Raw genomic sequence first — 49097 nt, 5'->3', positions numbered from 1 at the left:
TACCTTGCCCGAAAAGCGGCCAAAGGTCAAGCGAGAAATTGCAAAGTCCTTCGCTCTGCCGAAAACTGCCACAAGCTCAGTGGCTTGCGTCGTTACCGAACAACCAGTCCTATTTGCTCAAACGTAAGCGAATGCCATTGCGGGTCCGGGGGCTCCATGTGGGGCCGGCCCCGGGGCTCCATGCGGCGGAGGGCCGGCGGGCGATATCACTTGGCGCTTGCGCCGAGCGCGCCGGCAGGCTTCCACTTGGCCGGAACTAAGGCCGGTGGCGCGCGCGATTTGCAACACGCTCTGCCCCTGGCGCAAGAGCGCCTCAACCGCGCCGCAATCCTGTGCGCGCGCCGGGGCGGTGCTTGCTCCGACCCCCAGCAGCAGCCCGGCCGCGATTGCCAACTTGTGCACCTTCATAAGAGCCTCCATGCCTGCTTGTGCTCGCCCGGTTTCGCCGAGTCAAACCCATGGTGGGCCGGAATGTTGCGCGCAAGCCCGCCGCCAGGCAACGGGTGAGAAAGCTGGAATGATGGTGTATACACCCGCCAGCGACACGGGAGGCAACGACGGATAACCGCGATCTGGCCGAAGGCAGCAAACGCAAGAGCAAGAAGACGCCGGGCATGCTCAAGCCCGCCCCGCTGCGGCGTGGGGACGTCATCGGCGTGGTGGCCCCGGCCGCGGCCGTGGACGCGGCCGCGCTGGCCACTGGCGTACATACACTCGAACAACTGGGCTTTCGCGTGCAGCTCGGCCCGGCCGTATTCCGCCGGGCAGGTTATCTGGCGGGCCACGATCGCGAGCGTCTCGCCGACCTCATCGCCATGTGGGAGAACCCCGAGGTCAAGGCCATTCTGGCCGCGCGCGGCGGCTATGGCTCGGGGCGGTTGCTGGCGCTGCTCGATCCCGCGCTCGCGCGTACCTACCCCAAGATCATCGTCGGCTTCAGCGATCTTACCTTTCTACTCAACGACCTGGTCCAGCGGGCCGAGCTCGTCACCTTTCACGGCCCGATGGCCGTAAGCTTGGCGCAACAGCCCGAGGTCGCCGAACGACTGGCGCGCACCTTGGCCGGTGATCGGCGCGATTGGAACCTCAGTGCCAGCGAGGTCATCCAGCCGGGAACCGCCGAGGGCATCATCATCGGCGGCTGCTTGTCGGTGCTGGTGGCGATGCTGGGCACGCCTTACGACATCGACACCGCCGGGCGGTTGCTGTTGCTAGAAGATCACAACGAGAAGCCGTACCGCATCGATCGCATGCTGACGCAGCTGCGCCAGGCCGGCAAGCTCGAGGCGGTGGCCGGTGTCGTCTTCGGCGAGATGCCGGGCTGCACCGCCAATCCCAACGAAGCGGTCACCGTTCGTGACGTGATTGCCGAGGCTTTCGCCGACGCCGACTACCCGGTTGCCCTCGGCCTTCCGACCGGGCACGGGGCCGGCACCGCCACCGTGCCCCTGGGTGTGCGTGCGCGGCTGGCGGGTGAGCGGCTGACGTTGCTGGAATCTCCGTTGGCGGAATGAGTGACAACCGCCGCGCAGGACGCCGAGAATCGCGCCGGGGCCGAGCGCCGGCCGTCGTTGCGCTTCGGCCCCATTCTGATCAGTGATCACAGGCAACAAGGGTCGCATGAACTTTGACGCGGTCGAGCGCGAGATGGACGCGGCGGTCGGGCGCCAGGTGTTTCCGGGGGCGGTACTGCTGGTGCGCGAGGGCGAGCATGTCTATCAGCGCGCTTTCGGTCATCGCAGCCTGGAGCCCGAAGTCACGCGGATGCAACCGGACACCATCTTCGATCTCTCGTCGCTGACCAAGCCGTTCGCGACCACGATCGCGATGATGCTGCTGGTGGCTGAAGGCAAGCTGCGGCTCGATGACCGGGTTTCGCGCTTCTTTCACAACTTCGGCGTGCACGGGAAGACCCACATTACCTTCCGCCACCTGCTCAACCACAGCTCGGGGCTGCCCGCGTGGCAGCCGTACTACCAGGAGATCATCAACAGCGAGCGTAAGGGCGGGCGCATCAACTTCGCCGGCAGTCCGGGCGCCAAGAGCTACGTCTACCAGGCCATCCATCGCGAGCGGCTCGAAGCGCCGCCGGGGACCCGCGCGCTGTACAGTGACCTCGGCTTCATGCTGCTGGGCGAGGCGATCGAGGAAGTCAGCGGCATGGCCCTCAACCGCTTCTGCCAGCAGCGCATCTATCGCCCGCTCGGCCTGCGCACCATCGGCTTTGTCGATCTCTGGCATCTGCGCGCGCGCAAGCTGGAGCCGATTCCGGGCTTGATTGCCCCCAGCGAGCGTTGTCCGTGGCGCAAGAAGCTGCTCTGCGGCGAAGTGCACGACGACAACGCCTACGCCATGGGCGGCGTCGCCGGTCACGCCGGCCTGTTCGCCGGCGCGCGCGATCTCGACGCCCTGCTGCTGCGCCTGCGCCAGTGCTATGAAGGTAAGAGCGACTGGATTGCGCGGCCGATCGTGCGGCAGTTCTGGACTCGCGACTCTACCGTCAGTGACTCCACCTGGGCGCTGGGTTGGGATACCCCGAGCGCGTATCACTCCAGCGCCGGCAGCCTGTTCAACCGCCACGCGGTCGGCCACCTCGGTTTCACCGGCACCTCGGTGTGGCTCGATCTCGATCGCGACCGGCACATCGTGCTGCTCAGCAACCGGGTTCACCCCAGCCGCAACAACGACGCGATCCGCGAGTTCCGCCCGCTGATCCACGACCTGATCGTGAGGGCATTACCATGACTAGTCCCGACTTGCCGCTCCGCCCCGAGGCGGGCTCGGGTGAGGGCCTGCGCGGCGTTCATCGCATTCATCTCATCGCCATCTGCGGCGTCGCCATGGCCGCACTGGCGGGCATGCTCAAGCAGCGCGGCTACGCGGTCTCGGGCTCTGATGAGAACGTCTACCCGCCGATGAGCACACTGCTCGAACGCTGGGGCATCACTATCCGCAGCGGTTTCTGCGCCGACAACCTCGCCGATCGGCCCGAGGTGGTGATCGTGGGTAACAAGGTGTCGCGCAACAATCCCGAGGTGGAAGCGCTATTAGCCGGCGGCATTCCCTACCTGTCACTGCCGCAGGCGTTGCGGGAGTTCTTTCTGGCGGGCAAGCGCTCGCTAGTGGTAGCCGGCACGCACGGTAAGACCACCTCGACGGCGATGCTGGCGTGGGTGTTGGAGCAGGCCGGGCGTGATCCCAGCATGTTGGTCGGCGGTGAGGCGAAGAACTTCGGCGGCAATTTCAAGCTCGGCGCCGGTCATGAATTCGTGCTCGAAGGCGACGAATACGACACCGCCTTCTTCGACAAAGGGCCGAAGTTCTTGCACTACCAGCCGCAGGCGTTGCTGCTGACGGCGGTCGAGTTCGATCACGCCGATATCTACCGCGACTTGGACCACGTGAAGGCGGCCTTTGGCCAGCTCATCGATATCCTACCCGCCGGTGCGCCGGTGGCGGTGGCGGCGGATTTCCCGCATGCGCTCGCAGTGGTGCAGCGCGAAGGCCTGCGGCCAGAGACCTTCGGCTTGAGCCACGCGGCCGATTGGCGAGCAACCAATCTGCGCGCCGGCAATGGCCGGAGCATCTTCGAGATCAGTCACCACGGCCGGGGCGAGACCAGCGTTGCCACCGGCTTGCCCGGCGCCATCAACGCGCGCAACGCACTCGGGGTCTACGTGCTCGCCCGCCAACTTGGGCTGCGCCCGGCAGAAATTGTGGCCGGGCTGAACACCTTCGCCGGCGTCGCCCGCCGCCAAGAGCTGGTGGGCGAATTCGGCGGCGTGACCGTGATTGACGACTTCGCCCATCACCCCACCGCGGTCGCCGGGGCGGTGGCAGCGATGCGCCAATTCTACCCCGGCCGGCGCCTGTGGGCCGTGTTCGAGCCGCGCTCGAATACCAGCCGGCGCAAAGTCTTTCAGCAAGACTACATCGAGGCCTTCGCCGCTGCCGACCGCGTGATCATCGGCGGCGTGTTCCAAAAGCAGAGCGACGAGGTTGCATCCGAGCAGCTGTTCTCGCCCGCACAACTGGCTCACGACCTCAACGCTCGCGGCATCGAAGCCCGCGCTTTTCCGGAGGTCGACACCATCACCGTCGCCCTCAGCCGCAACACGCGGCCGGGCGACGTGATCCTGCTGATGTCCAACGGTAGCTTCGGCGGCTTGCGCGAAAAGCTGGCGGCGGCCCTGGCGGGTAGCCTGGCTTGACCGCTTGCCGGCACGGCAGTAACAAGATCGGCGTGTCGGCGGCCGATTTCTTCGTCATCGGACATCGCGGTGCGGCGGGCCTTGCGCCAGAGCATACCCGGCCCTCGTTCCTGCGCGCTCTCGCTGCCGGCGTCGACATGATCGAACTCGACGTGCAACTCACAGCCGATGGCCACCTGGCGGTGCTCCACGATCGCGAGCTCGGGCGCACGGCCGACGCGACCGGGCTAGTGCGCGAGCGTACGCTGGCGGAGTTGCGACAGCTCGAAACCGGCGGCTGGTTCGCCGACGAGTTCCGAGGTGAGCCGGTGCTGACACTCGGCGAAGTGTTCGAGCTGCTCGCCGGGCGGGCGCCGCTCAACGTGGAGATCAAGAGCCCAGAGCCGGATTGGGAGGAGACCGCGCAAGTGCTTGCCGGTGTACTGAGCCGGGCCGGGCAATTGGCGGCGACGGTGGTGTCGAGCTTCGAGATGGGCGCGCTGGCCGCGCTGCGGCGCGTGCTGCCGGAGGTGCAGCTCGGGGTCTTGTGGCAACAGCTGGAGCTCGAGCCGGCATGGGACTGGGCCGCGCGCCTGCGAGCAACGTCGTTTCATCCCTTCAGCGCGTTGGCCGATGACGACGTAGTGCGCGCCGCCCACGGGCGTGGCCTGCGGGTGTATACGTGGACGGTGAATGATGAGGACGAGATGAGGCGCGTGGCGGGCGCAGGTGCCGACGGCATCATCAGCGACTTCCCCGACCGCGTGCAGCGTGTGCGCACGGCGCTGGACGGCTCGCCGGAGCGCTGACGAGCGGCGCCGACTATGCTTGACAGCGAGGGAAAAGCCACTAAAGTGCGACGCCTGAGAGCAGTGACCGCAAACGACTCCACGGGTTTCTGGGGGCGCGGCTGTCGGAGTCGGGGCAGCACGAGATGAACAGCGTTGATTTGGTTCTCGCAATTGTGCTGGCGGGGTTCGGCCTGCGCGGCTTGTGGCGCGGCTTCTTGCGCGAGAGCTTCGGACTGCTGGCGCTATTCGGTGCGCTGGCGGTAGCCTTCAGGTTTGCCGCGGTTGCGGCGGCGGCGATCGAGCCGTACTCGACCTTGCCGTTGTTACGCGAGGGCGTTGGATTCGTCGGCGTCTTCGTTGCCACGCACGCGCTGGTGACCCTGACCGGGGTGGTGCTCGATCGCCTGGCCGGCCCGGCTTTTGGCGGGTTGCGCGCGGTTGCCGGGGCCGCCGTCGGCATCGGCAAAGGCGGCGCACTAGCGGCCTTCGTTCTGCTCTTCCTGCACTTATTTCCACTGTTGCCACAGCTCGAGGGCCGCCTGCTGGCGTCGCGTCTGGCGCCGCCGCTGATCGTTGCCGCCGGGCAGGTGATCCGTTTCGGGCTCACACTCAGCCCCGATACCACGGCCAGCCACACGTGAGTTGAACATGGCTGGAAAAATCCCCGACGAGACCATCCAGGCCATTCGCGACCGGATCAGCATCGTCGAGGTCATCTCCAGCTACGTGGCCTTGAAAAAGGCCGGCCGCAATCATCTCGGGCTGTGCCCGTTTCATAACGAGAAGACGCCGTCGTTCACGGTCAGCGAAGAGCGCGGCCTGTTCCACTGTTTCGGCTGTGGTGCGGGCGGCACGGTGTTCACCTTCGTGATGAAGATGGAGCGGCAGGACTTTCCGGAGGCTGTCGCCAGCTTGGCACGACGGGCCGGCATCGCCCTGCCCGAGCGCGGCAGCGACGCAGCGGGAGCGCAGCACCGCGAGCAGCTGGTGCGGGTGAACACCTTTGCCGCCGCCTTCTTCCGCCGCGCGCTGTCGCAGCCGGAAGGGGCACAGGCGCGGCGCTACCTCAACGAACGCGGCGTGTCGCCGGAGATGGCCGAGCGCTTCGGTCTGGGCTTCGCTCCCGCCACAGGTACGGCGCTAGCGCGGGCTCTGGCAAGCAAGCGCGTGCCCGAGGCCTGGGCGATCGAGGTGGGATTGTTGGCGCGTTCGGCTGAGGGGCGAGTGTATGATCGCTTCCGCGGCCGCCTCATGTTTCCGATCCGGCACAGCGACGGGCGCGTGATCGGCTTCGGCGGGCGCGTTCTAGCCGGCGAGGGACCGAAGTACCTCAACTCGCCCGAGTCCCCGCTGTTCCGAAAGGGTGAAGGCCTGTACGGATTGTTCGAGGCCAAGTCGGCGATCCGCGACGCCGACAAAGTGGTGCTAGTCGAAGGCTACCTCGATGCCTTGGCACTGGTCCAAGCCGGCATCGGCTACGCGGTGGCCACGCTGGGCACGGCACTGACGGTGGCGCAACTGCGGCTGGTGCGCCGCTTCAGCGGCAACGTCATCGCGTTCTTCGATGGCGATGCCGCCGGACAAAAGGCCGCCGCGCGCGCCTTCGCGCTCTGTGCCGAAGCCGGCGTCTGGGCGCACGGGGCCTTTCTACCGCAGGGCTTCGATCCCGATTCATTCGTCCGCCAGCGCGGACTTGAAGCCACACAGCAGCTGTTGCAGGCAGCGATTCCACTGGCGGACTTCTTTCTCGCGCACGTCGATCCGGGAGTGCAGGCGCCGGTGCCGCAACGCGCACGAGTGGCGGCCGAAGTGGCTCGGGTGCTGGCGCTGGTGAAGGACCAATTCCAGTACGATCTGCTGGTGCGGCAAGCGGCCGAACGGCTGGGAGTAAGCGAGCAGACGTTGCGCCAACCGCTCGTGACCGCCACGCGCCACGCCGAACCGCCAACTCAGCCAGGACCGGGGGCACTCAGTGGCCCGGCAGAGGAAACTACTCTGGTCGAGGTGATGGCGGTCGATACCGAGGTGGCAGCTTGGGCCGAGGGAAGTGGCCTGCTGGCCAAGTTCAGCAACTTGGAATTGGCGGCGGCGGCGCGAGCAATTGCCGCGGCCTGGGCCGAGGGACAGCAACCGTCTGCGGTGCTCGATGCCTTGCCGGCGGGTGTGGCCGCGCGCGTGAGCGCCGCCTTGCTGGGCCAGGGACCGGTGGCCGGCAGCGATCGCAGGAAGATCGCCGAGGACTGCGCCGCCAAGATCGCCTGGCGCAAGCGCCGCGAGATGAAAGCGGCGGTGACCACCGAGATTCGGCAAGCCGAGAGCCAAGGCGACTTCATTCGCTCGCGCGAACAACTGGAACGTCGCAACCTGTTATTGCGTCAGGAAGGGAGCGAACGGTAATGGCAGGAGAGTCTCCGCTGAAAGTGCGCGCAATCGTCTCGCGAGCCTTGCCGCGGGAACTGACCCTGCGCCTGGTACCTGGTCGCGGTACCCCAGCGCCGGCTAAGGGGGTGGAGGTCGCGCTGTCGCTAGGCGCCGCGTCAGCCCAGCGACTGCGTCTGGTGAGGTGGCAGCCGGCCGGCCTCGCGCTCGGTGGGCTGTGGCCTGCTGAGCCGGACCAACTGGCGCAGGAGCTGCTGACCACGCTCGACACGCGCGAGCAACAAGTGCTGCGGCTGCGCTTCGGCATCGGCGAGCCACGCGAGCATAGCTTATCCGAGGTCGGGCGGCGATTGGCGGTTACGGGCGAGCGGATTCGACAGATCGAAGCAAACGCGCTACGGAAGCTGCGACACCCCAACCACCGGCAGCACGAAAGCGGCCCGGCAGTTGGAGACCGTGATGGACGGGCCCATAGCTCAGGCTGGTCAGAGCCGCCGGCTCATAACCGGTAGGTCCCAGGTTCGAATCCTGGTGGGCCCATGACCACGCAGAAGGAGGCAACTACGTCGTTGGAGGCACAAAGCGAATCGGAGTTAGAGCGGCTGGCGAGTTTGCTGGAACTCGACCGGCAGCTGCAGGAGAAGCGCGAAGTGGTCGCGGCGCTGGAGCGCGAGGCCGCGGAAATGGAGATCGAGATCACCAACCAGCAGCAAGCAGTCGGAGCAGCGCGGGCGGAACGCGAGGCGCGCGATCAGCAACGGCGCGAACTCGAAGCCCGCTTCGAAGAAGAAGGCGCCAAGATGAAGGATCGGCGCATGCGGCTCAACCGCGTGCGCAACGAGAAGGAACTATCGGCCCTGCGCCGCGAAATCGAGGTCGGCAAGGAGGCCAACCAACTACTCGAAGCCGAGGTCATGAGCGCCCTCCAGGCGGTGGACACCATCGAGGCCACGCTGGCAGAGCACGAGCAGGCGCTGGCCGCGCTGGAGCAGAAGTTCGCCGCGCAGATTGCGGCGCACCGGCAACGCATAGCCGCGCTGGCAGCGGAGGTGGCTGCCGAACGCGGCGCACGCGACCAAGTGGCCGGGTCGCTCAGCAAGACGTTGCGCGCCAAGTACGAGCAGATCTTCGCCCGCCGCGGCGCCACCGCGGTGGTCGAAGTCCGCAACGGCACCTGCATGGGCTGCCATATGCATGTGCCGCCGCAGTTCTTCAACGAGATGAAGAAATACCGCGACGTGCGTTCCTGCCCCAATTGCCACCGTATCCTGGTTTGGCGGCCCGACTCGTCGACAAGCTCGGGCAAATGAGCCAAGCTGGCAACCGACCGGAGGAGGTCAAGCAGTCGCACACCCCGACTCGATCGGGGCGCGAGGAAAGTCCGGACTCCGCAGGGCAGGGTGGCCGTTAACGGCGGCCCCGAGCGATCGGGGGAAAGTGCCACAGAAAAGAGACGGCCCCGCGGTCGTAACCGCGGGGAGTCGGTGAAACGGTGAGCGTTGCTCACCAGCGGTGGCGGTGACGCCGCCGCTCGGCAAACCCCACCCGGAGCAAGACGAACAGGAGGGCAGCGTGGCCCGCGCGGACCCTCGGGTACGTTGCTTGAGCCGGCCGGAAACGACCGGCCCAGAGGAATGACTGCTGCCTGCCCGAGTTGCGGGCAGGAACAGAATCCGGCTTATCGACCTCCTCCGGTCACTGCCTGCCGGACGCCGGCCGGCAGGCTCACGTTGACAATCTGCGCATGCGTCACTACGCTCGCCGGCAATGCGCGGCTGTGGGTTTGGGATGAAAGAGCGCGTGCTGCGGCGGCTGGCGCGCCAGGGGCCAGGCGATGGACGGGAGTCCTGATGCGGCAAGCGGCCGTGCGCGTCGCACGAATAGGAGCCGGCGTGTTCTTGCTGGGCCTGGGCGTGGCGGGTCTAGTGCTGCCGGTCCTCCAGGGCATCCTGTTTCTCGTTATCGGCTTGACGTTGTTGAGTAGCGAGAGCGTGTACGCCCGGCGCTGCCTGGAGTGGCTGCGCTCGCATTGGCCGCACCGCCGGCTTAGCGCTAACCGTGGAGGTCAGAGCAATGGATGAGAAAGACCGTTTGGGAGACAAGCTGCGTGACGTCGAGCGCGGGCGCGAGGACCAGTACTTCGCCCAGCGCGACCGCGAGCTGCTCGATAAGATCAAGCAGGCCCAGGCCGGTCAGGCCGAAGACACGCTCAAGCAAGCCGCCCTGATGCGCTGCCCGAAGTGCGGCGAGCGCCTGGCAGAGCGGAGATTGCACGATGTGGTCGTGGATGAGTGCCGCGCCTGCCAGGGAATCTGGCTCGATCATGGCGAATTGATCCGCGTGGCCAGGCTGGAGAGCGAAGGCTGGATCGCCCGCTGGCTGCGCAGCCTGACCGAGGGCTGAGGTCGGCCGGAAGTATCAGTAGCGAATGATCAGTTGCGCCGGCGGGCCGAGGTTCTTCCCCTGGTCGCGCAAACGCACTGTCACCAGCGTCTCTCCGCTCGGAAAGGCGAAGCGGTTGGCAATCTGGCCGCAGAACTGGATCGTCGAGTTGTTCTTGTCGACGAAGTGATAGGTGCCGTCGATAAAGACGGTGCAGGCGTCTGCCTGGCTGCGGCCCCCGGGGGTACCCGCACCGTTCAAGAACCGACAGCCCAGATCGTTGAGCGCATCCGAGATCGGTTGGGTTAGCTCGAAGCTCGGCGGGTCCACCGCCGGTATTCCCCCAAGGGTCGGCAGCGAGTTGTCGCAGACCGCGGCACTGCCGTTGCCCAATGGGCGATTCACCTGAATTTGCAAGTCAGGTCTGACCGTCGGGTCGGTCGGATCGTAGTTGAAGCTGCTACCGCCGACTCTCTGGCGGCTGCTGCCGGGGCGGCCTTCGACCACCAGAACGAAGGAATACCCGAAGGCGCGCTGGTAGATCGGGATGCCTTCCGGGGTGGTCGCGGTTGGAGTGGCCAGCGCGTAATCGGCATTGGCCAGGCCGAAGAAGCTCACCACCGGACCGGCGTCCTCACTCGGCGACGGTGTGCTGGTGGGAATGCGCGTGGGGGTCCGGGTAACCGAGCGCGTCGGTGTCGGCTGCGGCGTGGGGCTGCGGCTGGGGGTGATCGTCGGCGGGCGCGTGGCGGTGCGGGTTGCAGTTGCGCTGGCGCTGGGTGCGAGTGTTGGCGTGGCACTTCGAGTTGCGCTCGGCAAGGGCGTGGTTCGGCTCGGGCTCGCTGTGGGTGTGGACGTAAACGGAGCGGTGGCGCTGCGAATTGGGGAAGCGGTAACGGTACGAGTGGGTGTGCTGGTGCTCGGGGGCGTGCCGCCGGTAGCGGACGGCGTTGCGGTGCGTGTCTTGGTCGCCGTTGGCGGCGCAGTGAGTACAGCGGTTGCGGTCGCGGTCCACGTGCTGGTGGCGAAGCCGGTGGGCGTAGCCGTTGCCGTCAAGGTGCGGCTGGGCGGCGGCGTTGCCGTCGCGGTATGAGGCCGGGTGGCAGTGCGCGTGTTCGTGGGAACGGTTGTGGCCGTTGGCGTCGGCGTGCGCGTATTGGTTGGCGGCGGCGTCGCCCCGACCAGCACCACCAGGTGCTGCACCGGGCCGGCGTTGCCGTCCACGTCACGGAGCTGGACGCTGAGTTGGGTTTGCCCGGGTGGAAATTGCCGCAGGGCTTCGACTTGCAGGCAGAACTGCACTTGCGTGGCGGCTCCGACCCAGTCCGCATTGCCGAACGGCCCCAACGTACACGCAGTGGTGCGGGTGGTGGTGGCCTGAAAGCCACAGGCGAAAGCGCGCAGCGCAGCGTCAATCAGCGGGCCGGGGCCGAAGTCCGGCGGGCTGATGCCAGGCACCGTTCCGGGGCAGCGATCATAGCCACCGTTGCCCAGCCCCTGGTCGCTTTCGAGTTGGAGGTCGGGACGCCCGGTGATCGGTTCAACTATCCGCCCGACCATCTTGCCGCTCGATCCCGGCGCACCCTCGATGACCAGCTTGAAGCCGACCCCAACCGGTCGCCAGAAGATCGGCACCCCATCATCGGTGATGGCAATGGGTAGGGCCGCTTCACCCGCCGAGCTAGCGAGGCCAAAGAAAGTGACGACCGGGCCGCTCGCTATCGGCGTCGGTGTGGCCGGATGGCTGAGCAGCTGCAGCAGCGCGGCGACATCGGCGGCCCCGACGCTGCCGTCGCCGTTTATGTCGGCATCCGGGCAGTCGTAGGTTCCAAAACTGCTTTCAATCAAGGCATCGAGATCAGCCGGATCGAGATAGCCGTTACAGTCGGCATCGCCGGACACGCCGGCACCCGCGACGCTCGCCAGCAGCGTCAAGGCGAAGGCCGCAAGCCGCAGCCACGAGAGCAAAGGAAGAGGCGAGCCGAGAAGATATTTCACCGCACCACCAAGCACGCGCGGCACCCTACAGAGTCCGGCCGCGTGCGTCTAGTGGCAGCGGATGTGGTCTGAAGTCCGGGCTGGATCTAAGCTCCAGCCCGGACTTCGGACCAGCGTGAGATCAGTCGGACATGTGGGTGAGGTGGTGCAGGGTGAAGTAGTCGTCGTCGTACTTGGTCTCGATGAACTGCGAGCTGTAGCGGCCGCCGAGGGCGGCGCGGTTGGTCTTGTCGTTGACGCCAACGACCATGTTGGGGGTAACGGAGGTGAGCGTGCCGTCGTCGTTCTTGGACCAGTGGTAGGCACACATGGCGTTGTAGAAGTACTCGCCCGCCCGGTTGTGGACCAGCTTCCAGTAGATGCGGTACATTTCCTTGTCCATGTACATGATGACTTTGCCGAAGTTGTAGTAGGGGTCTTCCGACTGCCCCTCGACGATCCACACCGGCCGCGGCACCATGCTCAGGTTCTCGACGATCAGCCAGGGCACGCCCTTACTGCCGGGGGTTTCGTAGCCGGCCTTGAAATAGGGGATTTGGACCTCGGAGCGGCTTTCGGTGATCTTCTTCTGCGGGAAAGGATCGGGGCTGAGCACTGGGGCCAGGATGTTGCCCTCGCCCACCAGTTTCCACTTGTAATACTCGATCTTGCCGGCGTAGCAGTTCACATCGTCGCCGAAAATGTCCAGCCCGGCGACGGGATCGGATCGGGTGGCGGCGTTGACGCGGCGCACGCGCCGGGTCGAGGGCACGTAGTACCAGGATTGATCCTGGCTGTTCCAGTCATTGTTGCGCTTGGTCAAGCCGCCGACCCCGTCGACGTCCTGCGGTTCGAGCACGTTCGACATGCTGGTGCTGCGCAAGTTCTCTGGGTTGGGGATGGGGCCGGCCGAGCGGCCGAGGAAGGCATTGAGGTGCAGCCAAAGCTTGATGCGCTTGAACTCGCCGCTGCCATCGATGCCGTTCAAGGTAAAGGTAGCGCCCTGGCCGTTGCCCATGGCGTTGGCGGCGTCGAAGTTCCACGCCATCTTGCAGCCCGCCTGCGGGTCGCTCTTGTCGATCTTGGGGAAGGGATAGCCGAAATAGAAGTCGGGCATCTTGCCGGTCTTCACATCTTTGAGCCCGCAAGTGGCGGTATCGATGTCGTACTTACCGTCGTTGGCCTCGCTGGCGTCCCAGAACTTCTTCGAGTAGTTCTGCCGGAATTTGTCGGGGTCGACGGGGACGACCTTGTACCAGTATTCGCCCTTCTTGATGCGCTCGAGCACCACAGGAGGTACCAGGTCTTTGGCCTCCTGCCAGTTGTTGCTGTCCAAGATCCAGGTCTTGCCCTGGTCTTCGGCCGCCACCGGTAGAGCGCTCAACGCGGTGACGCCGAGTGCCGCCGCCAGCGCGGTGGCGCCTGCGAGTCTCCGAAGTTTCTGCCCGATCATGCTGTAGCCTCCTTTATAAGTGCGTGCGCCGAGTCATCTCGTGGGCACGGGTCTTCTCAGTCAATTGCCTTCAGCTCGCCAGCGCGGTCTGGGTCGGTGATGCGGCGCTGCCGACTGGCTTACGATCCAACAGGAAACGCGGGCGCAGCACCTTGATCAATGCCGGCACCACCACCAGCCCGCCGAAGGTGTTGAAGCCCATCAGCAGCGCCAGCAGCATGCCCATCTCGGCCTGGAACTTCAGGTCCGCGAACCAGAAGAAGCCGGTGCCGGCGAGCATGGTCGAGGCGGTGAAGATGATCGCCTTGCCGGTGGTGGCGGTGGCGTAGTCGATGGCCTCGTCGAGCTTGCCGATCTCGTCGAAGGTGTCGATCATGCGGCTGAAGTGGTAGATGCCGTAATCCACCCCGACCCCGGCGCCCGCCGCCGCGATCGGCAGCGAGTTCACGTTCAAGTCGATATTCCACAGCACCATCAGCGCCTCGGCCACCAACTGCGAGAGAATCACCGGGATCATCAAGATGGCCGAGCAGTACCAGGAGCCGTAGGTGAGGTACAGGCAGAAGTAGACGATGCAGAAGATGAGGATTAGGTTGGTCCAGTACGAGTTCTCCACCGCTTCGTTGACGGCGGCCAAGATGCCGAACAGGCCGCCGGCGAACTTGAACTCGACGTCGTCACTGTGGAGCTGTTCGGCGAAGCGCTTGCCCATGGCGATCGAGTTCATCACCACGTCGTGCGAATAACCGCGGAATAGCGTGAGCACGGTGCCGTAGCGGCCGGTGGGGTCCATGAAGCGATCGAGGTCGCCGGCGGCGGCGCTGTTGGTGAACACGTAGAAGAGCTGGCCGATCTCCTTGGGCTTCTCGGGCACGAGGCTCCACTTCGGGTCACCGTCGCGGTACAGCCGGGTCAGTTGCTTGACGATGTCGATCACGGTGACCGAGCCGCTGGCGCCTTCCGCGCCGCGCATGTGGTCGGCGAATTCCTCCATCGTGATCAGCGGGGCGATGTTCTTCATGCCGTCAGGCTTCTTGGTGTCCGCGATCACGATCAGCTGGCTGGCGCCGAGGAACTTATGGTTCAGCTTGTGAAAGGCAACGTTGTAGGGATGGTCGGGAAAAAGCAGCGCCGCGCCCGGCGTCATGTCGCCGACCTTCAGGGTCCAGCCCCAGATCGGAGCGACGAAGAATAGGGCTAAGGTGATGGTCACCACGATCCAGCGGCGGTAGCCCTCGCTGCCGATGATGACCCAGCGGGTGACGGTGGGATAGATTTCTTCCGCGTAAGCCAGCCAGTACCAGGCCAGCAGCGGAGTGGTCACAAGGAACGCAGTCCAGCCGCCGAGAACCTCGGCGCGATGGAGCCCGTAGGCGGCGGCCAGCCCGACCACGACGATGACGGTGGCCAGTCCCAGCCCAGGGCCGCGCTGGCGTTGCGCCTGGGGCGTCAGCTGCGGCGGCGGGTTGATGTACGAGAGGATGATCGGGTGCAGCGTCACCACGCTGATGAAGATCGACACCACCCAGAAGCTGGCGAAGATGGCGACCTTCTGAATCAGCGGAATCGGCGCCACCGCCACGATCAGCAGCCCGATGCCGTCGGTGACGATCGAAGCGATCGCCGGCGCAAACAGGTGCGAGTACGAGACCACGATCGCTTGCTCCTTATCGTGCAGGCGGTGGTACTCTTCATGGTAGCGGTCCATCGACTGCACCGAGTGGCTGAGCGCCCGGGCGGTCAGGAAGATCGGCACCACCAGCACCAGCGGATCGAGGTTGAAGCCGAGAAACGCCGCTAACCCCAAGCCCCACACACTGGAAAGCAACCCGGAAAAGATTGGTACCCAGATGCCGGTCCAAGTGCGGAAGTACGAGTACAGCAAGAACGAGAGGGCGATGGTTGTGGCAACAAACACCAGGATCAACTGGTTCGTGTACTGCAGCACCGAAGTGTACAGCCAGGGGAAGCCGGTGATGTAGATGGTGTGGTTGGCGTCCTCCTGCTCGGCCTTCAGGTCCTGCATGCGCTTATAGAGTTCGCGGAAGTCGAGGGCTTCCTCCCAAAAGCCGGCGTGGACCACCAGGGCGGTATCGTCCAGCGAGGCAAATATGCCGCGGATGCCCTTGTTCTGGTAGACGGCGAACTTGACGCGGTCGGCATCGGCCTGGGTTTGCGGAATGCTGGGGTAGAATACCGGCCGAATCTCGACCCCGCCTTCACGGGCGGTGACGCTGGTGATGCGCGGATGGGCGATCGAGAGGATCTGATACGGCACCACGCCCTTGCTGTTGATGACGTACTTGGTGATGGCATCGAGCTTCTGCAAGGTGGCAGGGTTGTAGACGTCGCCCTGCTTGACCTCGAGGATGACACTGAGGATGTTGGCGCTGCCGAACATACGGCGGAAGTCGCGGTAAATCTGGATGTAGGGGTTGGGCCCGGGATTGATCACCGACTTGGCCAGGCACGAGACGGCATTGCCGCCCTCGCCGCGGCATTCGTGCCAAGCGTCGGCGAAGGTGCGGTACTTCGGGTAGAAATCGAAGAAGTCGGTGTGCAGCCGCATCAGGCGCAACTGGAACGCGAAGAACAGTGTGATCAACGCGACGACTATGGTAACCGAGCCGCGGTACTTGAGCAGAAAGCGCAAGTAGCCTTCGATCCAGCGTTGCGGAATCATAGAAATCCTCCGTCTCGACCGTGGCCCCTAGAGTTTGCGGAGGGGCGTGAACGTATCGCGGTCGGTCGCCAGCATCAGGCCTTCTGCGCCCACAATAACTCCGCGGCCATCGGGGATGAGACTCAGGCCGCGAAACCAACTGCCAGCCAGCTGAATCGGCACGTCAACCAGCTTCCAGGTGTTCCCGCCATCCTTGGTGGCGAGCAAGTATCCGCTGTCGCCGATGGCCCAACCATATTGGCCGCGGATGCCGACGGTGTACAGCGACAAGGTGAAGCCGGGCCGGGCCGGCACCGGCACCTTCTCCCAGGTTTGCCCGCCGTCCTGCGTGCGCAGCATGGTGGCGGACAAGCCGACGCACCAGCCGTGCTCGGCGTCCGTGAAAGTGAGTCCGAACAGCGTGCTTTGCACCGGGCTGTTCTGGGCTACCCAGCTCTGACCCCCATCCGTGCTGGCGAGAATGACGCCGAATTCGCCGGCGATATAGGCCCGATCCGGGGTCGCGAAATTTATATCGTAGAGCAAGATGTCGCCGGGGACGACCGTCTCCGCTATTTCCTCGGGCAGCGGTACCTGTTCGGGCACGGGCACTTTCTGCCAGTTGGCGCCGCCGTCCTGCGTGCGCAAGATGGTGCCGGCATCGCCTACGGCAATGCCCACTTCTTTCGAGGAGAAGGCGAGTGAGGTCAGATTGCGGTCGGTGCCGCTCTTCTGCTGCTGCCAGGTACGGCCGCCGTCGTTGGAGCGGAAGATGATGCCGGACTTGCCGGCAAGGATGAGGGTCTTGTCGGGAAAGCAGGCGATGCTCAGGAAGGCACGCTTGGTGCCGGTGTCGAGGCGCTCGAAGCTCTTGCCCCCATCAGTCGTATAAAGGACCCGGCCCAGGTCGCCGATGACCCAGCCTTCCTTTTCGGAGATGAAACAGGCGCCGAAGAGGTTGGGCCTGATGTCGGCAGGGTCGAGTTTTTCTCCGGCCCGGGCCGGAGCCAGGCACAGTGCCCAGGCCAGCACGCTGCTGCACGCGGTCGCAATGACAAGACGCTTCACTATGTTGTCCTCCCGTGTGTAATACTAATACTTGGCGAGCCGCCCCCCTGCCGCGGTCATCTACCGCGTCATCGCCAATGGCCTCAGCCAGAATGCCTTTGCGCGGTCCTCCTCAGATCGAGTACTCGACCTGGAACATGACGTTGTCCCGGTCACGCAATAAGCCGACGCCGCTGGCCCCCTTGAGCCCGCTTGCTTCCAAAATCGTCACGTTGGTCGTGAACCGCCACGGGTCGCGCGAGAAGGTAATCGTCGGCTGGTACACGAAAGCCCCGCCCCAGTCATAGAAGAAGGTGAAGCCAGGGCTGACGGTGCCGCTGCGGTAGCTGGTGCCGATGAAAAGCGTGTGCAGGAACTGGTCGGTCGGCTGCATCACGAAGTTCGGCTCCACCACCCGGAAGCCGGCGGCCGTGACGTTCTCCTTCGGCACCGGCAGCACTTCGCCGTCAACGATGATCTTGTTGGCCCGGGCTGACGGCGAAAACGGAGTGCCCCGCTTGTGCGCGTGCAACAGGTGCTTGTAAAAGAACTGGGTGCTGAAGAAGAAGGTCTGGTAGGGGTTCAGGAACCGCACGTACTGGTTCACGTCAAAGCCGATGACATAGTTAACCGATTCGCCCGTATTGCGGCCGCCGGTGACGACAATCCGCTTTCCGCTACCGACCTCGTCGTTCGGGAACTCGATTTCCCCAGCCACTTGGCGCAGGTTGGCGTCGTAGCGGTAAATGAACGGATCGATCTTCGACTGGCGCCAGCGCGGCTCGTCGCGAAAGTAGGCGAACTCGCTGCGGAGGATGGGCTCGCCCCCAAGACCGATCAACCGCGCAAATTCCACGGGAATGGGGAAAGTCGTCGTGGCGCCTGTCACCTGGACTTTTGGGGCCGACTGGATAGCGTGGGCCGAGAAGCCATCGGGGAAGAAGCCCAGTGGGAAGGTCCCGAGAACCGGGCTGCAGTCCTTGTCGATACATACCACCTGGGAAGCCAGAGTGGGGTTATCGAAGTAGGTGTAATAGTGCGCCAGGCTAAAGGTGGCATCGAGCATGTTCCAGTACAGCCGCCCGCCGCCGCGCATGTCGCTGATCGTGCGCGTCGGTCTCATGACGTACATGCGGGTGGTCGCGCCCGGTGCCCCGAGGTTGGGCAGCGCCCACGGCGAGCCGTTTGGTGTTCCCGGGTAGAACCCGACCTTGTTGTCGATCGCGGCATACGCGTGCAGTGCAACCTCCGTCAGCGGCCCGAACTCGCCGAGACGGTACTCCAGCCGCAGCATGTCCAGAGGCACCCGCCGCTCGTCCAGCGAGACCATGAACCCGCCGAAGCTGCTGTCCACAGGGTTGATCTGGTCGAGCAATCTAAAGCCGTCGGTTTCGCCCCAGGCCCAGATTTGCCGGCCGAGCCGGAAGAACAGATCGCCAACTGATCCCTCAATATAAGCCTGGAACAACCGCTCGCGGTCGGTTCCGAGCTTTCTGGTCTTGTGCCTGGTACCCGAAACGTCGACCGGCAAGTGGCTCACCGGGTTGGGGTTGAGGTGGGGGACCGGGTCGTTGCCAGGATCCTCGGGCGTCGTGTACTCGGCCGAGGTGCTGTATTCGCTCGGGCCCCAGTCATAGAGACCCTCGCCTTCGCCGCGGAAGGTCAAGTGGTACTTGAGCCCCCGCACTTTGAAAGGGAGATGGTGGAGCAGTTCCAGCGGGCCGACCCCTTCCTTGGCCAGCCGGCTAAGATCGTGATCGAGCTCAGCTTCGATGAAGAAACGGTTCTGGCGCAAATGACCGGAAGGGGAGTAGGGAAAAGTCTGGCTCTCGCGGTCGCCCGTGCCGACCCCGTAGCGATCCGTATTCTCAGTCCCAACCCGCGCGTTGACGTACGTGCGCACGCCCAGCCTAATATCGCCGTCCTTGTCGAGCGGCACAGCTTGCACCGGCATCCCCATGGCGATAAGGCTCAGGCCCACGACGGACACAAACCCACACATCGCCAGCTTGCGCTGCATCATAGAATCCCTCCTCTGCTCACATTCCGCGACAGCCGCTATTGTCCCTGCTGGGCAGAACTTCGCCCGCGGTTCCTCTATGCGAGCGGCTCTCTTCTTGTCAAGCAAATTCTGGCGTTTCGCCAGCCGATTGTGCGCCATCGCGGTCGCGGTGGCCGGGGCGGGCGCACCAGCGGGCCTGGCACATGCCGCATCAGCGGACGCCCACACGGGGTTGCCGGCGGCTCGCTTTTGGGAAGCAATCGCCATCGAAGCGAGCGAGCTGCCGGGGTTTTTCGGAGCCGCCCGGGGCGATTTGGCCCTGTTGGCGTGTGGCGCCGAATGCACACTAATTCCTTGGCAGCTCGACGAACGCGACGCCGGCGGGCGCTTGGTGCTCGATCAGGGGCCCGCGCCCGACGCCGATGATCCGCCCGATGTGCTCGATGCCAACGATATCGTCCTGTTCATGGCCAGCGATGCCGGCGAGCGCGCGCCTATGGACCCGGATGCAACGCTGGCCTCCGCGCCCGGTGTTAGTGCCGCCGTCGAAATCGAGATCTCCGACCCGCGCACGGCTCAACGTGCGTGGGCCTATCTCGTGCGCCGTGCCGGTCCGGCGCCGCCGGCGTACGTCCACTACGATGCCGCTAGTGACCGCATCACCTGCGCGCGTGTGGCCCTCGGTTTCGAGCGCGGCACGCCGCGTTACCTCGCCCCGGTGCAGCCCGCGGGCCAGCCGGGCGATAACTGGCTCGATCGGATGAAGATCCGCGCCACTGCCCGCTTTCTGTGGGGGCTCATCTCCGTCACCCGCACCGAGGACGACATCCAAGCTCAGCTGGTGGCGTGGCGACGAGGTCCGATTCGCGTCATTCGCCGCCAGCGCTTGTGGGTGCGACTCGCCTGGGGTTGGCGCACACCGATCCTAGCTTCCGAGGCCTTCTTCTATCGCGACTTCGCCGAGCTGCCGGTGCGCTTCCGGCTCAACTTCCCGCCGCGCCTGCTGTTCACCGACGTCGCCATTCGCGCCGCACTCGACTTCCGCGAATTGAGCGGCTGGGATCTGGAAACTTCGGGCTCGCGCCGCCGCCTGCGCGTCGATGGCCGCATGGCGGCCGAGAAGCTGGCGCTGTCACGGCAAGCGGGCGAGTGGTTCGCGCTGCACGGGCCGGCGACCACTCTGGTTGAGGCGCTGGCGCTCAGTCCGTCGCTCGCCAGCTTGCAGCCACGGCTCTACTACCGCGAGGGCCGCGCCGAGGACGATTGGCCGGAATCCGAACGCGGCGAGATGCCCGGCATCGGCTTCAGCCTGAACCGTTGGAACCACGTTGATCGCGGCGAGCACTGGTTTGCCTCGAACAGCTACGCCCTGCCGCCGGAGCAGGGTGTAACCGAGTTCATGGCGACCTTACAGCAGCCGCTGCGCGTGACCGTGCGCCCATATCCGAGCCACTAGACTGTCGCGACCCGAAGGGTGGGCCGCGCCGCCAGTGTGAGGGCTGGGCTACAGCAGCGGCCGGACCTCGCGCATGAAGCGGTGCATCTGCTTGCGACTGATGGGATCGGCAAAGCCACAGATGATCGTCTGCACCCCGAAGTCGATCCACGGCCGTAGCCTCTCGGCCACTTCGGCAGCGGTGCCGAAGATCGCGCCGTGCTCTTCGTAACGCCGGCGCAACATTTCGACCGGAATGGTCTTCGGCACCCGTTCCGAGAGCACGCCGTTGATCTCCTTGTGGTGGTCCACGATCACCATCGGCAGCACCACCGTCAGCGCAATCTCGTCCGGGTTGCGGCCGATGTCTTTGCAGTGCTGGCGTAGGATGGCGACTTTGCGGGCGTACTCGTCGAACGGCAGATTCGCGTTCCAGGCATCGGCGTAGCGGGCGACGTAGCGCAGCAGCACCTTCTCGCCGCTGCCGCCGATCAGCAGCGGCGGATGCGGCTTTTGCAGCGGTTTCGGCTCGCAAATGGTGTCCTTGAGCCGATAGTACTGGCCGCTGTAAGTCACACGCTCCTCGGTCCACAGGCGCTTGAGGATTTCGCAAGCCTCCTTGAGCATGCGCAGCCGGGTGCGGATGTCGGGAAATTCGTAGCCGTAAGCTTCATACTCCTCGGCGTACCAACCGGCGCCGACGCCGACATCGAGCCGGCCGCCGCTGATGACATCGAGGCAAGCGGTAACCTTCGCCAGGTAGGAAGGACTGCGGTATGAGTTGCAGGTGACCATTTGGCCGAGGCGGATGGTTCTGGTCGCCTCCGCCAGCGCGCTCAGCGTGGTGAAGCACTCGAAGGTGGCCTCGGCGGTCTTTAGTGGGAAGGTGTGAAAATGGTCAACGATCCACGCCGACTCGAAGCCGGCGGCTTCGGCGGCAACGACGTTAGCCCGCGTTGTCGCCCACTTCTGGGCTGCGCCCTCGACGTTCGACAACTCGAGCAACCACCCGTTAGGAATCGAGACCCCGAATCGTGGCATGGCAACCTCCCGCGGCCTGCGCCGGCACCACTTCTAGCCACGCGCCGGTGTTGGGGCAAGCCAAGTTGTGGCGCACTGCGGCCGCCGGTCTAGCTGACCTGAAACTCGATCGCTGTCTCGGCACCATCGCCCTACCCGCATCCCTTCGCGGCTCCAGGCTTCGTCGGCCCAGAGCTCATGGGGGTCGCGGCTCTGGGGCGGCGCAAGTGCACCGCTTGGCCGGTCACACTTGCGTGCCGCCGCGCCACGTCCGCACCACGCTGAAATCGCCGGCGAGCATGACCAGGTCGGCCTCTTGACCGGGGGCGATCGCGCCGCGGCGCTCGCTGAGACCGGCCACCTGTGCCGGCGCTTGCGCGGCCGCGTGCACCAGATCGGCGAGCGGCCGTGCGGGTTGCCATTGGCGCAGGTTGCGCAGTGCGCGGTTCAACGTCAGACAGCTGCCCGCGAGTTGCCCGCTGGTAGCCAGCCGCACCGCGCCGTTCGCGATCAGACAGCGAACTCCGAACATTTCGTACTCCCCCTCCGGCAAGCCCAGCGCGGCAACTGCGTCGCTGATCAACACCACCTTGCCCCGCGGCTTGCAGCGCAACGCGAGGTCAACGACGTGCTCGCTGAGGTGGTGGCCATCACAGATCAGCTCAGTAGAGAGGCGGTCGTCGGTGAGTGCGACCCCGAGAATGCCCGGCTCGCGCTGATGCAGCTGGCGCATGGCGTTGAACATATGGGTGATGTGCGTGACGCCGGCTTGTACTGCCAGCTCCATCTCGGCTTCGGTCGCGTTGGAGTGCCCGGCTGCCACCACTACGCCGCGTTCGCGCACTTCTCGAATGAAGGGGATTGCTCCGGCCACTTCCGGGGCCACGGTTACCAAGCGGATCATGCCGCCGCACAGGTCTTGCAACCTGTCGAACTCCTCGATCGACGGCGGCCGCATCCACGCCGGGTCTTGTGCCCCTGCGCGCTGCGGATTGAGGTATGGCCCTTCGAGGTTGATGCCGAGAATGCGCGCGCCCGGCTCGTTGCCGGCGGCGGCGGCAACGGCCCGGACGGCCGCGTGCAGTGCCGCGGGCGCGAGCGTGGCAATAGTCGCCATGAAGCCGGTGGTGCCGAAGCGCGCCAGCGTTCGCGAAATGGTCTCCAGCTGATCGGCGTCGCCCGACTCGCACATGGCGCCGCCGGCGCCGTGAACGTGGAGGTCGATGAAGCCAGGGGCCACGATATGGCTGCGGGCATCGACCAGTTCAGCTCCAGCCGGGGAGAGGCCGGGGCCGACGTGGGTGATGACGCCGTCGTCGACGCGCACATCGGCGCCGGCGAGCAGCCCGTGCGGGGTCACCACATCGCCGCCGCGCAGCAGCAATCCACCTCTTGTGGTCATGGTCATGCACTCACCAATGTCGGATGCGATCGCGATAGCGCTCGAACGCCGCCAGCACAGCGCTGAGATCGACGCCGTCGATATTACCGCTGGGCAAATTCACCACGGTGGCACCTGCGGCCACCAGCCTTTCCATCGCTCCGATCAACACGGCGTGCAAGAGCACCGCACCGGCAATCGTCGAGGTCGGTCCCACCGGATAGGGCACACTGGGTAGCTGCAAACAGGCATCACCGGCGGCCCCGCCGTTGTCGAGCACGACATCGGCCACCTCGAACAACCGCTGCCTTAGCGGCGCCCGCGGCGGCGACGCCGCCGATTGCCGGAGGTTAGTGAGCGCAATCACCGTCAAGCCCCGCGCTTTCATCAGTTGCGCCATCTCGACCGGCGCCGGATTGCGGCCGGAATTGGAAATCACGATCCCGACGTCGCCACGCCGCAGCTGGTAGCGGCCGGCGATCTCGGCCGCCGCTCCCGGCGTACGTTCGGTGGCCGTGCTGGCGCGCGCGCCGCTGCTGAGCAGCACGCTCGGATCGAGCATGGCCTGGATCGGAATCAGTCCGCCGGCACGGTAGAAGACCTCTTCCGCCAGCAGGTGCGAGTGGCCGGTGCCGAACAGGTGAACGACCCCATCGGCGCGCAGCGCGGTCGCTACGATGTCGGCGGCGCGCGCGCTTGCTTCGCGCTGACTCACGCGCAGTCGGCTGAGCAGTGCCAGCACCGCCTCGAAGTACTCATCCGAGCCGTTCATTCGCCCTGCCTGCCGTGTCAATGAGGCCGCACCGGATCGACTCCTCGCACCTAGGGTCGACCATGGCGATCAACGCTTCGTAACCGCCCGCCGCCGCCTCAGCGTGAGGAACGAAATATCCCAAGTAGTCGTTGGCGTACCCAACGACGAGCGTGCGCTCGCCCAGCTGCTGGTGCAGCCAGCGGCCGGCGCCCGAGAATAGCTCGCCCGGTGCCGCGACAATCGTCAGGTCACCGCAGTGAAGCGCTTGCAGTTCGGCCCGTGGCGGCCGGCAGCCGAACAACGCCTCCCAACCGCCGCGGTTACTCAGCCACAGCTCCGCCTGCGCCCCTTCCACCCGCGACTGGGCCAGCCGGACGGCAGCAGCATCAGCGCTGCGTTGCTGCACTGCGGCCAAGTCGTCGAGCGCAGCTTGCAACTGCGCCGCCGCAAACTGGGGCGACGCCAGCTCCCGCCGGCGCACCGGCACCGAGCGCGTGACCGCCCCCAGCGGCACGGCCGCCGGCAGCGGCAGTGCGCCACGCACGGCGGCGGCGATGGCCTCGGCGAGCCGGCCGCCCAAGCGCTGCACCTCCGCGTGCGTTTGCTCACGTCGAGTGAAGCGAGTGCTGACGTCGCCGGCGGCGCCGTTTGTCAGCATCACGGGGGCGTGCAGAAGTTTCGCCGCCTGCGTGGCCGCGGCACCGAACAAATCGCCCGAGTACGCATGATTCGCCGCCGGCAGCACCGTCGGATGGCAGGCGAAGTTGGCAACCACTCCGGCCAGCTCGCCGGCGGGCGTGTGGGCCGCCAGCACACGCACGGTTTCATCCACCGACAGCGACGGATCACGGCGATTCGCCGCCACGCCCCGCGTTGGTGCGGTGCCAAATCGAATGCCGGCTGGTACCGCCGCGCGCTTGGCTTGCGCCAGACACGACACGGTCTGCTCAATCAGCTCGGTTTCATACTTTTGGACCTCGGGGGCGGTGGCAATCGCCGAGCGAAACACCCCCGGCCCGGCGTGGGTATGCGTGGCGGCAATCAGACAGTGCGGCCCCGCGATGCCGAGCCGTTGCTCCACCCGCTGCCGCACCTGCGCAGTCCAACTGCCGAAGACGTGCACCAGATCGAAGACCATCACCGCAACCGGCTCGCTTTCGTCGTCGAAGTACGCAGCGCGGCAGTACAACGGATCGAGAACGCCGTCGGCACCGCCGGCGCGGGCACCGTAGCCGCCGAGCGGCAGGCCGAGCGGCGGGGTGATATCGCGTTGGGCAAAGCCGGCGCGCAGCGCCGTCACCGCTCCGCTCCCAACGTCGCCCGCAAGGTTGCGGCGATGGCCGGAGTGAAGTCCACGCCCAACTCGCGCAGCGCCAGCTTGAGCGCGCCGGCCACCGGCGGGAATTCGGGCCGCACCACCGTCGCCAGCGGGCAGGCGGCGATAATGGTGCGGCGAAAGGATTCGAGGATGCACTCGCCGGCGGCAAAGACGGCGCCGGTGTATGCGACCGGTGCAGCGCATTCGCCGAGCCCTAGGACACGCAGCGCGATGACGGCGTGCAGGCCCAACTCGGCGCCCGCCTCCGCTAGCACTGACTGTGCGACCTGATCACCCCTAGCCGCTACTTCGACGACGGTGGTGGCCAGGCGGGCGATGGCGTCACGGGTCAGCGGGTCGCCGTAAATGCGCAAGGCGACGTTGATGTAGTCGCTGACGGCGAGGACGCTGACTAGCCGCTGCGTCAACTCTGTGCGCGGGCCGCGGCCGTCGGTGGCGCGCGCGCCGGCTCGCAGCGCGCGCACGGCGATGTCATAGGCGCTGCCCTCGTCGCCCAGGATGTGGCCCCAGCCGCCGACTTGCCGGGTGTCGCCGGCGGCGTTGCGGCCCCAGCACACCGAGCCGGTGCCGGCGGCGACCACGACGCCGAAATCCGTGCTGAGAGCGCCCCAGAAGGCGGCCACCATGTCGCCGATGGCGCGCACGCGGGCGTTGGGCAACAGCTCCTGCACCAGCGCCTCGACCAGTTGTGAGCCCATGCCATCAGGGCCTACACCGGCGCTGCCCGCCATGGCCAGGCCAACCGCGGCGGCTTCCACCTGCGCGGCGCGGCAAGCCTCAGCGATCGCGTCCGCCACAGCCGCGCGCGCGGCCTCCCAGCCCGACAGAATGTGATTTCCCGGTCCGCCACAGCCGCGGCCAAGCACGCTGCCGTCGCGGCGCACCAGCAAGCAGCGCGTCGAGCTGCCGCCGGCATCCAGAGCCAGGATCAAGTCCGGTTTGTCCGTCATGGTCGCGGGAAATCTTCATACCTTTCAGTCGCCAGCCTTACCAGCCCTTCATGCCGGGGTTACGACAAGAAAGTGACCGCTGGCGGCGCTTCCACTTAGTCCTCAGCGTAGCAGATCGGGTTGCTTGAACGCGGTCCAGCCGCGGTCACAGTTGATCACGGCGCCGGTGAGGCTGCGGGCTTCGTCGCTGGCGAGGAAGACCACCAGATCGGCGATTTCCTCGGCCGTCTGCAAGCCGGTCATGTGGCCCTTCTCGAAGCCGCGCTTCATCTCCTCGCTGCCCCAGATCAGCGCGTTCATCGGGGTGTCGACGTAGCCGGGGCTGATGGCGTTGACGCGAATGTTCATCGGTCCACAGCCGACGGCCATCGACTTGGTCAGCATGGCCACGCCGCCTTTCGAGGCCGCGTAGCCGTCCAAGCCACCGAGCGGCAGGTGGGCCATCGACGAGGCGGTGTTGATGATCGCGCCGCCGCCGGCTTGGGCGATCTCGGGGATGGCGTACTTCGAGCAATAGAAGACGCTCGACAGGTTTACCCGAATCACGCGATCCCACACCTCCGGCTCCACCCGCGCGGTAAAGCCGTCGTCGAAGGGCAGCGCGATACCGGCGTTGTTGTAGAGGATGTGAAGGGCGCCAAAGGCGGCAGCGGTGTCGCGCACCAGGCGCTCGGCCTCGGCGGCGGCGCCGGCATCGTGCTTGCCGCTGCGGCTAGCGCCGCCGCGCGCGCCGATCAGCTCCGCAGTCTCGCGCGCGGCCGCTTCGTTGATGTCCGAAGCGAATACCTTGGCGCCGGCCGCCGCCAGCGCCAGCGCCCCAGCACGCCCCAGGCCGGAGCCGGCTCCGGTAACAATGGCAACTCGATCCTTCAGTCGCATACTGCTCTCCCCTTCGCTGCCGCTAGTCCCTCTCAAGTGGGCTCGCGCCCGTTTCTCGCCACTTGCTTACTCGCAACCGCTGAGGGCAGCGTTGACCGCCTGTACCAGCTCATCGACGGTCACCGATCCGTCGTCACTCGAATCAAACTGCGGGCAGACCTCGAGCGTGGTGTTGCCGAGGGCGATGTTGACCCCGCGCACCAACTCATCAACGGTTACGGCGCCGTCGTCATCGCAATCGCCGACGCAGGGCAGCGGGGCCGGGTTGAGGCGCAGCGCGGCGGTAAACGCTACCGGCTGGCCGACGGCAGTCAGCACGATCGTGCGGCCACCCGTCGCCGCGCCGCGGTCGATGGCGACGCGAAACAACAGGAAGGGGAACGGCGCCGAGTCGCAGGTCGCGTTCAGCACGCGGCGGCTGTCCAAGTCCACAGTGATGTCGGGCCCGAGGCTGATGCCCTCGACCGGGACCTGATCCACATTCGCGCCTGCCACCGCTAACCATTGCTCGCTGCCCGCGCTCACCGCCAGCGGCCGGGTCGCAACAAAGGCGGAAATCGAGCCATTGTTGAGCGTTGCCGGCCCGATCTGGGCCGGATTGACCGCTGGCGCACCGGCGGCGAGCGAGAAGTTCGCGGTTGTCGTCTGCTCGGCGACCACGTCCACGCCGTCGTGGAACTGCGTGGCGAAGTCGACGGTCAGCACGGCGTTGTTATAGATACCAGCACCGCTGAGGTTGCCGAAGCGCACGCAGTGATCCGCCGGCACCGAGCTGTGCGGGCCATCGAGCGGCTCGGCGTACAAGGTGTAGCGGCCGGGTGCGAGTCGTTCGATCGCATACGTCCCGCCCGGCAAGGTGAGGGCGCTGGCAGCGACCGCTCCGCGTTCGGAGAGCGCGACCACGTGCGCCCCAAAGGCGGGCGCGCCGGCGACGGTGACGCTGCCGGCCACCGTGCCGCTGCCGGCGCCGGCCGGGTAGAGCGCGTTGGCCCCGGCAACGTCGTCGGCGTCCAGCTGGCGTTGCAGCACCGAGGCGAGCGGCCACATGGCTGCCGATTCCACGCCGGTATGGTGCAGGCCGATGACGTGGCCGAACTCGTGCGTGGCCACTGCTTGAACATCGAACTGCCCGGCGTCTTGCAGCTCCTCGTCGGTGGCCAGCGTGGTGGTGAACGCAAGCGCGGGGTTGAACAGCACGTCCGCCTCGATCAGCTCGGAGCCGCTATAGAAGTAGAGCGTCAGCCCGACCACGGCCGCGCCGCCGGCCATCTCGAAGATCTCGCGATTGGGGGTGGTGTCGGCGAACGAGACCAGGTTCACGCCGTCTCTACCGCCCGAGACGGCACTCGTTGTGCCGTCTTGAAAGCGCACCGCCGACACCGCCGGAAACCGGCTGAGCGCCCGCCGGATCGCGCCGGCGGGATCACTACCGGCGGCCATGTTGGGCAGGCTGGCGCTGATCCGATCGCTGAGCTGCATCAACACGGGTTGCGACGCTGACGGCCAGCGCAGCGGCGAGCTTGCCGCGCTCGTACGCACCAGCGTGTAGGCGTGCGCGCCTCCAGTCAGCGCCGGCAGTACGGCGACGACGAGCGCGGCACAGGACACGAAGCGATTGGCCAGCGGGGGCGCTGTCATTGGCCCGCCCAGCGCGCAAAGTCTTCCAGCGCCATGCCGTGGATAGTGTACTGGCCGGCGGAGTAAGCCAGCGCCACCGCTGCACCAGCGCCGCCGGCCAGAACGTAGTGTGAACCGAATTGACTGCGCCGTAGCAGCAACACGACGGCGACGTTCGCGGGCACGCTCGCTGTTAGCGCCGAGCTGCCCATGACAACATCACCGACGCGCCCACCGAGCGTTTGCAACGTCAGTGTCGCGCCGGTTGAGCCCTTGAAGGCGCGCTCCACCTGGCACTGACGGCGAGTGACGATAATCGGTGGTGCGTCGGCCCACTTGCTCTCACCGCTGTCGCAGTGCGCCAGCACCACCGTATCAGCTGCCCGAACCAGCTGCTGGAGAGTCGCGAGCGCCGCGGGTTGCCCGGCGCGCACCGCGGCCGCCGGCCCCGCTAGCGTGGCCACAATCGTCAACCGAGTAAGCAGACGCCGCAGGCGCATTTGGCGATCCCACCGGGCCGCATCTTACGGCGCTCGGGCACAGACATCCAGACCGGAAACGCGGGTTTCGCGACCAGCCGGCGAATCGAGCCGGGCGACGCATTGCCCGAGCACGGCCCCCTTGGTAAGCCTCGGCGGCCATGCGAGGCCACGATGACGCAACCCGAGGGTAGCGCGCTTAGCGAGGCTCCGGCGGCGTGGCGGCGCAACTTGTACGTTCTGTGGGCGGTGGAGTTTGCGGCCTTCGTCGGCCTCTCCATGATCTTGCCGTTCATTCCGCTGTACGTGCGCGATCTGGGGATCACGGACGATGCCGCGGTCTTGCGCTGGAGCGGGCTGGTGTTTTCGGGCCCGTTCATGGTGTCGTTCATTGCCACGCCGATTTGGGGTGCGCTCGGCGACCGCTACGGCCAGAAACTGATGGTGGTGCGTGCGCTGCTGGGCAGCGCGCTGGTGTATGTCGGCATGGCCCTGGCCGGCTCGGTGGAGACGCTGTTCGTCTGGCGGCTGGCACTCGGCGGCGTCTCCGGGTTTCTGGCAGCGGGCATGGCGCTGGTGTCGGTGACGGCGCCGGATTCTCGGCGCGGCTATGCCTTGGGACTGTTGCAGAGCGTGGTGCCGGCATCCGGGTTGATCGGACCGTTGCTCGGCGGTGTGCTGGCCGACCTCATCGGCTACCGCTGGATCTTTCTCGTGGTTGCGGTGCTATGTCTGGCCGGCGGGATAGTCTCGGCGATGATGCTGACCGAGGTGCGGGCAGCGGCGGCGCCGGTGGCGCGGGTGTCGGTACGCAGCAACCTCGAGCTGGCGTGGCGCAGGCCCGAGCTGCGCAACGCGCTCGTGGCGGTGCTGGCGGCGCAGAGCCTGATCACGACGCTGCAGCCGATCTTCGTGCTCTATGTGGAACAGCTCGGGGTCGAGCAACGCCTGCTAGCGACGACCACCGGGGTCTTGTTCGCTGCCACCGGCATCACCTCGTTGATTGCCGCGCCTTGGTGGGGGCGGCGCGGTGATCGGCTTGGCTTCCACACGGCCATGACCCTGGCGCTGCTTGGCTGTACGGTGGCGCTGCTGTTGCAAGGCTTGACCACCGGTGTGGTGCAGTTGCTGGTCTTGCGTCTGCTCTACGGCGCGTTCGTGGCCGGTGTGCTACCCACGCTCTTCGGTTTCATCACCGCGGCCAGCCCGCCCGAGCGGCGCGGCGGCGTGATGGGCCTCAGCTCGAGCGCCACCATGCTCGGCAACCTGATGGGGCCGCTGGCCGGCAGCTGGGTCGGTGCCCACCTGGGATTGCGGGCGGTGTTCTTCGTCTCGGCCGGGGCGATGGTGCTGGTGAACCTGCACGCCCGCCGGCTGCGATCGTAGCGCGATCAGAAGAAGCCCTTCGGAATCAGATTCTTCTCGCGCGCTTCCCTTGCGAGCGACTCGCGGAAGTCGGGATGCGCAATCGCGATCAACGCCGTGGCGCGCTCGGCGACCGACTTGCCCTTGAGGTTGACCATGCCGTATTCGGTCACCACGTACATCACGTCGGTGCGCGGCGTGGTCACCACGTTGCCCGGGGTCAGGGTGGTCACGATACGGCTCTGCGGCTCGCCGCGCTTGTCGTACGTCGACGACAGACAGATGAACGACTTGCCGCCCTTGGAAGCATAGGCGCCGCGGACAAATTGCAGCTGCCCGCCGGTGCCGGTGAGATGGCGATGACCCGACGATTCCGAAGCCGCTTGCCCCTGCAGATCGATCTGGGTGGTGTTGTTGATCGAGACCACGCGCTCGTTCTGCATGATGTTCTGCGGCAGGTTGGTGTAATCGACCGGGAAGCTTTGCACCGCTTGGTTGCGGTGGATGAAGTCGTACTGCTTGCGCGAGCCGGCGGCGAAGGTGAACACGATCTGATGCCGATTGAGCGTCTTGCGCGCCCCGGTGATCAAGCCGGCTTCGCAGAGATCGATCATGCCGTCGACCAGCATCTCCGTGTGAATGCCGAGGTCGCGCACGCCGGCTTCTTTCAGCAAGGCGCAAACGGCGTTGGGCATGCCGCCAATGCCGATCTGCAAGCAGGCGCCGTCCTCGATTTCCGCGGCGATGAGGGCCGCGACCTGGCGGTCGATCGCGGTGGCGGGCGGGTTGCCGGCTTCCGGAACCGGGCCCGCGCCGCCGTCGATGACGTGGTCCACGTCGTTGACGTGCACCGACTCTTGCGCGCCGAAGACGTAGGGCATGGCCTCGCAGGTCTCGACGATGAGGACTTTGGCGCGTTCGGTCATCGCCTTGTGATAGGTGACCGCGCCGCCGAAGTTGAAGTAACCGTGCGCGTCCATCGGCGTAGTCTTGATGCAAACGACGTCGATGGGGTCGACGAAGCGGCGGTAGTAGTCGGGCGCCTCGCCGAAGTTCATCGGGATGTAGTTGCAGCGGCCGGCGTCGTGCTGAGTGCGATCGTAGCCGGAGAAGTGCCAGTTGAACCACAGGAAGTGCTCGCCGGTGCGATCGGCCTCGAGCACCGCCCGCGGCCGCATTGTCAGGCACGAGCGAATCTTCACGCCGCGCAGCTCGTCCGTGCGCGCCGCCAGCGCTCGGTCGAACCGATCCGGTTGGCCCAGTCCAAAGCCGTAGTCGAGCCAGTCGCCGGATTTCACCAACGCCGCCGCGGCCTCGGCGGAGATGAGCTTGGTGCCAATTGAGTACGCCACTGGTACCGAGGTAAACCAAATGGCGAGGGAGATTCAAGCAGTCGAGCGAGGCTTTAAGCCGCTTGCTGCCTCTGGTAGGGAAGCGGCTGGAGCTTGCTCTTGAATCCGTTCGACCTGCTCATACTTGACCTCGACGGGACCTTGGTTGACAGCGAGGCGATCCTCGTCGGGATGGTGAATGCCACGCTGTCGGCGCACGGCTATCCCTGCGCTGACGCTCGCGCAGTGGCTGCAACCATCGGGCTGCCGCTCGACGAGGTCTTCCAGCGTGCGCTCCCTGCCGATGCTGCGGCGGCCATACCGGAGCTGTGTGTCAACTACCGCCGACGCGCCGACGCGCCGGAGTTCGTCAGCCAGTTTCGCTTGTACCCGGGAGTGATGGACACGCTGGCGGCGTTGCGGGCCGCGGGCAAGCGGCTGGTTGTCGGCACCAGCAAGGCAAGGGCAACCACGCGCGACATTGTGCGCCATTGCGCCATCCAACACTTGATCGACGAAGTCATCGGCGGCGACTGCGTCACCCGCGGCAAGCCGCACCCCGAGATGCTGGAGCGGGCGCGGGCGCTGTTCGGCACGCCGGCGCAGCGCACCTTGATGGTCGGCGACACCAGCTTCGACATCGAGATGGGCCAAGCCGCCGGCGTTGCCACCTGTGCCGTGACGTACGGGATGCACGCGGCCGACACGCTGCGCGCGCTGGCGCCGGATTTCGTCATCGACCGGTTCGAGTCCCTGAGCCACTTGGTCATCAGGTGAGCGAGTCAATCACGGAGAAGCTTATGAAGCTGGCAGGCAAGGTGGCGCTAATCACGGGTGGCGCGCGTGGCATCGGGCGGGGGATTGCGCTGGCGCTGGCGCGGCAGGGCGCCGACATCGCGATTGCGGAAGTGGAGCGGATGGCCAGCGCCTCTCAGCAGTACCGCGCGGCCGCGGTGAGCGGCTTTCAGGCGGCGGGCGATACGGTGAGCGAAATCCAGGCTCTCGGCCGTCGTGCCACCGCCATCGAGGCCGATGTCACACAGTGGCCGCAGGTGCAGCGCATGCTGGCCGACACCATGACGCAGCTCGGCCAGCTCGACATCCTGGTGTGCAACGCCGGCGTGGTGCACATCTCGACGGTCGAGAAGATGCCCGAAGAGGAGTGGGACCTCACCATGGCCGTCAACGTCAAGGGCGTCTTCCTCACCTGCAAAGCCGCGCTGCCGATCCTCAAACAACGGCCCGATGCCTGCATCATCAACATCGCCTCGGTTGCGGGTAAGAACGGTTCGCCGGGCATGGCGCACTACTGCGCCTCGAAGTTCGCCGTCGTTGGGTTCACCAATGCGCTGGCCAAGGAGGTGGCGCGCTTCAACATCCGTGTCAACGCCATTTGCCCCGGCATTCTGCGCACACAGATGTGGGAGTACCTCGCCGACACCCTCAAGCAGAAAGGCGAGTCCAAGGAGGAGTCGTGGCAGCGCTACGTCGCGAGCTTGATCCCGCTGGCGCGGCCGCAAACGCCGGAGGACATCGGCCAACTGGCTGTCTTCCTGGCAACGGCGCCCAACGTCACCGGCCAGGCGATCAACGTCGACGGCGGCATGGAGCTGCACTGAGTCGGCGCCCGCGACCCGCTCATAGATCCGGCCGCCGGATGACGAATTCTATCACTTGGTCGTAGTGAAACTCACAAACTGCGGCAGGCAGGGCCATGTCGCGCACCGGCTGGTCGTACCAAGGATAGCCGCGGCAGACCAACGGGCGCTCGGGGTGACTCTGGCAGCGGCCGTCGTCGCCGAGTTGGTCGCAGCAGTAGAAGTAGGTGTCGGCCGGCAGACGCGAGGCATAAAACGGGTTGCGCCGCAGCGCCTCCGTTCGCGGCAACGGGTGCCAGTGCTTGGCGGCGAAGATCATGTCGGACGGGATGCCGAGCAGGCCGGTGATGGCGGCGATCGCCTGAATTTCCTCCGGCGACTGCTCGACCGTCAACACGCGGCAGCAGGCGCCGCATTGATTGCACGTGGTCATGGCCTAGGGTTGCCTGAGTTCCACCCCGCATCCAGAAAGCGCAAGCGCGTGCTCAACATATCGTGCCGGCCGGCAACGAGCCCAGCGGGCGTATCCAGGACACGCCAGTAGCCGGTGTAGCGGTAGCCGTAGAGCGCTTCGCCTGACCGCAGCAACGCCGGCCCGCTGTGCTTGGTGATGCTGAACACGCCGGCGTCGAGATAGTCGAACAGCCGCGGCTCGAAGACCCACACACCGCCGTACATCAACGGCGTCAGCGGCTCAGCCGCGGCGGCGGGAAAACCGAGAAAGCGGCGCACGCGATCATCCGCGTCCACCTCGATGGCACCGTAGCGTGTGACCTCGGGATCGGCGCGCAGCAGCATGGTGCCGATACCGCCGCGCCCGTGGTGATACGCCAGCATCGCCGGCAGATCGAGATCGACGATGGTGTCGGCGTTCAGAATCACGAAGGTGTCGCCGCGCAAGAACGACTCGGCATTCTTGATCGCCCCGCCGGTGTCGAGAATAGGGTCTTCCTCCGAGTAGGTAATGCGAACACCGTAGTCGCTGCCGTCGCCCAGGGCGGTACGAATCTGCGCCCCGAGGTAGTGGAGATTGATCAGCACCTCGGTGATCCCGGCCGAGCGTACCAGCAGCAACGGGTAGGCAATCAGCGGTCGCCCGGCGACGTCGAGCAGTGGCTTGGGAATCTGCTCGGTGAGCGGACGCAGGCGCGAACCCAGCCCTGCCGCCAATATCATCGCCCGGGTCATAGACCCCTTCCGCGCTCTATTCCCGCAGCTCAGGGAAGTACGGCGCCAGGATGGCGTGCACGTTCGCCAGGGCACGGTCGCGCGCTAGTAGGCGGCGGATCTGGCGTAGGGTGGACGGCAAGTAGCGCAGGTAGCCGGGCTTGCCTTTCACTAGATTCAGATAGTGGAAGCGGCCAACCACTTTGAAGGCCTTCTGCAAAGCGCAGGCGAAGTACTGCCGCCGCAGGGCGTCGCGATCCCACTGCGGGCCACCGCGCAAGTGCCACTGGGCGTGGAAGTAATCGAGCAACTCGTCTTCCAGTGATCCGATCTTGAGCCTGGTGTCGCGATCGCCGAGCAGGGTGGCCAGATCGTAGGTGGCCGGCGCCAACAAAGCGTCCTGGAAGTCGATGACCCACACGTGACCGGCGTGAACGAACAGGTTCCAGCTGTGGAAGTCCCGATGCGCCAAGAAGCGCGGCTCGCCGTCGAGTTGCTTGGAGATGGCCGTGAAGTGCCGGCGCAACTCGGTCAGCTCGGCCGGCGGCAGCGGATTGGGGAGTCGCTGCTCCAGGCCGTATTCGATGAAGTGCTCGAACTCCCAGTTGAAGAGCCGTTCGTCAAACGCTTGCTGGAAGGCGATGCAGGTATCGTCGCGCCGGCGTGTGCCTTCGAGTTCGATGATCAGCAGCTGATCGATGGCGTCGCGGTACAACTGCGCAATGCGAGGCGGGGGCAGGTCCTGGATGACGTCCCACAGCGCGCCGTCACCGACGTCTTCGAGCACCACGTAGCCGCACTCGCTGGCATCGAGATACACGCGCGGCACCCGAACACCGAGCGCGCGCAGGAAGCGGTAGACGTTGATGAAGGGCAGCTCCTGTGGCGGCGCCTTGAAGACCGCCAGTTCGTCCGAGGAGATCGACAGGCCGCTGTCGGCGAGGACCATCACGACAGCCGACTCCGGCACCCCGGCGCCGTGCAGCTGCACGCGCAGGTAGCGGCGAGTCGAGGCGTCGCCTGCCAGCGCCAGGATCGAGTCAATTGCGGCAGCCGGACCGAAGCAGCGCTGTACCAGCTCCGCGATGCGCGTGTTCTCGGCAGTCACGGTCAAGTGGGCGCCGGCGGCGCTATAGCGGAATGCTGCCGTGCTTCTTGGGTGGGTTCTTGTCGCGCTTGTTTTCGAGCACCTGCAAGCAGCGGATCAAGCGCGGCCGGGTATCCTCCGGCATGATGACCTCGTCAATGTAGCCCAGCTCGGCGGCCTTGAACGGGTTGGCGAAAGTCTGGCGGTAGTCGGTTAGCAAGCGGGTATTCTCTTGCGCGGCGTTGGCCGCGCTCTGGATCTCGTCGCGGAAGATGATGCTCACCGCCCCCTCGGGGCCCATAACGGCGATCTCGGCGGTCGGGTAGGCGAAGTTGAAATCGCCGCGGATGTGCTTCGAGGACATAACCACGTAAGCGCCGCCGTAAGCCTTGCGCGTGATGATGGTGACCTTCGGCACCGTGGCCTCACAGAAGGCGTAGAGCAGCTTGGCGCCGTGACGGATGATGCCGCCGTACTCCTGCGCGGTGCCGGGCAGGAAGCCGGGAACATCGACGAAGGTGACGATCGGGATATTGAAGCAGTCACAGAAGCGCACGAAGCGCGCCCCCTTGACCGAGGCATCGATGTCGAGGCAGCCGGCGAGATGAGCCGGCTGGTTGGCCACGATGCCCACCGGCCGGCCGCCGAGGCGAGCGAAGCCGACTACCATGTTCTTAGCGAAGTCCTTGTGGACCTCGAAGAAGTGGCGGTCGTCGACCACGGCCGTGATCAGCTCCTTGATGTCGTAGGGCTTGTTCGGGTTGTCGGGGATTAGGGTGTCGAGCTTCTCGTCGCGCCGGTTGGCATCGTCGGTGCAGGGCACGCACGGAGGATCTTCGAGGTTGTTGCTGGGCAGGTAGGAGAACAGCTCGCGGATCATCTGCAAGCAATCGCGCTCGTTGCGAGCGGCGAAGTGGGCCACGCCGCTGCGCATGTTGTGAGTGGCGGCACCGCCGAGATCCTCTTTGGTAACCTCCTCGTGGGTTACGGTCTTGATGACATCGGGCCCGGTGATGAACATGTTGCTGGTTTTTTCGGCCATGAAGATGAAGTCGGTCATCGCCGGCGAGTAGACCGCGCCGCCGGCGCAGGGGCCGAGGATCGCCGAGATTTGCGGGATCACCCCCGAGGCCATGACGTTGCGCTGAAAGATGTCGGCGTAACCCGCCAAGCTCACCACGCCTTCTTGGATACGCGCGCCGCCCGAGTCATTCAGGCCGATCACGGGCGCGCCCGTCTTCATCGCCAGGTCCATCACCTTGCAGACCTTCTCGGCAAAGGCGCCGGAGAGGCTGCCGCCGAAGACGGTGAAGTCTTGCGAGAAGACATATACGACGCGCCCGTCGATGGTGCCGTAGCCGGTGATCACGCCGTCGCCGGGGATCTTCTTCTTCTCCATTTCGAAGTCGGCGCAGCGGTGGGTTTTAAACTTGTCGGTTTCCACGAAGCTGCCGGGATCGAGCAAGGCATCGACGCGCTCGCGCGCGGTCAGCTTACCGCCCGCGTGCTGGCGCTTGATCCGCTCCTCACCGCCGCCCAGCTCGGCTTCGCGGTGGAGCTGTGCGAGTTTATCGAGGTTGTCTTTGAGGCTCATAAGTGTGAATCCCGGCTTCGCGGCGAGTGACGGTTCCTTATTATGCGATCGGAGCGAATTCAAGGCGCGCTACCCCCGCCCCGCAGGCGCCGAGGCCCCGGCCCGACCCCGGGGCCTGTGCAGGCTTGACTCGCCCCCTGGGTCAGGGTTCAGGGTGAGGGCATGCGCGGAGCACATGGACAGAAGCCTGAGGAGATCGCTCGTCTGCACGACCAGAGCCTGAGCGAACTGTCGCCGAGCGTGCGCGACTTTGCGCTCTACATCTCGACCCAGCGCCGAGAGTTAGCGGTGATCGCACGGGTGCAGCACAGCGATCCGGAGACCGGCCGTAGCTGGCCGGCGCGCGACTTGGTTGCGTACGCGGCCGCGTGTGATGCCGCTGAGGTGGCGGCGCTCGCCGTCGTCACCTCAGCGCCGCGCGGGTCGCTGGAGTTGCTGGCGGCCGTCGCTAGCCGCACCCAGGCGCCGATCCTGCGCGACGATCTCACCCTCGATCCGCTCCAGATCTACGATGCCCGCCTCCATGGCGCAGACGCAGTGGTCCTGCCCGCGGCCGATCTCGATGACGCTACGCTGGCAGAGCTGGTGCGCGCGGCCGGCTCGCTCCACCTCGCCTCGGTTGTCGAAGTGCAATCGTCCGCGGATCTGACACGCGCGCTGGCGTTGCGCCAGGTGCTCATCGGTATCAGCGCCGATCCGGCGGTAACACGGCGGCTGGCGCAGGCGGTGCCCGCCCATCGCACGGTTATCGCGCTTCGCGATCCCGGCGATCTAGCCGCAATTCGCAGCCTGCGCGGCGAGGTCGATGCCGTGGTCGTGGCCGCGCTGCTACTCGACAGCCCGCAGGTGGCAGCGACACTGGGGCAGATCACCGGGTCATAGCCCCCGCCGAGACCGCAAAGGGGGAACAGCGCTGGTGCCCCAACTCCATCCACCTCGACGCGCCGCGGTGCTGGTGCCGATCATCACGGTCGCGGGCCATAATCACGCCGTCTTTATCGAGCGCAGCCAGGCCGTGCCCGTCCACCAAGGCGACATGGCGTTTCCCGGCGGGCGCCATCATCCCGAACGTGACCAGAGCCTGTGGGCCACCGCGCTGCGCGAAGCCGAAGAAGAAATCGGCCTGCCGGCAGCCGACGTGGAATTGCTGTACGCGTTGCCGGAGGTGCGGACGTTCAGCTCCAACTACGTCATCTCACCGTTCGTCGGACGAATTGCGAAGCCGTGTGAGTTTCGGCCCGACCCGCGCGAGGTGGCCCGCGTGGTCACGCTCTCCGTCGCCGCCTTGCGCGACCCGCGCGCCCACCGAACGGTTCGCCGCCGCCTGAGTTCGGGGGCCGAGATCGATGCCCCGGCCTTCGTCGTCGACAGCCATGTGGTATGGGGCGCCACACAGCGCATCACCGTCGAGTTGCTGCGCGTGCTGCCGTAAGATGGCGGCACCGCTGAACTAGGAAGCAGCCGGGCCGGGTTTAGTGCGGCGGCGCGCTGCGGTGCTGTGCCGGCGGGTCGGGCGCTTGGGTTTTTCTTCGGCCGCCGGGGCCTTGGTCTTGGCCCGCGGCGCGGGTTTCGTCGCCGGTTTGGCTGACCGCGTAGCGCGGGTGGTGCGGCCGCCGCCGGCGCGGCCGCGCTTGGGGCGCGCCGCCGCCGGCAGCGGGGCGGCGGCTTCTGTAACCGGCGCTGGAACATCCGCGCGTGGCGGCGCCTCGGGCCAGGGGTCACGGGGTATTGTAGCCGCAGGGGCTGCGCTCGGCGGCGCCGGCTTATGCCTGGTTGATTCCTCCCTTGGCTCTTCTGCCGCAGTCAGCGAGGCGTGCGCGCCCAATGCGCTCAGCGTCTCGGCGATGGCGGCCGCGGCTTGCTTACCCCGGCCGCGGCGGCGGCCACGCCGGCGCCGGCGCCGCCCGTTTTCCACTGGAGCGCCCGGTGCCGCCGCCACCGGTGGCGGGGCGGGTTCGGCCGCAACCACCTGACCCGGCTGAACCGGTGCGGCCGGCTGCGGCGTGCGGCGGCGCTCTTCGAAATCGGCCTGGTGCGGCATCAGCTTCTCGCTCAGGGCCACCTGGATGCGGGTGCTGTAACGCGACTCCAGCTGCGCCAGGTCGTCGCGCTTTTGGTTGAGCAGATACACCGCCACCTCGCGCGGCAACGTAACCCGCAGCCCAGCCAGGTCCCCTTGCGCGATCCGGTTGTGCAGCTTGCGCAGTGCCACCAGCGCGGCCGACTCGGTGGTGCGCACCAAGCCGTGGCCTTCACACATCGGGCAAGCGGTATAAGTGGCCGCTGCCGCCGCCGGGCGCAGTCGCTGGCGCGAGATTTCGAGCAAGCCGAAACGCGAGATGCGGCCAATCTCGTGCTTGGCCTTGTCCGGCCGCATCGCCTCGCGCAAGGTCTTCTCGATCTCCTGAGTGTGCTGCGCCGCGCGCATGTCGATGAAGTCGATCACGATCAGCCCGCCGACATCGCGCAGCCGCAGCTGCCGGGCAATCTCGACTGCCGCCTCCTGGTTGGTGCGAAAGGCGGTATCCTCTTGGTTGCCGCCGCGGATCGATCCGCCCGAGTTGACGTCGACGGCGGTTAGGGCCTCGGTGCCGTCGATGACTACGCTGCCGCCCGATTTCAGCGACACCCGCCGCTTGTAGATGGATTCGATCTGGCCCTCGACGTTGAAGCGGGAGAAGATCGGCTGGTCGCCGTCGTAAAGGTGCAACGCGGACACCTGGTTCGGCATCACGTGACGCAAGAAATCGAGCGCGCGTTGGTAAACCTCTTCGTTGTCGACGAAGATTTCGTTGATGTCGGGCGTGAAGTAGTCGCGGATGTTGCGCAGCACCAAGTCGTGCTCGCGATACACCAGCGCCGGGGCCGGCTTGGTGGCCGCGGCCTCCTGAATCGTCTGCCACAGCCGCTCGAGGTAAGTCAGGTCGCGCGCCAATTCCTCGGAGTCCTGATCGAAGCCAGCGGCGGTGCGCACGATGATACCGCAGCCGGCCGGGGGGTTGAGGTTGGCGATGGCCTGGCGCAGCTTGATGCGCTCCTCGCCCTCGATGCGGCGCGAGATGCCGGCCTCGTCGGAGCCGGGCAGCAGCACCAGGTAGCGGCCGGGCAAGGAGTAGAAGGTGCTCAGCGTCGGCGGCTTGGTGCCGAACTCCTCCTTGACGATCTGCACCAGCACCGGTTGACCCGGCTTGAATACGTCACTGATGGTGCGGCGCCGGCCGTTGCCCTCGAGCTGATCGTCTTCGGGCAGGTTGCGGAAGCAGACCTCGTTCAGCGGTAAGAAGGCGTCGCGCTCGCCCCCGATATCGACGAAGGCGGCATCCAAGGCCGGATGGACCCGATGGATCGTGCCTTTGTAGATGTTGCCTTTGAGGTGCGAGCGGCTGAACGATTCGATCTCAAACGATTCGAGGACGCCGTTGTCGATGACCGCCACGCGGTTTTCCTCGGCGTGGGTCACGTTGATTAGCATGATCTTGGACATTCACTTCACTCCGTGCTGGCGCCGCGGCACAACCAACCATCGCAGCTTCCCATTTGTGAGGCGCTTCGAACTTCATCGCTCAGAAGACGCCCATTTTCTGCCGATCCGGTACGCCGCCGGCAAGCCGGATACACTCGGCCTTCTTCGGCGGCGTGCGACCGCAGCGAATCGAATCCGTCATTCCCGATGTTAGCAACGCACAAGCGTTGGTGGTCGCCGATTGCAAACCTTCTGCCTCCGTTTGTCCGGTCACCGTGCGGCAAGCCGCGCGGCCGTCAAACTCGAGGCATACCGTACACTGAAACTCGCTCACCTGGAAGCTGTTGTAAATTACGATGGCAATGACTACCGGCAACAGCACCATTGCCGCCACTGTGGTCTTGCGCAGGCCTCGCCGCGGCTCTGCCATTATCGAGCTATGTCCTTCAGCGCGCGGCCTCGGTCGCCGAACGGTCGCGCTCGAGCGCAGCGATCACCCGGGCCGTAACGCCGTCGAGGATCTCCGAGTAGAGGTCGCGCAGCACCAGGATGCCGTCGGCCGGGTCGCCGCCCGGGGCCGGCCGTGTTTCGTCGATCGTCTCTTCGCCGATCACCGTGCCGTCTTCGCTGCGGCGAACGCTGAGATGGAATCCCAGTCGCACGGTGCGCGTCGGGTGTTCGTTCAGCTCGATGACTTGCACCTGCCCCTCGAGGGTGTACGGGGGTTTGGGCTTGGCTTCACGCCGGACGTTTTCAAAGCGCCGGCTCTGCTCCAGACGCTCGCTCAGACCCTGCGCCAGCATGCGCCCCGGCACCGTACTCCACTGCAAACTGCGACTGGCCCCGACTTCGACCGGCGAGCGCCGGATCACCACCCGCAGGTGGTCATAAGCCGAGACGCAGCCGAAATCGGGCACCAAGATGGCCGGCAGCTTGGGGCCGGCGAGGGCGCCTGCCGGTGCCGGCCGAATCTCGAAGTAGCGGACGCGCGGCGCGGTAATGCCGCAGCCGGTCAATACCAGCAAGCAGGCGACGGACAGTGCGCGTGACATTTACTCCTCCTCCGTCGGGCGGATCAGCAGCGAGGGGTTCTCGCGGATGGTGCGGGAGAACTCTTCGAGGTTCTCGGCGGCAGCGCGCAAGCTGTTGGAGATATGGCGCACGTCGGCGCCGGAGGCGCCGAAGACGGTGCTCAGCTCGTTCATGGTTTCGGTGAAGCTGCGGATCGCCGCGCGCACTTCCTGTGAGGTCTGATCGGCGCGCTCGCCCCCGAGCAGCGTCTCGACCGTGGCCAGGGTGCGGCGCAGCTGATCGACCGCCGCCTGGATCGAGCCGTCGGCGCGGGTGAGGGCTTCGAGATTCACCGCCACCTTGCGCGTGTCGGAAGCGACCGCGCCGATTTGCGCGCCGGCAGTGCGCACGGCGGTGGCCGCCTCGCTGAGATCGGTGAACAGGGGCTCGAGCCGCTTGCTGGCGGCGACGATCGGCGGCACCGCGCCATCGAGCCCCTCCAGTACGTTGCGCAGCTTGAGGGTGGCGACCTGGATGTTATCGAGCGACTGGCGCAGGTTGTTCAGGTTCTGGTCCTCGGTCAGGCTCAAGATGCGGCTGAGCACCTCGTCGGTCTTGGCGGCGATGTTCTCCGCCTTACCGCGCAGACTGCCGAACAGCGAGGCCCCGGCGGGAATCTCGCCGCCCGGGCTGATCAAGGGAGCGTCCGCGGTGCCGCCGGTGATTTCGACGAACATCAAGCCGGTGATGCCCGAGCCCGAGAGCACCGCGTGGGCGTTGCTGCGAATCGGGGTGCCGTGATCGAGGCTGATCTTCACTTCCACCTTGTCGATGCCGTCGGAGCGCACGCCGAATGACTCGATCCGACCGACCCGTACGCCGAGCAGCTTGACCGGGGCACCGATCTCCAGGCCTGACACGGTTTCGGCGAACAGAATGCTGTACAGGTCGCGGCGCTGCAGCAGGCTGCGGCCCGACAAGATGAGAATCGCGATCAGGAACAAGCCGCCGGCAATGGCGACGAACAATCCCAAGCGAGCGGTCTGCGCGCGGCTTCTCATACAACCTACTGCGGGGGTATCAGGCCCAGCGCTTCGGCCATGGTGGTGCCTTGGGTGACGGGTGCGGTCTCTTCACTGAAGAAGCCGTCCACCCATGAGTCGCCGAGCGCGCGCACGGCGGTCACCGTGCCGTCGGCAGCCACGCGGCCGTCGCGCAGCAAGACCACGCGGTTGGCTATCCGCTTGACGCTGGCGGGATGGTGTGTGACCACCACCAGCGCCGCTCCGATGTCATCGCGCATTTTCAGCATCAACTCGTCAATCGCCACCACCGTGGCCGGGTCCAGTCCCGAGGACGGCTCATCGCAAAAGAGCAGCCGCGGCTCGTGCACCACCGCCCGTGCCAGCGCCGCCCGTTTCTGCATACCCCCGGACAGCTCGCGCGGATAATTGCACACTGCGTCGCCCAAGCCCACCTGCGCCAGTCGGGTACGCGCCAGGCTGCGGATCATCTCCGGAGCCAGATCGCCCCGTTGCATCAGCGGCAAGGCCACGTTCTCCTCGGTCGTCAGGCTGCCCAGCAGCGCCCCATGTTGGAAAAGCATCCCCATCTGCCGCGCCACGTGCGCCCGCTGGTGCTCGTCGGCGCGCACCAGATCCACCCCCAGCACCCGAATCGAGCCGCTGACCGGCATGATCAGGCCGAGCAGTGCGCGCAGGCAGGTGGTCTTGCCACTACCGCTGCCGCCGATCAAACACACCACCTCGCCGGCATTGATCGTCAGCGTCAAGCCCTTCAGCACCCGATGTTCGCCGAACTCGACCACCACGTTGTCGGCTTCGACCAGCGGCTCGCCGCTCATGTGAACACCGTTTCGAGCGTAACGTAGATGCCGTCGACCAGAATGATCAAGAACAGCGAGGCCACCACGGCGTCGGTCGCTGCTCGCCCGACGTCTTCCGCGCCCCCGTGCAGACGCAAGCCAAAGTGGCAGCCGACGCTGACGATCACGGCGGCGAACAGCACGCTCTTGATGATGCCGGTGAGTAGGTCCCACGGATCGAGCGCGCTGACAAGTTGGGCGTAGAAGGCATCGGGGGAGAGATCGAGATAGCCGATGGCGATGATGAAGCCACCGAGTATGCCGACGATGTTGGCCAACATGGTCAGCGCCGGGACGCTGACCAGGGTCGCGAAGGCTTTGGGAACGACGAGGTAGGGAACCGGGTCGATGCCCATTACTCGCAGCGCGTCGATCTCTTCTTCCACCGCCATGGTGCCCAACTCGGCCGCCATCGCCGAGCCGCTGCGGCCGGCAATCAGGATGGCCGTAATCAGCGGCCCCAGCTCGCGCACCACCCCCAGGCCGACGAGGTTGGCGATGAAGATGTTAGCCCCGAATTGGCGCAGTTGATCGGCGGCTTGAAAGGCGGTCACCAGCCCGACCAGCAACGCCACCACCGCGACGATCGGCAGCCCCTCGTTGCCGATGGCGATGGCCTCGCGCACGAACTGCCCGCGCCGCCACGGGCCGCGGCCCACCAGCCGCAAGCCGCACCAGTAGACGGTGTCGGCCATCAGGCTGAGGAAATCGACGCACTGCGCCGCCACCTCCTCGGCGATCGCTCCCAGGTAAAGCGCGAGGGTGGTCTCTTCCTCGCGGCCTTCGCCGGACATCTGCGGCGCCGGCAGTTGCGCGAGCTCCTGCACGTGGGCGGGGCGTACTCCCCGCAAAGTGAAGCCGAGCGCGGCCTTTTGCGCGGCGTGGCGCAGGCTCAGCAGCGCGGCGGCCCCGTTCGAGCCGATTACCCCGACGCCGCTGAGATCGACCACCAGTGAACGGCCGCGGGCAATCTCCGCCCGCCCGCGCGCCAGCAACTGGGTTGCCGCGGTGAGCGCGCGCAGCTGCGTCGGCGCTTCCATCACCACTTCCTCAGCCATGGAACAAACGCGGCATGCGGCCCTTGCCTCTAGCACAGGACGACTGCGGGTTCACGCGCCGCCGCCGTCGCCTGCCCACAAGGGGTGTGCGACACATCTGTGGGTACCGTGCAGCCGACCGGGCAAATCCTCACCAGTCTGACAGTACTGTGTACTGTCAGGGGCCGAGGCCCATGGGCGAAAGGGACGCAATTTGTCATTCCCGCGAAAGCGGGAATCCACGCCACCGGCTCGCTACGACCCGCCAGCGCTACACGATCTCGTCATAGAGGTCTCGCCAGTCCGGGTTCTGAGCTTCGATCAGCTCTTCCAGGCGCGGCGCCACTTCTTCAGCTGCTTCTCCCGCACGATTGCGGGCTCTGCGCAGCCGTGCGCTTCGCTGTGAGGTCACCCCAATGTACAGCGCGCCGTTCAGTTTGCTGGCCAGGATGTAAACGCAGAACTGCTTGTCCATAGCGCCAAACGCCAAACTGGATTCCCGCTTTCGCGGGAATGACGGCCATAACACCGAACAGGATCAGGGTCGGCACCACGTTACCCACAAGTTTGTCGCGGACCCGGAGTGCAGAAGACAGAAGGCTTATAACGGATTGAGCGGATCAAGCGGATTCCGCATGAATGCCCTTGTACGCCAACGCATGCCGCCGGGCCGGCGCGCTAGCGGCCCAGTATCAATGGCCCGAGCAGGCCGAGGACGGCGATGATGGCGACGACGCCGGCGACATCGAGCAGAACGCCGTGCCTCATCATGGCGGTGAGCGGTATGCGCCCAGAGCCGTAAACAATGGCGTTGCACGGGGTCGACACCGGCAGCATGAAGCCGAGCGAGGCGCCCATGGTGGCGCCGATGGCGGGCAGCACGGGATCAATGCCAGCAGAACGGGCAAAGGCGATCACCACCGGCACGACCATGTTGGCGGAGGCGGTGTTGCTGGTGGTCTCCGACAGCACTGTCGCCAAGGCGGTCGAGAGCGCGAGCAGCCCCAGGCTGCTGCGTACGCCGAGCAGACCGGTCAAGCCCCGCCCGAGCGCGTCAGCCAGACCGGTTTGAAACGCCAGCGTACCAAGGGCAATGCCGCCACCGTATAGAAAGACAATCCACCAATCGATCTTCACGGCCTCGGCCCAACTGAGAGTGAACTCGTGCCGGCCTAGATTGATCGGCAGGATGAAGAGCAAGCCGGCACCCAATAGCGCCACCGCCCCTTCCGGCAAAGTCGCGGCCAGCTGGCGGTAGAGCGGATGCTCCTGACCGGCAATCAAGGCGACAACTCCGGGAAGCACCCAGAGCGCAACCGTAGAGCCGAAGGCAACCATGGTGTTGATTTGACCGCGAGTCCATGGACCCAGCGCCGCGCGTTCGGCTTGGATCAGCTCCGTCACCCCGCTCAGCGCCAGGTTGCCGCGCACGCCGCTGCGCCGCAGGTTGAATACCGCCCAGGCGAAGAGCACCGCCGCTACTGGGGCTGCCAGCGCCATCCAAGTGAAGAAGGGCAGAGCCATGCCGGTTTCCCGCCGGATGAAGCCGATCCCGATGAGGTTGGGAGGCGTACCCACCGGCGTGGCCAGTCCGCCGATCGAGGCGGCAAACGCATTGGACAGCAGCAGCACGGTACCGTATGCCGCCGGCAGGCGGCCGGCCTGCCGGTGCGACTCCAGAAACGCGAGCAGCGAGACCCCGATCGGGAACATCATGGCGGTGGTGGCCGTGTTGCTGATCCACATCGAGATCAAGCAGGCCACCAGCGCATAGGCGACCAGGATGCGCCCGGGCCGCTGGCCGACTCCCGGCAGCCCCAGGATGGCGAAGGCGAAGCGGCGATCGAGGCCGTGGAAGAAGATCGCCTGCGCCAGCATGAAGGTACCGATGAACAAGAAGATCAACGGATCGGCAAAAGGCGCGAAGGCGGCCGCAGCCGGCGCCACCTGCAATACCACGGCAGCGGCGACACCAATGAAGGCGGTCATGGCCATCGGGATGGCCTCGCTGACCCACAACACCACCACCGCCGCCAAGATCGCTGCCAGACGGTGCGCCGGCGCGGGCAGGTCCGGCGCCGCCAGCCAAACCGCCGCGAATACCAGCGGTGCCCCGATCAACCCGCTGCGCCGCCGCACGGTCTCGAAGCGGCTCTCCCCTGCCGTTATTACGCCCTCGCCCTGCATCCCCGGCCTGTCATCGCCGTGTTCCCCTATCTGCGGGGCACACGAATGACAACCGCCCGCTGCCAGGGTACCCTACCCCGCAATTCCTGGTATGATGCGTCGCATCAAGCGAGATCACGGACCAAAGCCGGGAGGAAAAGGCATGATCAACGATTTCTTCCACCGGGATATGCATCTGTTCATCGACCACCGGGTTGACTGGCCGCGCTATTTCCGCCTTTGCCGCGGCGAGGCGGCGAGCGTGGCCGAAGAGCTCGACACCTACAAGGCGATCATGCGCACCACCGCCACAGTCTGTGAGGATATCGCCGAAAACGCCCGCGCCCATTGGCACGAGGAGGTGCGCCTGCTCGGCGGCCAGGTGGTGGTGCCGGCGCACATCGCCGCCGGCTACGACAAGCTGCGCGCCGCCGGTCTCATCTGCTTGCCTTTGAGCCCGGATTACGGCGGCTATGGCCTGCCGCTGTTGCTCAACTGCGCTTACCTGGAAATGGTGGCGCGGGCCGATGCCAGCTTGATGACCATCGTCGGCCTGCAAGCCGGGGTTGCCGGCGACATCGAGAAGTACGGCAGCGAGGAGCTGAAACGAAGCTACCTGCCACGCTTCGCCAGCGGCGAATTGCAGGGCTCGATGGATCTGACCGAGCCCCAGGCGGGCTCGGATCTCGGCGGCATCGTGACACGGGTAAGCGCAGAAGGCGGCCGCTACTTCATCGACGGCGAGAAGATCTTCATCACCAACGGTGGCGCGGATGTACACCTGGTGCTGGCGCGTGACGCCGCGTCATTCGCGCAGTCCAAAGGCACCACCAACGGACTCAGCTTGCTGCTCTGCCCGCGAGTACTGCCTGACGGCCAGCCCAACACCGTGCGGGTGGCGCGCACGGAGACCAAGCTCGGCATCCACGGCTCGCCCACGTGCGTGGTCGAGTTCAACCACGCCCAGGCATTCCTGTTGGGCAAAGCCGGCGCCGGCTTTCGCGCGATGCTCGATCTAATGAACCAAGCCCGGCTCGGCGTTGCCGCGCAAGCCATCGGGATTGCCGAGGCGGCCTTCGGCCAGGCCCGGGCCTATGCCCTGGAACGGGTACAATTCGGCGCACCGATCATCGAGCAGCCGCTGGTCAAGTCGCTGCTCACCCTGATGGCGATCAACATCCAAGCGGCGCGCGCCCTGCTCTACCGCACCTGCGCCCTGATCGACCACACCGAGGCGATCCGCCTGTATCTGGCCTCGACTCGCAGCGCGGCCGACTCCGGCCGTGCCCGCTTGCAGGAAGAGTTCGAGCGCAACAGCCAGTTGATCCGCTTCTTCACGCCGCTGTGTAAGTACTACGCCACCGAGATCAGCAACGACGTCACCCGCAAAGGCATCCAGGTGCACGGCGGCATCGGCTACATGGCCGAGTCGCCGGCGGGCCATTACCACTCCGACTCCATCATCACCACGATCTACGAGGGCACCTCGGAGATCCAAGCCAGCTTCGCGCTCAAGGAAATGGCCAAGGGGGCGCTGCTGGCCACCCTCGACAACACGCGCGGTGAGCTGGAGTCATTGCGGGCTAGCGATCCCGATCTGGTCCAGCAGGTCTGCGCCGGCATCGACTGGATCAACACCTCGCTGCCGGCGCTGATGGGTGATCCGCAGTACGCCTTGCTCAACGCCAAGCGCGTCTGCGAGATGGTGATCGACGTGGTGGTAGCGGCCGAGTTGCTGTTGCAAGCGCGCCTAGCCGACGAGAAGCGCGAGCTGGCGGCCACCTTCATCAGCCGGCACATGTTGGCAGTCGAGATGAACGCGCGGCGCATCAGCAGCGGCGATGCCTCGCGGATCAAGAGGTACGACCGCATTCTGCAGCTGCCGGCGGCCTGAAGGCGAGCGGCCTCACGTGCCGTGACACTTCTTGTACTTCTTGCCGCTGCCGCAGGGGCAGGGATCGTTGCGGCCGACCTTGTCCTCGTGCCGCACCGCCGGCGGCTTTGACGGCTGCGGTGGGCTGCCGCCGCCGCTGGCCACCAAGCGTCCGGGCTGCGGCCGGCGCTGCTCCATGCGCGCCACGTCTTCCTGGCGCGCGATCTGGACGGTGAAGAGCTTCTCGACCACGTCGACGTCGATCTGGTGCATCATGGCCTCGAACATCTCGAAGCCTTCCTTCTGATATTCCTGCAGCGGGTTGCGTTGGCCGTAGCCGCGCAGGCCGATGCCCTCCTTGAGATGGTCCATCGACAGCAGATGGTCCTTCCACAGAGCGTCGATGGTCTGCAGCACCACCACGGTCTCGAGCTGGCGCAACACCGGCGGCGTGAAGCTGCGCTCGCGCTCTTCGTAGACCGCGCGCACGCGCTGGAGCAGCTCGGCCTCGAGCTGGGCGGCGGTGAGCGAGTGGCGGGCTTCGGGGCTGAAGCCGGGGCGGCAGGCGAACTGCTTGAAGCAGGCGTCTTCCAGCGCTTGCCAATCCCATTCCTCGGGCGCCGCCTCGCGGTCGGCGTAGAGCGCGCACAGGTTCAGGGCGGCCTCTTCGATCATCTCGGCAACGGTGTCCTTCAGCCGCTCGCCGGCAAGCACCTCGCGGCGGCGGGTATAGATGACCTCGCGCTGCTTGTTCATGACGTCGTCGTATTCGAGCAGATGTTT

43 protein-coding genes, 1 tRNA gene, 1 other RNA gene and 1 pseudogene (1 of these 46 only partly in view) are annotated in these 49097 nt (G+C 66.0%); 19 read left to right on the top strand and 27 right to left on the bottom strand.

Annotated elements, in window-relative coordinates:
* The first annotated feature begins 614 nt into the window (after window positions 1-614).
* From HY699_09850 to HY699_09795, 12 genes are all read left to right on the top strand, one after another.
* A complete protein-coding gene (locus HY699_09850; protein ID MBI4516101.1) occupies window positions 615-1514 on the top strand; it encodes an LD-carboxypeptidase in 900 nt (299 codons plus the stop codon).
* 106 nt (window positions 1515-1620) lie between these two features.
* Window positions 1621-2745: a serine hydrolase gene (locus HY699_09845; protein ID MBI4516100.1), complete on the top strand. Its 1125-nt coding sequence runs from the start codon at window positions 1621-1623 to the stop codon at window positions 2743-2745.
* On the top strand, window positions 2742-4211 hold the full coding sequence (locus HY699_09840) for a hypothetical protein (protein MBI4516099.1): 1470 nt from the start codon (window positions 2742-2744) through the stop codon (window positions 4209-4211). Before HY699_09845 ends, HY699_09840 begins: the two co-directional genes overlap by 4 nt.
* Before the next feature lie 32 nt (window positions 4212-4243).
* On the top strand, window positions 4244-4999 hold the full coding sequence (locus HY699_09835; protein ID MBI4516098.1) for a glycerophosphodiester phosphodiesterase: 756 nt from the start codon (window positions 4244-4246) through the stop codon (window positions 4997-4999).
* Between the two features lie 125 nt (window positions 5000-5124).
* Window positions 5125-5622 (top strand): CvpA family protein, encoded by a 498-nt coding sequence (locus HY699_09830; GenBank protein ID MBI4516097.1) that lies wholly within the window; start codon window positions 5125-5127, stop codon window positions 5620-5622.
* A gap of 7 nt (window positions 5623-5629) precedes the next feature.
* On the top strand, window positions 5630-7378 hold the full coding sequence (locus HY699_09825; protein MBI4516096.1) for a DNA primase: 1749 nt from the start codon (window positions 5630-5632) through the stop codon (window positions 7376-7378).
* Entirely contained in the window at window positions 7378-7872 is a 495-nt protein-coding gene (locus HY699_09820; protein ID MBI4516095.1) for a hypothetical protein, read from the top strand. The genes HY699_09825 and HY699_09820 overlap by 1 nt, the downstream gene beginning before the upstream one ends.
* Window positions 7826-7900: transfer RNA gene (locus HY699_09815), tRNA-Ile, on the top strand. The genes HY699_09820 and HY699_09815 overlap by 47 nt, the downstream gene beginning before the upstream one ends.
* On the top strand, window positions 7900-8670 hold the full coding sequence (locus HY699_09810) for a hypothetical protein (GenBank protein MBI4516094.1): 771 nt from the start codon (window positions 7900-7902) through the stop codon (window positions 8668-8670). Before HY699_09815 ends, HY699_09810 begins: the two co-directional genes overlap by 1 nt.
* Window positions 8671-8689: 19 nt before the next feature.
* Window positions 8690-9057: RNase P RNA component class A (gene rnpB, locus HY699_09805), an RNA gene on the top strand.
* Between the two features lie 153 nt (window positions 9058-9210).
* Window positions 9211-9441, top strand: coding sequence for a hypothetical protein (locus HY699_09800; GenBank protein MBI4516093.1), 231 nt, complete (start codon window positions 9211-9213; stop codon window positions 9439-9441).
* Window positions 9434-9763, top strand: coding sequence for a zf-TFIIB domain-containing protein (locus tag HY699_09795; GenBank protein MBI4516092.1), 330 nt, complete (start codon window positions 9434-9436; stop codon window positions 9761-9763). The genes HY699_09800 and HY699_09795 overlap by 8 nt, the downstream gene beginning before the upstream one ends.
* 15 nt (window positions 9764-9778) lie before the next feature.
* On the opposite strand, the gene HY699_09790 is transcribed toward HY699_09795, so the two are convergent.
* The 5 genes from HY699_09790 to HY699_09770 all read right to left on the bottom strand — a co-directional run bounded on the left by HY699_09790 (window position 9779) and on the right by HY699_09770 (window position 18904).
* A complete protein-coding gene (locus tag HY699_09790; protein ID MBI4516091.1) occupies window positions 9779-11740 on the bottom strand; it encodes a hypothetical protein in 1962 nt (653 codons plus the stop codon).
* Between the two features lie 121 nt (window positions 11741-11861).
* Window positions 11862-13172, bottom strand: coding sequence for a DUF1329 domain-containing protein (locus HY699_09785; GenBank protein MBI4516090.1), 1311 nt, complete (start codon window positions 13170-13172; stop codon window positions 11862-11864).
* 70 nt (window positions 13173-13242) lie between these two features.
* Entirely contained in the window at window positions 13243-15855 is a 2613-nt protein-coding gene (locus HY699_09780) for an MMPL family transporter (GenBank protein MBI4516089.1), read from the bottom strand.
* A gap of 27 nt (window positions 15856-15882) precedes the next feature.
* The gene (locus tag HY699_09775) at window positions 15883-16902 is read right to left on the bottom strand and encodes a hypothetical protein (protein MBI4516088.1); all 1020 of its coding nucleotides are present in this window, start codon (window positions 16900-16902) and stop codon (window positions 15883-15885) included.
* 112 nt (window positions 16903-17014) lie between these two features.
* Window positions 17015-18904, bottom strand: coding sequence for a hypothetical protein (locus tag HY699_09770; GenBank protein MBI4516087.1), 1890 nt, complete (start codon window positions 18902-18904; stop codon window positions 17015-17017).
* Between the two features lie 94 nt (window positions 18905-18998).
* Here HY699_09770 and HY699_09765 point away from each other — a divergent pair, with 94 nt between their 5' ends.
* Window positions 18999-20339, top strand: coding sequence for a hypothetical protein (locus HY699_09765; GenBank protein MBI4516086.1), 1341 nt, complete (start codon window positions 18999-19001; stop codon window positions 20337-20339).
* A gap of 48 nt (window positions 20340-20387) precedes the next feature.
* Here HY699_09765 and HY699_09760 read toward each other — a convergent pair whose 3' ends face one another.
* The 8 genes from HY699_09760 to HY699_09725 form a co-directional block, all read right to left on the bottom strand.
* A complete protein-coding gene (locus tag HY699_09760) occupies window positions 20388-21359 on the bottom strand; it encodes an LLM class F420-dependent oxidoreductase (GenBank protein ID MBI4516085.1) in 972 nt (323 codons plus the stop codon).
* A 223-nt stretch (window positions 21360-21582) separates the two neighbouring features.
* Window positions 21583-22740, bottom strand: a complete 1158-nt coding sequence (gene nagA / locus HY699_09755) for an N-acetylglucosamine-6-phosphate deacetylase (protein MBI4516084.1) — start codon at window positions 22738-22740, stop codon at window positions 21583-21585.
* Window positions 22741-22750: 10 nt separating this feature from the next.
* Window positions 22751-23491, bottom strand: coding sequence for an SIS domain-containing protein (locus tag HY699_09750; GenBank protein ID MBI4516083.1), 741 nt, complete (start codon window positions 23489-23491; stop codon window positions 22751-22753).
* The gene (locus HY699_09745; GenBank protein MBI4516082.1) at window positions 23475-24773 is read right to left on the bottom strand and encodes a neutral/alkaline non-lysosomal ceramidase N-terminal domain-containing protein; all 1299 of its coding nucleotides are present in this window, start codon (window positions 24771-24773) and stop codon (window positions 23475-23477) included. The genes HY699_09750 and HY699_09745 overlap by 17 nt, the downstream gene beginning before the upstream one ends.
* Window positions 24770-25762: a hypothetical protein gene (locus tag HY699_09740; protein ID MBI4516081.1), complete on the bottom strand. Its 993-nt coding sequence runs from the start codon at window positions 25760-25762 to the stop codon at window positions 24770-24772. The genes HY699_09745 and HY699_09740 overlap by 4 nt, the downstream gene beginning before the upstream one ends.
* A 102-nt stretch (window positions 25763-25864) precedes the next feature.
* Window positions 25865-26641: an SDR family oxidoreductase gene (locus HY699_09735; protein MBI4516080.1), complete on the bottom strand. Its 777-nt coding sequence runs from the start codon at window positions 26639-26641 to the stop codon at window positions 25865-25867.
* Window positions 26642-26707: 66 nt separating this feature from the next.
* Entirely contained in the window at window positions 26708-28279 is a 1572-nt protein-coding gene (locus tag HY699_09730) for a matrixin family metalloprotease (GenBank protein MBI4516079.1), read from the bottom strand.
* A complete protein-coding gene (locus HY699_09725) occupies window positions 28276-28758 on the bottom strand; it encodes a hypothetical protein (protein MBI4516078.1) in 483 nt (160 codons plus the stop codon). Before HY699_09725 ends, HY699_09730 begins: the two co-directional genes overlap by 4 nt.
* Before the next feature lie 153 nt (window positions 28759-28911).
* On the opposite strand from HY699_09725, the gene HY699_09720 reads away from it, so the two are divergent.
* Window positions 28912-30123, top strand: coding sequence for an MFS transporter (locus tag HY699_09720; protein MBI4516077.1), 1212 nt, complete (start codon window positions 28912-28914; stop codon window positions 30121-30123).
* 5 nt (window positions 30124-30128) lie between these two features.
* On the opposite strand, the gene HY699_09715 is transcribed toward HY699_09720, so the two are convergent.
* Window positions 30129-31442 (bottom strand): 4-hydroxybutyrate CoA-transferase, encoded by a 1314-nt coding sequence (locus tag HY699_09715; protein MBI4516076.1) that lies wholly within the window; start codon window positions 31440-31442, stop codon window positions 30129-30131.
* 111 nt (window positions 31443-31553) lie between these two features.
* Between HY699_09715 and HY699_09710 the strand changes: the two genes are divergently transcribed.
* Both HY699_09710 and HY699_09705 read left to right on the top strand, forming a co-directional pair.
* Window positions 31554-32210, top strand: a complete 657-nt coding sequence (locus HY699_09710; GenBank protein ID MBI4516075.1) for an HAD-IA family hydrolase — start codon at window positions 31554-31556, stop codon at window positions 32208-32210.
* A 23-nt stretch (window positions 32211-32233) separates the two neighbouring features.
* On the top strand, window positions 32234-33052 hold the full coding sequence (locus tag HY699_09705; protein MBI4516074.1) for an SDR family oxidoreductase: 819 nt from the start codon (window positions 32234-32236) through the stop codon (window positions 33050-33052).
* Window positions 33053-33071: 19 nt separating this feature from the next.
* Here the strand turns inward: HY699_09705 and HY699_09700 are convergent, their stop codons facing one another.
* The 4 genes from HY699_09700 to HY699_09685 are packed head-to-tail and all read right to left on the bottom strand — an operon-like array spanning window position 33072 to window position 36879.
* Window positions 33072-33464 carry a YkgJ family cysteine cluster protein gene (locus HY699_09700; protein ID MBI4516073.1) on the bottom strand — a complete coding sequence of 131 codons (393 nt, stop codon included), beginning with the start codon at window positions 33462-33464 and terminating at the stop codon, window positions 33072-33074.
* Window positions 33461-34219 carry an NDP-sugar synthase gene (locus tag HY699_09695; protein ID MBI4516072.1) on the bottom strand — a complete coding sequence of 253 codons (759 nt, stop codon included), beginning with the start codon at window positions 34217-34219 and terminating at the stop codon, window positions 33461-33463. The genes HY699_09700 and HY699_09695 overlap by 4 nt, the downstream gene beginning before the upstream one ends.
* 16 nt (window positions 34220-34235) lie before the next feature.
* A complete protein-coding gene (locus HY699_09690) occupies window positions 34236-35312 on the bottom strand; it encodes a phosphotransferase (protein ID MBI4516071.1) in 1077 nt (358 codons plus the stop codon).
* 16 nt (window positions 35313-35328) lie between these two features.
* Entirely contained in the window at window positions 35329-36879 is a 1551-nt protein-coding gene (locus HY699_09685; GenBank protein MBI4516070.1) for an acyl-CoA carboxylase subunit beta, read from the bottom strand.
* Between the two features lie 162 nt (window positions 36880-37041).
* Here HY699_09685 and HY699_09680 point away from each other — a divergent pair, with 162 nt between their 5' ends.
* Window positions 37042-37761 carry a hypothetical protein gene (locus tag HY699_09680; protein ID MBI4516069.1) on the top strand — a complete coding sequence of 240 codons (720 nt, stop codon included), beginning with the start codon at window positions 37042-37044 and terminating at the stop codon, window positions 37759-37761.
* A gap of 34 nt (window positions 37762-37795) precedes the next feature.
* Entirely contained in the window at window positions 37796-38311 is a 516-nt protein-coding gene (locus tag HY699_09675) for a CoA pyrophosphatase (protein ID MBI4516068.1), read from the top strand.
* 18 nt (window positions 38312-38329) lie between these two features.
* On the opposite strand, the gene HY699_09670 is transcribed toward HY699_09675, so the two are convergent.
* The 8 genes and pseudogenes from HY699_09670 to HY699_09635 form a co-directional block, all read right to left on the bottom strand.
* Entirely contained in the window at window positions 38330-40363 is a 2034-nt protein-coding gene (locus HY699_09670) for an Rne/Rng family ribonuclease (protein MBI4516067.1), read from the bottom strand.
* A gap of 79 nt (window positions 40364-40442) precedes the next feature.
* On the bottom strand, window positions 40443-40772 hold the full coding sequence (locus HY699_09665; GenBank protein ID MBI4516066.1) for a hypothetical protein: 330 nt from the start codon (window positions 40770-40772) through the stop codon (window positions 40443-40445).
* A gap of 16 nt (window positions 40773-40788) precedes the next feature.
* On the bottom strand, window positions 40789-41394 hold the full coding sequence (locus HY699_09660) for a membrane integrity-associated transporter subunit PqiC (protein ID MBI4516065.1): 606 nt from the start codon (window positions 41392-41394) through the stop codon (window positions 40789-40791).
* Window positions 41395-42414: an MCE family protein gene (locus HY699_09655; protein ID MBI4516064.1), complete on the bottom strand. Its 1020-nt coding sequence runs from the start codon at window positions 42412-42414 to the stop codon at window positions 41395-41397. It abuts the gene before it with no gap.
* A gap of 5 nt (window positions 42415-42419) precedes the next feature.
* Window positions 42420-43217, bottom strand: coding sequence for an ATP-binding cassette domain-containing protein (locus tag HY699_09650; GenBank protein MBI4516063.1), 798 nt, complete (start codon window positions 43215-43217; stop codon window positions 42420-42422).
* Complete coding sequence (locus HY699_09645) at window positions 43214-44296, bottom strand: MlaE family lipid ABC transporter permease subunit (protein ID MBI4516062.1); 1083 nt, start codon at window positions 44294-44296, stop codon at window positions 43214-43216. The genes HY699_09650 and HY699_09645 overlap by 4 nt, the downstream gene beginning before the upstream one ends.
* 250 nt (window positions 44297-44546) lie before the next feature.
* Window positions 44547-44750: pseudogene (locus HY699_09640) on the bottom strand (GIY-YIG nuclease family protein).
* A gap of 203 nt (window positions 44751-44953) precedes the next feature.
* On the bottom strand, window positions 44954-46462 hold the full coding sequence (locus tag HY699_09635; GenBank protein MBI4516061.1) for a DASS family sodium-coupled anion symporter: 1509 nt from the start codon (window positions 46460-46462) through the stop codon (window positions 44954-44956).
* A 142-nt stretch (window positions 46463-46604) separates the two neighbouring features.
* Between HY699_09635 and HY699_09630 the strand changes: the two genes are divergently transcribed.
* A complete protein-coding gene (locus HY699_09630; GenBank protein MBI4516060.1) occupies window positions 46605-48335 on the top strand; it encodes an acyl-CoA dehydrogenase family protein in 1731 nt (576 codons plus the stop codon).
* 12 nt (window positions 48336-48347) lie between these two features.
* Here the strand turns inward: HY699_09630 and secA are convergent, their stop codons facing one another.
* Window positions 48348-49097, bottom strand: the 3' end of a protein-coding gene (gene secA, locus HY699_09625; GenBank protein MBI4516059.1) for a preprotein translocase subunit SecA. Its footprint extends 2868 nt past the window's final position; 750 of the gene's 3618 nt are visible here — the last part of the coding sequence; its start codon lies beyond the right edge, outside the window — the gene reads right to left on this strand; it ends in the stop codon at window positions 48348-48350.

This window comes from Deltaproteobacteria bacterium, assembly GCA_016210005.1.
In the GTDB taxonomy this organism is placed as follows: Bacteria; Desulfobacterota; Binatia; order HRBIN30; family JACQVA1; genus JACQVA1.
The sequence above is the reverse complement of the archived record's forward strand: the minus strand, read 5'-3'. Positions and strand labels throughout refer to the sequence as shown.

Excerpts from the sequence above, each read along its gene's own strand:
- HY699_09800 (MBI4516093.1), top strand. The coding sequence starts at position 9,211 with ATGCGGCAAGCGGCCGTGCGCGTCGCACGAATAGGAGCCGGCGTGTTC.
- HY699_09700 (MBI4516073.1), bottom strand. The coding sequence starts at position 33,464 with ATGACCACGTGCAATCAATGCGGCGCCTGCTGCCGCGTGTTGACGGTC.
- HY699_09760 (MBI4516085.1), bottom strand. The coding sequence starts at position 21,359 with ATGCCACGATTCGGGGTCTCGATTCCTAACGGGTGGTTGCTCGAGTTG.
- HY699_09720 (MBI4516077.1), top strand. The coding sequence starts at position 28,912 with ATGACGCAACCCGAGGGTAGCGCGCTTAGCGAGGCTCCGGCGGCGTGG.
- HY699_09785 (MBI4516090.1), bottom strand. The coding sequence starts at position 13,172 with ATGATCGGGCAGAAACTTCGGAGACTCGCAGGCGCCACCGCGCTGGCG.
- HY699_09770 (MBI4516087.1), bottom strand. The coding sequence starts at position 18,904 with ATGATGCAGCGCAAGCTGGCGATGTGTGGGTTTGTGTCCGTCGTGGGC.
- HY699_09820 (MBI4516095.1), top strand. The coding sequence starts at position 7,378 with ATGGCAGGAGAGTCTCCGCTGAAAGTGCGCGCAATCGTCTCGCGAGCC.
- HY699_09810 (MBI4516094.1), top strand. The coding sequence starts at position 7,900 with ATGACCACGCAGAAGGAGGCAACTACGTCGTTGGAGGCACAAAGCGAA.
- HY699_09825 (MBI4516096.1), top strand. The coding sequence starts at position 5,630 with ATGGCTGGAAAAATCCCCGACGAGACCATCCAGGCCATTCGCGACCGG.
- HY699_09695 (MBI4516072.1), bottom strand. The coding sequence starts at position 34,219 with ATGACCCGGGCGATGATATTGGCGGCAGGGCTGGGTTCGCGCCTGCGT.
- HY699_09725 (MBI4516078.1), bottom strand. The coding sequence starts at position 28,758 with ATGCGCCTGCGGCGTCTGCTTACTCGGTTGACGATTGTGGCCACGCTA.
- HY699_09670 (MBI4516067.1), bottom strand. The coding sequence starts at position 40,363 with ATGTCCAAGATCATGCTAATCAACGTGACCCACGCCGAGGAAAACCGC.
- HY699_09630 (MBI4516060.1), top strand. The coding sequence starts at position 46,605 with ATGATCAACGATTTCTTCCACCGGGATATGCATCTGTTCATCGACCAC.
- HY699_09680 (MBI4516069.1), top strand. The coding sequence starts at position 37,042 with ATGCGCGGAGCACATGGACAGAAGCCTGAGGAGATCGCTCGTCTGCAC.
- HY699_09655 (MBI4516064.1), bottom strand. The coding sequence starts at position 42,414 with ATGAGAAGCCGCGCGCAGACCGCTCGCTTGGGATTGTTCGTCGCCATT.
- HY699_09685 (MBI4516070.1), bottom strand. The coding sequence starts at position 36,879 with ATGAGCCTCAAAGACAACCTCGATAAACTCGCACAGCTCCACCGCGAA.
- HY699_09650 (MBI4516063.1), bottom strand. The coding sequence starts at position 43,217 with ATGAGCGGCGAGCCGCTGGTCGAAGCCGACAACGTGGTGGTCGAGTTC.
- HY699_09750 (MBI4516083.1), bottom strand. The coding sequence starts at position 23,491 with ATGAACGGCTCGGATGAGTACTTCGAGGCGGTGCTGGCACTGCTCAGC.
- HY699_09795 (MBI4516092.1), top strand. The coding sequence starts at position 9,434 with ATGGATGAGAAAGACCGTTTGGGAGACAAGCTGCGTGACGTCGAGCGC.
- HY699_09845 (MBI4516100.1), top strand. The coding sequence starts at position 1,621 with ATGAACTTTGACGCGGTCGAGCGCGAGATGGACGCGGCGGTCGGGCGC.
- HY699_09705 (MBI4516074.1), top strand. The coding sequence starts at position 32,234 with ATGAAGCTGGCAGGCAAGGTGGCGCTAATCACGGGTGGCGCGCGTGGC.
- HY699_09660 (MBI4516065.1), bottom strand. The coding sequence starts at position 41,394 with ATGTCACGCGCACTGTCCGTCGCCTGCTTGCTGGTATTGACCGGCTGC.
- HY699_09850 (MBI4516101.1), top strand. The coding sequence starts at position 615 with ATGCTCAAGCCCGCCCCGCTGCGGCGTGGGGACGTCATCGGCGTGGTG.
- HY699_09740 (MBI4516081.1), bottom strand. The coding sequence starts at position 25,762 with ATGACGGACAAACCGGACTTGATCCTGGCTCTGGATGCCGGCGGCAGC.
- HY699_09840 (MBI4516099.1), top strand. The coding sequence starts at position 2,742 with ATGACTAGTCCCGACTTGCCGCTCCGCCCCGAGGCGGGCTCGGGTGAG.
- HY699_09735 (MBI4516080.1), bottom strand. The coding sequence starts at position 26,641 with ATGCGACTGAAGGATCGAGTTGCCATTGTTACCGGAGCCGGCTCCGGC.
- HY699_09830 (MBI4516097.1), top strand. The coding sequence starts at position 5,125 with ATGAACAGCGTTGATTTGGTTCTCGCAATTGTGCTGGCGGGGTTCGGC.
- HY699_09665 (MBI4516066.1), bottom strand. The coding sequence starts at position 40,772 with ATGGCAGAGCCGCGGCGAGGCCTGCGCAAGACCACAGTGGCGGCAATG.
- HY699_09645 (MBI4516062.1), bottom strand. The coding sequence starts at position 44,296 with ATGGCTGAGGAAGTGGTGATGGAAGCGCCGACGCAGCTGCGCGCGCTC.
- HY699_09635 (MBI4516061.1), bottom strand. The coding sequence starts at position 46,462 with ATGCAGGGCGAGGGCGTAATAACGGCAGGGGAGAGCCGCTTCGAGACC.
- nagA (MBI4516084.1), bottom strand. The coding sequence starts at position 22,740 with ATGACCACAAGAGGTGGATTGCTGCTGCGCGGCGGCGATGTGGTGACC.
- HY699_09780 (MBI4516089.1), bottom strand. The coding sequence starts at position 15,855 with ATGATTCCGCAACGCTGGATCGAAGGCTACTTGCGCTTTCTGCTCAAG.
- HY699_09730 (MBI4516079.1), bottom strand. The coding sequence starts at position 28,279 with ATGACAGCGCCCCCGCTGGCCAATCGCTTCGTGTCCTGTGCCGCGCTC.